Below are 55,402 nucleotides of genomic sequence, written 5' to 3'. Positions count from 1 at the left end.
ACTGGCTCGAAGGCCGTTTCGAGCGCTCGGTTCAGCGCTACGGGCAGATCCTGCTCGACTATCCGCGCGACACGCTGGCGCTGCAGGTCGCACACCTGGGCGACTTCTATCTCGGGCAGAGCGCGATGCTGCGCGATCGCGTGGCGCAGGTGCTGCCGCGTTGGGGCGAAGGCATCCCGGGCTTCGGCTACGTGCTCGGCATGTATGCCTTTGGCCTGGAGGAGACAGGTTCTTACGCGCAAGCGGAGCGCACCGCGCGCCGTGCCCTCGACCTGAACCCGCGCGACCCCTGGGCCGTGCATGCGGGTGCGCACGTGATGGAAATGCAGGGGCGGGTCGAGGAGGGTATCGAGTGGCTCGGTTCGCGGGCGAAGGACTGGGCGCCGGACAACGCATTCGCCTTCCATAACTGGTGGCATCTGGCGCTGTTTCACCTCGATCGCGGCGAGATCGCCCGCGTGCTCGAGCTCTACGACTGTGCGATCCACCGCCGTGATTCGAACGTGGTGCTGGAGCTGATCGATGCCTCCGCGTTGTTGTGGAGGCTGCATCTGCGCGGTGCCGACCCGGGTACGCGCTGGCAGAGGCTCGCCGACGTCTGGGAAACGCGCATCGACGAGGGGTACTACGCGTTCAACGACGCACACGCCATGATGGCTTTTGCGGGCGCGGGACGCCGGGCTTCGGCGCGCGCCCTGCTGCGCGTCCTGGAGCGCCGCGTGACCGGAGGCGGCACCAACGCTCGCATGACCTGGGAAGTGGGGCTGCCGCTGTGCCGCGCGCTGGAAGCGTTCGGCAACGAGGACTACGCAACGGTCGTGGAGCTGCTCCAGCCGTTGCGCGTGACCGCACATCGCTTCGGCGGCAGCCACGCGCAGCGCGATCTGATCCATCTGACCCTGGTTGAGGCGGCCATTCGCGGACGTCGCCTGTCATTGGCGCGCGCACTGCTTGCCGAGCGCACGGCGCTCAAGCCCGACAGCGTGTACAACTGGCAGACGATGACCCGGACCCTGGACCTGCTGGGCCAGATCGAGGAAGCGGAACGCGCGCGGCTGCGCAGTGAACAGCTCCAGCGCAGGCCGCGGCCGGAGGGGCAGTTGGCCCCGGCGGCGTAGGCAGCGCAGGGGACAATCGTGGTCGGAAGCGCAGTGATCATTTTTGCCGTGCGCGGCAGCACACGGCGCAAACAGGAGCGGGAAAACGATGAAAGGCAAGCTCATGAAAAGCCTGTTGCTGGCCGCAGGATTCACGGCAGCGACCCTGATCGGCAGCCGGCTGCCAGACGACATCGCCTGGGAAAGTGACACGCTGGCGTATGCCTCGCCGCACAAGCAGCGTGGCGCCGGCAGGGCGTCGAGCGGCGAAGTCGATCCTGATCGCGCCGGAGAGCGGGCGTGCGCCTGATTTCTGGCGGGGCGGGCGGTGCCTCCGCGCCCGCAAGCGCACGGGTCCCGGAGCCGCGACTCAGCAGCCGTCCACTGGGCTGGCGGGTGCTCAATTTCGAGCGATACGAATCGGGCCCATCGTCCCGCCAGCTCCCCAATGGCCCGTCCGAGCACCTCGTGTTCGTCAGCCTGGGGGAAGGAACGCTATGGCGCGAAGCCAATGGCGAGCGGGTGCGCCATGCGCTTGCACCCGGATTCATCACTGTGCTGCCCAGGGGCCATGCGGTGCGCTGGTCGTGGAGCACACCCATTCACTTTTCAGTGCTCGCGCTCGCCCCCGCGTTCTTGGAAGCCGTGGCGCGGCGCGATCTCGGGCTCGGTCCGGATGAATTCGAACTCCAATTCGCCGAAAGGGAACAGGACGCCGCCGTCTTGACGATCGCGGGGGCGCTTGCGCGCGAAGCGCTCAGGGGCGATGCCGGCAGCCGGGTCTACGCCGAGTCGCTGGCAGGCATCCTCGCGGTCCATCTGCTGAGAGCCTACTCGTCGCGCACGACCGAGCCCGATCGGCATCCGGAGGCGGCTGCCGTGCCGCGGGCGGTGAGCCGGGCGCTGGCGTTCATCCAGGCGAACTACGCGCAGGGTATCGGCCTCAAGGACATAGCCGCTGCGGCGCGGGTCAGCCCGTATCACCTTACCCGGTTGTTCAAACGCGCGACCGGGCTCGCTCCTTACCAGTATCTGATCCGGGCCCGGGTTCACGGCGCGCGCTCGCTGTTGACAGCGGGAGGCGGACGCGGTTCTCTGGCGGAGATCGCCGCGGCCGTGGGGTTTGCCGATCAGAGCCACCTCACCCGGCACTTCAAGCGCGTGTTCGGCGTGACGCCCCGGCGGGCCGCTTGACCAGCCCCCGGTCAACCGGCCAAGTATTTGGTAACGGACCGGTACGCGGGCCATCCGCCGCGGTCGCTAGTGCGGCTCCGCGAGCAGGGGAAGCACCGTTTCCCGGAAATAGAGCGGGGTCTTTCCGCCCCATTGCATGGAGCGCAGGACACCCTTGCGGTCGACCACGAAGGCGGTCGGCGTCCGATAGCCGGTGCCGAAGCCGTTCTCGGCGAGGTCCTGCACCATGATGCCTTTGAGATTGTAGAGCCCGACCATCCTTTCCACCCGCCCGCGGTCCTCCGGCCGGTCCACGCCGATGACGAGGACGACGAAACCCCGGTCGCGATTCTGCTCGAGAAAGGTCTCCACGTTGCCGATCTCGTAGGCGCAGTGCTTGCAATAACTGGAAAAGAAATTGACGAGCACGACCTGCCCACGCATTCTTGCAAGGTCGAATTCCTCGCCGGAGAACAGGGTGCCTCGCAGCGCCGGGGCGGGAGTGCCGATCTCGGGCGCGGCGTGCAAAGGCACGCCGGGCAGGCAGATCAGAAGAAGGCCCAGCAGACGCAGCCGCATCGTTGCTTAATCCAGGTCAATTCCGTCCGTATCGTGCGCTGTATCGTATCGCGAAACAGGCAGATTCAAGGAGCGGACCATGCTGTCGATCGAGGACTGCATTGCGCTGTCGGAACTGAGTGAAGCGGAGATTCTGGCGATCGCGCAGCACGAGCACATTCCGGAGATCGCTGCGGCGGAGATGGGCAACTATCTAATTCAGTCCCCGGACGGGGAAATGCGCCTGCGGGCGATCATCGTCGACGACATCCGGGAAGCCGAGGCGAAGGGGGATCGCACGCGCGCGCTCGCCCTCAAACTGGTGTGCAGGAACTATCTCCAAGCGCATCCGGTCGCGGAACGGCGCAAGCAGCCGCGCGACTGACCGCGCGCTCGGCAGCGCCGTTCCTTCCGCAGGCCAGGCCGATGCGACGTCCGATCGTCGGCGAACGCAGACCAAAACAATAGGCTTACGCGACGTCCGCTGCGTTCAGCAGGCCTTTTTCCAGCAGCGCGCAGAACATCTTGTAAGTTTCGGCGATACCCTCTTCCAGCGGTATCTGACCGTAGTCGCCGAGATAGTTGCGCAGCGGGGTATCCGAAAGGTTCATCGGAAAAGGCAGCGGGCCGCCGGTCGCGGTGACCTGGTTGTCGGGCGCCACCCGCTTGAGGATCTCCAACGATTTCTCCACAGTCGAGGCCACTCCATTGATGTCGAACACGACGGCTTCGCTTCGCGGTCTGGAGACGGCCTTGATGAAGGCACTGGCGACCTCGCCGGCGTGCAGCCACGACACCGGACCGGTAAAAGGAATGGCATAGGCTTTTCGGGCGGCAGCCGCCAGGATCGCGACCGTGGTCTTGGATGACATGCCCTGATCGCGCCCGACGCCGTACACCACGCCCGGGCGCAGCCCCACGCTGGGCACCCGCCAATCCTGCATGTAGACGCGCGCCGTCTGCTCGTTGCAGTGCTTGTAGGCCCCATAGAGCGTGGGCATCGTGTGCGTGTCGAACACGCCGTGGGCGGCGATCGAGCTGGCGTAGGCGAGGCGCCTGATCGAGCGCTTGCGGGCCGCCTCGAAGACATTGACCGTTCCGACGACGTTGACGCGAGCCCCGGCGACCGGGTCGGCCTTGCAGAACGGAACCTGCAGCGCGGCGAGATGGATGATCGCGGTTGCGCCGCTCGCCTCGACGGCGTTCATCACCGCGGCCGGATCGCTGATGTCGCCGGTCCGCCACTGCACCAGCGCGAGCTCGGATTCCGCCATCAGCAGCCTGGGCCGGTGCTTGTCGTCGGTGAGATCGAAGGCAATCACGGGCACGCCGGCGTCGGTGAGCAGCGCGAGCGTCCAGCTGCCGATGCATCCGCCTGCGCCGGTCACCAGGACCGGACCGTCGAAATTGCGACCATCGATCTTGAATTTCTTGAACATCGTTTCGGCAAGCTCCTGGTAGACAGTGGATGGGCCGGCTATCGGCAACCGAGGAAAGGCGGATCTCGGCTCAGAAGTAGCCGCGCACCGTGCCGAAGAAGAACTGACCGCCGACATCCAGATCGTTCGCGATGAGCGGCTCGAAGTTGGCATCGAGCTTGAGCCAGCGGTACTCCAGGCCAACCGAGATGCGCCGCGTGACGAACACGTCTGCACCCACTACGGCCTGCAGGCCCAGATCGGTGTCGTTCTCGTCGATTTCCGCCGTACCGCCCTCCACTCTCAGATTCGTGGTGTAGAGACCCACCCCGGCGCCGGCGAACACGTCCACGCTGTCGAGCGGCAGGATGAACTTGACGAGCCCGCCCACGCCGAAGGTCTGCAGATCCGTGCGCGCCTGCGCTCCCGGCAGTGAACCCGAAATCGAGGACGGCGTGGCGAAATCCTGTGCCCAGTGCATGGCCGTCGCTTCGACGGCCACGTTGGGAGCGACCCGATAGCCCCCGGAAAAGAAGCTGGCGTATTCGGCGTCCTGGCCGCTGATCTGGGCGTTGTCTTCCTCGGAGAAGCCGCCGAGCCCGCCCCCGATGTACCAGCGTGCGGCACGGGACTCCCCTGGCTGAGCCAGAACACAGGCCGGCAATGCCGCAAGAATCAGCGCCAGAAGCCCGACGCCGTGTCGAGTGAATGAGGAGAGGAAGCGCATGGTGTTGCTCCCGCAGAAGAAGTTGAGATGAAGCAGTCGGTGGCCCAGGGCCGCGCTCGGCCGGCTTGTCCACGACGCAGGCGCAGCGCCGACGCAACGCGGCCATGGCCGGAAAGATCCGAAAACTCTTTTGTTTTGCGGAAGTTGCGAAGGCTACCAGAAATCGGGCGAGCGAAGCGCGCAAAGGGCTTTCGCCGCACCCCGCGAATGTTGCATGATTGGACCTTCGGTGGCATCCCGTCTGCATAACAAGGCCGGAAACCGGAACATGGACAACGACACCGCCTATCTGGAATCGCTCTACAACAACCGCGCCGCGGTCCCCGACTTCCAGAGCTACTTCGATCGCTGGGCCGAGAAATCCGCCGAGGCGCGCCGCTTGCTGAACTGCGAAATCGACGTTCCGTACGGCGACGACATCATGGAGACGATGGATGTCTTTCTGCCGAAGGGCGAGTCCAGGGCGATCCTGATGTTCATTCACGGCGGCTACTGGCGCTCGCTGGACAAGAAGGACCATTCCTTCGTCGCGGTGCCCTTTGTCAATGCGGGCGTGACGGTCGCGGCGATCAACTACTCGTTGTGTCCCAACGTGACGATAGAGCACATCGTCAAGCAGACGATCGCAGCGGGCAGCTTCTTGTACAAGAACGCGGCCGACTTCGAGGCGCCGCGCAAGCGCATGTTCGTCGCCGGGCATTCGGCCGGCGGACACCTGACGGCGATGGCGCTCGCCTGCCTGTGGAAACTGGCAGCGCCGGGTCTGCCGCAGAAGGTGTTTCAGGGTGGGCTGTCGGTCAGCGGGCTCTACGATCTGCGCCCGCTCACGAAGGTGCCGTTCCTCAACGTCGATCTGAGATTGACGGAAGAGTCCGCCGTGAAGCTGAGTCCTGCGTTGATGACGCCGCCGACCAATGCTCCTCTCTACATCTCGGTCGGAGGGCAGGAGATCGGTGGGTTCAAGGACCAGCATCGCATCATCGCGCAGTCGTGGCGCAAAGTGATCGGCGCGGACATCCCCTGCCCGAGCGACCATCATTTCAGCATCCTGGACCGACTGGCGGACCCGCAATCCGAGTTGTTCAAGGCCGCGCTGCGCATGATGGACCTGGAGTAGGCGCAACGTTCGAAGCGCCACACGAGGCACTTTGCCGGGAGCGCATCCATGGCTCGCCTGGCAGCAGGGATTGGGCACGCTCGCGCCGGCGCTTTTCTTTCCTGCGGCTTACTGGTTAAATACCCAGTATGCCGCTCAAGACCGTCACAGGCGACTACGGCGACCTGCACAAGGGCAGAGGCGCCGCTCTGAACCCCGAGGGCCGCTTCGAGCGCGGGGTGCGCGAGGCGGTCGACGACGGGTGGGGCGTCCCGGACACGGAACAGCGGGGACGGCCCAGAACCATCGTCACCGCGGAACGGGCGAGCAGCATCCTCTCCAGAAATGACTCGCCCGACATTCCTTTCACTTACTCGATCAACCCCTATCGGGGCTGCGAGCACGGCTGCATCTATTGCTATGCCCGGCCGACGCACGCCTATCTGAATCTTTCGCCGGGGCTGGACTTTGAAACGCGGATTTTCGCAAAGGTCAATGCCGCGGAGCTGCTGCGGGTGGAGCTCGCGCGTCCCGGCTATCGTTGCGAGACCATATCGATCGGCGCCAACACCGATCCCTACCAGCCGGCGGAGCGCGACTGGAACATCACGCGCGCGATTCTGCAAGTGGCGAACGAATGCAACCAGCCGGTCAGTATCGTGACCAAGAACGCCCTGGTCGAGCGCGATCTGGACTTGCTCGCGCCAATGGCGCGAAAGGGCCTCGCCGCGGTTTTCGTGTCGGTCACGACCCTCGATCACGAGATTGCCCGAAGAATGGAGCCCCGTGCGTCGGCGCCCGCGCGCCGGATCGAGGCGATCCGTAACCTGAGCCGGGCCGCAGTGCCGGTCGGCGTGATGGTGGCGCCGGTGATCCCTTTTCTCACCGACTCCGAGCTGGAACGTATTCTGCAAGCGGCTCAAGATGCCGGCGCGACTCAAGCCGGCTACATCCTGCTGAGGTTGCCCTTCGAGGTAAGAGATCTCTTCAAGGACTGGCTGAAGCGGCATTTCCCGCTCAAGGCGGCGCACGTCATGAGCCGGGTGCGGGCAATGCGCAACGGACGAGAAAACGATCCGGAATTCGGCTCGCGCATGCGCGGAAGCGGCGAGTTTGCCGAGTTGTTGCGCCTGCGCTTTCAGAAAGCTTGCAAGCGCTTGGGGCTCAATCGCAGCCGGCGGCTACTGGATTGCTCGCAGTTCAAGCCACCGCGGCTGGACGGCCAGTTGGACCTTTTCTGAGCGGTGTCCCCGGCGTTCACCGCGGAGGAGGCGGCGACTGGTCTTCGGGCCGCATGAACTGCGGTTTGAAGTCATCACGGAGCCGCTACGCCGCGTTCGTATCATCCCCGTCTGAAGTAAGCTACCCGGATGGTCAAAGTCTATTCGGCGCCCACGCTGCCTGACGCCCACCTGATCGCTGCACTGCTCGCCCAGGAAGGCATCGAGGCACGGGTGTTCAACGAGAACGCGCAGGGCGGGCTGGGGGAGATTCCGTTCATGCACGCCTGGCCGGAGGTATGGGTGGTCGAAGAACGCGATGCCGAACGTGCGCGGAAGGTGATCCGCTCCCTGGAGCATGCCGACACCCGCAGGCAAGTGGTCTGTGGCGCGTGCGGAGAATCGAGTCCGTCGACCTTCCAGCTGTGCTGGAACTGCGGTGCGCAGATTTGAAACCGATGTCGAGGCGTCACGCCGGTCGGCTCTGCGATGTGCTGGCGCAGCCGCGCTGTGGCTGGCCGTGCCTGTGCAGGGGGCGCGCCGGGCGATGAGTCCTTGCCTCTATGTCGACGAGGCGCTGGGCAGGTACGGATTCCCGGAGGGCCATCCGCTGGGAATCGACCGCCAAGGCGCCTTTCTGCGCGAGGCCCGATTACAGGGACTCCTGGAAAAGGTCCATGTGCGCGGCGGGCGCGTCGCCGGCCGCGAGGAGATCGAGCGGTTCCATACCCGGGATTACGTCGACCTCGTAGCCAATGCCGAGAGCAAGGGGCTGGACCTCCTTGACCAGGGCGACACGCCAGTGTTCCCGGGAATGTACGAAATCTCGGCCTACGTGGTGGGCGCGGCGCTGGAAGGCGTGCAGGCCGTCATGTCGGGAGCATGCCAGCGCACTTTGCAACCCATCGGAGGGCTGCACCACGCGGGGCGTGACCATGCCGCGGGATTCTGCGTCTTCAACGATCTGGGCGTGGTCATCGAGACGCTGCGACGCCAGTACGGCGTCGCGCGCATCGGCTATGTGGACATCGACGTGCACTTCGGGGACGGCGTGTACTACGCCTTCGAGCAAGATGCCGATCTGATATTTGCGGACATCCATCAGGACGGCCGTACGCTGTATCCGGGGGCCGGGCACGCACACGAAACCGGCAGAGGCAGGGCGCAGGGGACCAAGCTCAACCTTCCGCTCGATCCCTATTCCGGTGATCAGGAATTCCTGCAGGCGTGGGAGAAAGTCGAAGCGCATCTCGAGAGATTCCGCCCGGAGTTCATCCTGTTTCAGTGCGGTGCCGACGGCCTGAAGGGCGATCCGCTGGCCAACCTCGAATACACGCCCGCGGCGCATGCGCATTCCGCACGCAGGCTGCGTTCGCTGGCGGAGAAGTACGCTCGCGGCCGCATCATGGCTTTCGGCGGCGGAGGCTACAACCGGCTGAACCTGGGCCGCGCCTGGTCCGCCGTGCTCTCCGCGTTTGTGTCTTGAACCGCGCGGCCGCCGATGTTCCGTAGTGGTAGCCGAGCATTGCCGCGGGTCTTCCAAGCGCCGCAGCGGGCGACGCGCGGGCAGTCGCGAAGGCGTTTGCGCGGATTCGATGCAGGACTTGGCGGGCAGCAAGGGAAAACAAAACGGCCGCCCGGTCGCGGCGGCCGCAATTTGTCGGCAACTTCGGAAGACTGACGGCTGGCGTCAGCTCGGGCTTTCGGCGAATGCCGTGAGTGCGCCGATCTGCGCCGGCGTGGCGCGGCAGGTCGAAGGCACGCTGGTGGAGATGTCGATCGAGTTGCTGGGGTCGGGGCCGCAGTCCCACAGCGCCACGTAGTCGCCGGGCTGTACGGCCGCGGAACGAGCGACATCGGGCCACGGGCGCATGACGATCGCCTGTCCGTTCAGGTCCGAATTGATGTTGCGCAGGACCACACGCACTGCGCCTTCCGCGCTGGTCTGGATCGAAGTGACGTACTGCGAGAACACGGGGTCACTGACTTTCGACTCGCAGCCCCATTGGCCGGCGGCCGGGAGAATATCCGCGACCTGAACGTTTTCAGAGATCGTGGCGCGGCACTGGCTGGCTGCAAAGAGCACTTCGGAGACCTTCGCGCGCGCGGCGTAGTTCTGGTACGCGGGCAAGGCGACCGCAGCCAGCAGGCCGATGATCGCCACGACGATCATCAGCTCGATCAACGTGAAGCCTTGATGCAGGCGGTTCATTTGAATTTCCTCTCGCGATGGCTTTCACGGCAGGGGAGTCTGCCGGACGCTTGAAGGGCTTTCGGCAAGTGCTGTGCCAGTGCCAGGCCCTGAGCGGTCGTGTGAAATGTCTCGGCGGTCGAGAAAAAGAGTTTTATAAACAGAGTCTTGATTGGCTGTGACCAAGGCTGTCAAGGATGCTCCTCGAGCGTCAAATGACGCTGCAAGGTAGCGGGCGCCGTGAAATGCGCCCACGGCGTCGTGCTCTAACGGGGTGTGGGGTGGATTCGACAGCACGGCAGCGGCCGCCGCGCTCGGCGGCCGCTGCGGTCGCGCGAAACGCTGTCTAGGCGGGCACCGCGGGCAGCCCCGCCAGCGCCAGCGCGACTTCCCGCTCGTCGTAGTGCTGGTCGCCGAGCTTGCCGGAGAAGTAGTCCATGTAGGCCTGCATGTCGAAGTGCCCATGGCCGCACAAGTTGAACAGGATCGTGCGACCCTTGCCCTCCTGCTTGCACTGGATCGCTTCGTCGATCGCCCCCTTGATTGCATGATTCGCCTCGGGCGCAGGGACGATGCCTTCCGCGCGCGCGAACAGCACGCCGGCCTCGAACACTTCGGTCTGCTTGTAGGCGCGTGCTTCGATCAAACCGAGCTGTTTGATGTGCGACACCAGGGGGGCCATCCCGTGGTAGCGCAAGCCGCCAGCGTGTACCGCCGGGGGAATGAAAGTCGATCCCAGCGTGTGCATCTTCACCAGCGGCGTGAGGTGGCCGGTGTCTCCGAAATCGTAGGCATATTTGCCTTTGGTCAGGCTGGGGCAGGCCGCCGGCTCGATGGCGATGATGCGGACTTTGCGGCCCCCGCGCAGCTGCGCGCCGAGAAACGGGAACACGATCCCCGCGAAGTTCGAGCCTCCACCGGTGCAGCCGATGAGGATGTCCGGGTAGTCGCCGGCCATTTCCATCTGTTTCATCGCTTCCTGCCCGACGACGGTTTGGTGCATCAGCACGTGGTTGAGCACGCTTCCCAACGCATACTTGGTGTCTTCCCGCGTGGCGGCGACTTCCACTGCCTCGGAGATCGCGATGCCGAGCGAACCGGTGTTGTCGGGCGTCTTGGCGAGAATCGCGCGGCCGACGTTGGTCTCACTGGACGGACTGGCGATGCAGCGCGCTCCGTAAGTCTCCATCAGCGCGCGTCGATACGGCTTTTGCTGATAGGAGACCTTGACCATGAACACCTGGATCTCGATGCCGAACAGTGCCCCGGCAAAGGCGAGCGACGATCCCCACTGTCCGGCGCCGGTCTCGGTCGTGATCTTTCTGACACCGGCTTCCCGGTTGAAGAACGCCTGCGCCACCGCGGTATTGGGCTTGTGGCTGCCCGCTGGGCTCACGCCCTCGTACTTGTAGTAGATCCTGGCTGGCGTATCGAGCATCTTCTCCAGGCGGCGAGCGCGATACAGTGGGCTGGGGCGCCACTGCTTGTAGATTTCGCGCACCGGCTCGGGAATCGGGATCTCGCGTTCCCTGGCCACTTCCTGCTGGATCAACGACATCGGGAACAGCGGAGCCAGGTCGTCGGGACCGATCGGCTTCAGAGTCGCCGGGTGCAGCGGTGGTGGCGGCGGCGAAGGCAGGTCCGCCATCAGGTTGTACCAGTGTTTCGGGATCTGCTCTTCGGGCAGCAGATACTTGATTGTGTCGGCCATGACTTCCTCCCAGAGTTGCAATCGGCCGGCTCGGCGAAAGCCGGGCGCCGTGACTAGGTGCTGCGACCTGAAGGACGGGCCATCCAGCGTCGCCTCCTTGCAGAAAGCAGCGTAGCCGACGCACCACTTCAAGGCAAACGCGACGCACGGTGCACCATGGCGCGGCGTACGCGTTGCGTACCCCGCGCGGGGCAGCGATTCGCCGCGCAAAGTTCTTGGCACACGCGTTGCTGAACCGGCGCTACGCAACTGTCGGGCTCCACGCTCTTCGACTTCCGGTTTGCCGGTGACATGAGCCTCTCGCGCTATATCAAGCTGATCGCCGCTTCGGAGGATCATCGCGCGCTCGACGCTGAGGATGCGCATGATCTCTTCGCGGCGATCCTCGACGGTGGCGCGTCCGAGCTCGAAATCGGCGCCGTGCTCACGGCGTTCGCCGTCAGACGCGAGTCGGTTTCGGAAATGGCAGGATTCGACCGTGCCGCGAGGAGCCGGGTCCACGCGTTGCGATCGCCGTGGCCGTCGCCCAGACCGCTCGTATTCGGCACCTACGGCGGAGCGAAAACCCAGCCCAACCTGTTGCCGCTGCTCGCCCTCATGCTGCAGCGGCTCGGGGTACCGGTGCTGATTCACGGCAGCCTGGAAGTTGCCGCCGGCGTGGCCTGCGCCTACGTTTTGCGTGAACTCGGCATCCTGCCTTGCACGAGTCTGGCGCACGCCCAGCGGGCGCTCGAGGAGAGTCGGTTGGCCTTCGTTCCCGCCGCGGTGCTGTGTCCGGCGCTCGCGTCGCTGCTCGCCCTGCGCTATCGACTGGGCGTCCCCAATGTCGCGCACACGCTGGTCAAGCTGATCGATCCTTTCCACGGTGAGTGCATCAGGGTCGTCGGCGCTCAAAGCGAGTGCGAGCTGGCCCGGTTCGAAATGGTGCTCGCATCGACGGGCGCCCAGGCTTTGCTCCTGCGCGGACCCGAAGGCGAGCCATTCGCCGATCCGAGGCGTCGTCCTCGCATGCTCCACGTGCGCGATGCGATGACCCGCAGGCTGTTCGAGGAGGAAACGATGCCCGCGCGGAGGATGGCGAACCTTGTAGAGGTTTGCGATGCCGCGACCACGGCGCGGTGGATACGCCAGGCGATCAGTGGTCGGGTTCCCGTGCCGCAGCCGCTGGTCAACCAGTTCGCCTGCTGCCTCTACCTGTCCGGGTATGCCGAGGAGTTCAATCAGGCCAAGGCGATCGCCGCTGTGGAGGCGGGCGTGCGCACTTCTTTCGGGATGTCGAATGCACGCGGGCTGCCGGTTTAGTTAGTGGGCGGCTCGACACGCCCGGGACCTTGGTCCGCGGCGATGTCCTCGAGCCGTGCCGCGATTGAGGTCGCGTGCAATCCGGGGTCGGCGTATGCCGCGCGACTATTGCCGCGCCCGGAGGCGTTCTCTACACTACCGCCGTTTCCAACCGCCCACGAAAGGGGGAGTCGCCATGCAAAATCCACTCGATTCTCTGTGGGGGACGGTGATCAGCGGGGTCATTCTCACCGTCATCCTTTATTACGTCGTGAAGGCGCTGATCGGAGCCTGAAGCCATGGATTTCATACCTGCCATCTCGCGCTGGATCCACTTGCTCGCGGGCGTCATGTGGATCGGACTGCTGTACTACTTCAACTTCGTTCAGGTGGCGGCGCTCAAGGCCGCACAGGCCGACGGCACCGCTGCGGGTATCAGCAAGCATGTGGCTCCGCGCGCGCTGCTGTTCTTCCGCTGGGCCGCCGTAGTGACCTGGCTCGCCGGGGCGGCGCTGCTCGGTGCGAATTTCGACGACGCGTTCCTTCTGCGCCCCAGCCACGCCGCGATTGGCATGGGCGCCTGGCTCGGCACCATCATGCTGTTCAACGTCTGGGTCCTGATCTGGCCGAACCAGAAGAAGATCCTTGGCCTGGTGCAGGCGAGCGACGAGGAGAAGAACAAGGCGCGTCGCGTGGCTTTCCTGGCGTCCCGCACCAACACCATGTTGTCGATCCCGATGCTGTTCTTCATGGGCGCCGGAGGCCATAGCGCCATCTTTTTCGGATAGGTCCGAGGCTTGGAAAGAGCGCGGGGCGCTGCCCCGCGTTCCTATCGGGCCTTGGGCAACCGTTCCAGTCCCTCGACGCGGTCGCCGGGTCTGATGCCGCGTTTCGCGAACCAGCCGCGATTCATTTCCAGCGCATAGGCCGCTCTGCCGGCGGAGGCGTGCGCGTGCTCCGAGTGCGGGCTCATCTCTTCGATATTCAGGATGCGCCCTTCAGCGTCGATAAACGCCACCGAAAGGGGGATGAAGGTGTTCTTCATCCACATCGCCTGCCGGCCGGCCTCCGGGTAGATGAAGACCATGCCTTGATTCTCGGGCAGGTGCTTGCGGTACATCAGCCCGCGCAGCCGCGCTGGCTCGGTATGGGCCACCTCGGCCCGCAAGCTGTGGCCGGCAATCTTGAGCGGGTAGGTGAGCAGCGGATCGGCGCGCCCTGCCGGAGCGGGGCAACACAAGCCGATGGCAAGCAGCAACGCGGCAGTGGCAGCGAGTGGTTTCATCGGGAAGCTCGGACGGGGGGCTGCCGAACATTTGCAACGGTAACACGGTTCGGAATTCACAGGTATCGAGGTGCCCGCAAGTGGGTCGCTGCGGACTGTCTTGTAGAGCCCTTGTGGACGCTCGATTGATGCAACGCATCATTCGCGAAATCCAATGTTGTCGCGGGCTTCCGGCAGGTTTCAGTTGACAACCCCAGGGGGTTCCACTAACTTCTCCTTCGCAGTAAAGCTTCTCCAGCTTGATTTCATTCCAAGCTGTTTTCTTGCTTTACGCGCCAAGCAGTAAATCAAAAACCTTAAAGTGCGGTATCGCGACACAGGTGCCGCGCAATTCTTCGGGAGGTGTCTCTAATGGTGAAGCAATCGTTGCACATCAAACGTGCTGCGGTGTCCGTCGCCGCTGTCGCGGCGATCGGCGCTTCCGGACTCGTCTCCGCGCAGGGTGTGGATACGCTGAGCTCCACGCTGTATCCAAACTACGTGACGGATGACATGCTTCTGAACGCCGACAAGGACGCGCAGAACTGGCTGCATTACGGTAAGGACTACCAGATGACGCGCTACAGCCCGCTGTCCCAGATCAACCGGGACAACGTCAAGCGGCTCAAGCCCGCCTGGAACCTGTCGTTCGGCGTGCTCGAGGGACAGGACAGCCAGGCCGTGGCGGTCAACGGTACGATCTACGTCACTACGTCGTTCAACAAGGTGCTGTCGGTCGATGCGATCACGGGCAAGGTGAACTGGAAGTACGAGCGCGAGCTGCCGGGCGACGTGTTCCCGAAGCTGTGCTGCGACGTCGTGAACCGCGGCGTGGCCGTGTACAAGAACAAGGTCTACCTCGCCACGCTTGACGCGCACATCGTCGCGCTGGACAACGCGACCGGCAAGGTGGTCTGGGACAAGAAGATGGGTGACTACACCTACGCCGAGACCTTCACCATCATGCCTCTGGCAGTCCGCAACAAGATCGTGTTCGGCACCGCGGGCGCCGAGTACGGGGTGCGCGGCTGGGTGGCGGCGATCGACGCCGACACCGGCGCTCCGGTGTGGAAGACCTACTCGATTCCGGGTCCGGGCGAGCCGGGTAACGACACCTGGGCTGGCGAGTCGTGGAAGTACGGTGGTGGCTCGGCCTGGATCACCGGATCCTACGACAAGGAGACGAACTCGCTGTTCTGGCCGATCGGCAACCCGGGCCCGGACTTCGACCGTCACGTGCGTCTGGGCGACAACCTGTTCACCAACAGCACGATCGTGCTCGACGCCGATACCGGCAAGATCAAGAGCTACTTCAACTACACGCCGAACGATCCGTATGACTATGACGGCGTGAACGAGAACATCCTCGTCGATCTTGGCGGCAAGAAGATGTGGATCCACGCTTCGCGCAACGGCCACGTCTACGGCATCGACCGCGCCAGCACGGTCAGGACCAAGGCCGGAAACGAGCACAAGTGCATCTGGGTCACGGCCATGCAGCGGGTGAACTGGACCAAGCCGATCACCCCGGCCAACAACTGCAAGCCGATCTACAACTGGCCGGAGAAGGACGTGGTCTACGACAAGGTGACCACGGACATCGCTCCGTCCTTGGACGGCGGCAAGGAATGGCACCCGGCCGCATACAGCCATCGCACCAAGATGGTCTACGTGCCGATCTATGACTTCGCCATGGACCTGCAGGCCAAGAAGATGGAGTGGAAGCGCGGTGAGTGGTACCTGGGCGCGAAGGTCATCACCTTCAATGCCGGAGCGGGCCTGATCAAGAGCTTTGACGCGGCCACCGGCAAGCTGGTGTGGTCCAAGTCCCAGAGCTGGCCGGCGACCAGCGGGCTGCTGGCGACCGGTGGCGGCCTGGCGTTCTACGGTGATCCGGAAGGCATGTTCAATGCCGTCAACGACGAGACCGGCGAACTGCTGTGGTCGTTCCAGGTCGGTTCGGGCGTGCACGGCAACCCGACGACCTATACTGCCGCGAACGGCAAGCAGTACGTCGCGATCGTCTACGGTGCTGGCGGCGGCGGTATCTGGCCGCTGTACTTCTCCGAGTGGTACAAGAAGAACCAGAAGGGCGGTGCCCTGATGGTCTTTACGGTGGACTGACTCCGTCCGCCGCAAGACATCCGCCAACGCTGGAGGTAGAGGTATTGGCGGTTGAGACCCGAGGGGGGGCTAGCAGCCCTCCCTTGTTTTTTGCGCGGTAGCGCAACGCGCCGGCGCAGAGGCGGTAAACACCGCCTCGAGCTGTGCGTTTCTGAAACCAAGGGAGAAGAGTGGAAGGGGACCTGGAATGAGGAGAGAGCCTTGAAGAAGCTGTTGATGAGCGCCTGTGTGGGCCTGCTGACGATTGGAAGCATGGCGACCTGGGCGCAGGGCACGTCCGATCCCGATGAGATCGCCGACGTTCTGGAACGATCCAAGGCCAGAGGCAAGCTGGTCGCCTGCGCCGATCCCTATGACTACCCGTATTCGAGCCAGAACACCAATCCGCCTGGCTTCGATGTGGAAATCATGCAGGAGATCGCCAGGCGCGGCGGCATGCGACTGGAGATGTACTGGGCCGATACCGGTACGCGCGGGGGAACTTCGCGCGCTTTTCGCAACTCCATCATGCGAGGGCGCTGCGACGTCTTCATGGGCATCTCCGATTCCGGCGACGACGATCAGCTGATGGGGAAGCTCACCTTCACCAAGCCCTACCTCGGGCTGGGTTACGTGCTCGTGGTCCAGGGAAGGGCGGCGGACAAGCGCTCGCTCCAGGAACTCAAGGACGCCAATATCAAGGTCGGCGTGTCGATGTCCACGCCCATCGATGACTACCTGTTCACCCACAATATCCCGCGCGGGCTGTATCTCGACAACCGGCGCATCATGAAGGCGATGGCCGAGGGCGAGGTCGATGCCGCCCTGGTGTGGGCAACAGCGGTCGCCGTCGCGAAGCGCGAGTTTCCCGATGGCCGCTTCGGGATGGTCGACGGCTACGTGCCTCCCGAAGGGCAGCGCTGGAACCTGAAGTACGTGGTGCGCAAACAGGACGAGTCCCTGATCGATTTCCTCAACGAGAGCATCAGCGAGTTGCTGTCCAACGGAAGGATCAAGCAGATCGTGGAATCGTACGGCGTTCCGTTTTATCCACCCTTTTCATCTTGAGAGTTTTCGGAGGATGGTTGCAATGAGCGGTCAGTGGCGGACGGTGATTGGCAGGGCGGGCACTCTAGCCGCGGCGGTGCTCGCGCTCGGGATCGGTTCGGGAGGACTCTGGGTCGAGCAGGCGGCGGCGCAGCACAAAGCGAATCCGAACGACATGGAAGTGCCTGCTCATGACATGAAAGTGGTCGAAATGGGGCGTGCCAAGTACGCCCAGCGCTGTTCCTTCTGCCACGGCGGCGATGGCCATGGCGGCAAGGGACCCTGTCTGTCGTGCGGCACTTTCAAATTCACCGGCAATACCAATGCCGAGATCTACGCGACGATCGCGGTTGGCGTACCACGCAATCTTGGCGGCACCATGGGCGCCTTTGGCACGACGATGACGCCGGAGGAGATCATCAGCGTGATCGCCTTCCTGCGCTGGGAAGAGAAGCGTCGCATCGAAAAAGGCGAGATTCCAGACCCTTACAAGATCAAGAGCGACCAGTTGCCGGTGTTCCCCGTGACCAACTGAGAAGCCAGACGGGACGCAAAAAGGCCGGGTTGCCCCGGCCTTTTTGCTTTGCACGACAGGATCCGGGTTCAGTGATTGCCGGTGCTGCCGAACCCGCCGGATCCCCGGCTGCTGCATTCGAACTGGTCAACGAGGTTGAAGCCCACTCTCAGGACCGGCACGACCACCAGTTGCGCGATACGCTCCATCGGCCTGAGCGTGAAGGTCTGCGTGCCGCGGTTCCACAACGAAACGAACACCTGGCCCTGATAATCCGAATCGATCAGGCCCACCAGGTTGCCCAGCACGATGCCGTGCCTGTGTCCGAGACCCGACCGGGGCAGCACGATCGCGGCCAATCCGGGATCGGCCAGATGAATCGCCAAGCCGCTGGGAACCAGTTCGGTCTGCCCCGGCTGCAGATCGAGCGGCCGCTCGATGCAGGCGCGCAGGTCGAGCCCTGCCGAGCCGGGGGTGGCGTAATCCGGCATGTGGTCCTTGAGGCGCATGTCCAGGATACGAATGTCGATTTGTCTCATGGGATGGCGCCCGACCTCAGTGCGCGGGCAAGGCCGCGCGCGCGGGCTTGTACAGCTTGGCGATGTGCCGGATTAGCCCCCGCGCCTGTTCGAGCTTGGAGCTGCGCGGGAGCCGGTGTGCGCCGGCGTCGTCCAGCAGCACCAGCTCGTTGTCCTCGGCGCCAAGGGCGCTCTGAGCGACGTTGGCAGCGAGCAGGGGCAACTTCTTCTTGCGACGTTTTGCCTCCGCGTTGGCTTCCAGATCGCGACTCTCGGCCGCGAATCCGACGCAGAAGGGGGCATCCTGGCGGCTGGCGACCGCCTCCAGGATGTCAGGATTGGGAGCCAGCTCGATCGTCGGCGGCCGGTTTCCCTTCTTGATCTTGTGTTCCTGGCGGTTCACGACGTGGTAGTCGGCGACCGCGGCGACCGCGATGAAGATGTCGCAGCCTTCGATCCGTTTCATCACCGCTTCCAGCATTTCCCGCGCACTGACTACCGGCACGACCTGCGCCCCCACGGGGGGAGTCAACTGCGTTCTGCCCGTGATCAGCGTCACTTGGGCGCCCGCTTCGAGTGCGGCGCGGGCTACTGCATAACCCATGCGGCCCGAGCTGAGATTGGTTATCCCGCGCACCGGATCGATGGCCTCGAAGGTCGGTCCGGCCGTGACGATTACGCGCGTGCCCGAAAGCAGCTTGGGTTGAAACCACGAAACGATTGCCTCCAGGATTTCCTGGGCTTCGGACATCCGTCCCATGCCCACTTCGCCACAGGCCTGATCGCCGGCTGCGGGGCCGACTACGATTACCCCGTCCTGGCGCAGCTGCGCCGCATTGCGCTGCGTCGCCGGGTGCTCCCACATCTGCCGGTTCATCGCCGGGGCGATCATCAGCGGGCATTCGCGTGCCAGACACAACGCACAGAGCAGGTCGTCGGCGCCGCCATGCGCCAGTTTCGCCATGAAATCGGCAGTGGCGGGCGCGACCACGATCAGATCGCGATCACGCGACAATTCGATATGCGGCATGCCGTTGCCGGCCGCGTCCCACATGCCGGTCGGCACCGGCTTTCCGGACAGGGCTTGCATCGTGAGCGGCGTCACGAACCGGCACGCGGCTTCGGTCATGACGACTTGCAGGTCCGCGCCTTCCTTGATCAGCAGCCGTGCGAGTTCTGCCGCCTTGTAGGCGGCGATGCCGCCCGTCACGCCGAGGAGGATGCGTCGATTGCTCAATTCGGCCATGTATTCAAGCTTACAGGATGTCGCCAGCCGGCAGTGTAGACTCCCGGCCTGAAGGCAGAAAGAGCCCGCCGTGGCCATCCTGTGCCGTGCAGCGATTCTGGACTGGCGGCGAGGATCCCGCGAACGGCAGCCGCACTGGGAGGTGAAATGGCGATCAAGGACTGGCCTGAAGATGACCGGCCGAGAGAGAAACTTCTCGCCAGGGGTCCGGCATCGCTGTCCGACGCGGAATTGCTGGCCATCTTTCTGCGCACCGGCATCAGAGGCAGGAGCGCCGTGGAGTTGTCTCGCGATTTGCTGAAGCGCTTGGGCTCGCTCGCCGCGATCACCGCTGCGCAGCGCGAGACGTTCTGCGGCATCAAGGGGCTCGGTGAAGCGAAGTACGTCCAGCTACAGGCAGCCATGGAGATGGCGCGGCGCGCGCTGGCGCAGGAACTGAAATCCGGGGTCAATCTCGGCTCGCCGCAGGCCGTGCGCGACTATCTTCGGCTCACGCTGCAGCACAAGCCGGTCGAGGTCTTCATGGGGATCTTCCTCGACGCGCAAAACCGCGTCATCGCAGCCGACGCGCTATTTTCCGGAACGCTGACGCAGACCAGCGTCTATCCGCGCGAAGTCGTCAAGACTGCGCTCAAGCACAACGCCGCGTCCGTGATCTTTGCCCACAACCATCCATCCGGCCTTGCCGAACCCAGCCGCGCGGACGAAGTGCTCACGCAGGCGCTCAAGCGTGCACTCGAGCTGGTCGATGTGCGCGTTCTCGACCACTTCATCGTCGGCAACGGCTTGGCGCTTTCCTTTGCTGAACGCGGTTTGCTGTGACGGGCCTCTAGCGTGCCTGCACACGCGCCGCCGGCGTGCCGCCCACCGCCTCGAGCAGGCCGAGCAGGTTTTCGATCTGGTAGTTGGGTATGGTTACCACGTTCGATCTTCCGACCGGGCGTACGTAACGGCTGATCGTGTCGGGGGCGATGTCGCCGATTGCGTATTGCATCAGTGGCGCGGAATTGCCCGGTCCATAGACCAGAATGATCATCGTCGGAGTCCTGGTTCCGAACGCCGCTTCCTGGTCGCTTATCGCGAATTCGCGCTCGATCTTCGTACGCCCAAAAGCGGCAAAGGCCTTTGCGATGCGTTGTGCCGTGTCGGGCTCGATCGCGTGTTCGTGAGAACCTTCCGCCCCGGTGTGAACTCCATGGTAGAACCAGATGCCCGAGCGGTCACGCTCGAAGCGGTGCACGCCGCCGGCCACCGCGATCTCGATCGCCGACAGTTCCTCTATCGGTGCGGGCAGCAGCATGCGGTTCGCGTAGCCACCCTCGTCGGACGTATTTCTCTCCGACCACTCGAGAACCGAGATCACGCCCACGAGTAACAGCAAGATCGCCCACACCGCAGCCAATCTTCGGCGCATGGGGCGGGCGCTCACCGCTGCTTCCACCATACTGCGGTTCCGATGATCGCAAGCAGACCCGGGATGAGCACGATCGACAGAAAGAACGTTCCTTTCATCTGACGATTGGTCAGATTGACTCTTGGAACGTCGTAGGTCCTTGGCTCTATGCCAATGAGGTTCTCCTGGGCGGCGAGATAGTTGACGGCGTTGAGGAAAAGATTGCCGTTTCCCATGATATGGAAGAAGGAGTTGGTCGCGAAGTCCGAGTCTCCGATCACGATGATCCTCGACCGGCGCGCGCCACCTGCACCTCCTTCTCCGTCTCCGGCGTTTGCCGCGGACGCCGAGTTCGTGCCGAACATTGCCTGTTCCGCGTCTACCGGCCTGCGGTTGACAACGACCATGAGCGTCCTCGGCCCGGACAGGTCTTTCCCCTCCTCGAATCGCGCGCGATCCGGCGATGTTTCCCCAAAGCTGCTCTTGGAACTGTTGACCAGTGGAAGGATGGAGACCCCGGGCACCCGCTGCGGGGTGGGCGACAGCGAGCGTGCACCCGGAAAGAAAGTCAGCGGCAGTTGGCGTGTAACCTGATGTCGGTTGTACTCCGTCACGGCAGGCGAAGACGGATCCGCCCAGAAGTGGCTGGCCGGATCGATCACGATATCCTCGTCCAGCACCACACCGAACTCCCGGGCGACCGGTTCGAGCCCCGTCTGGACGAATGGGTCGAGCATGAACAGCGCATTTCCGCCGGCTGACAGATAACCGCGGATGGCTTCTACCTCCGTTTCCAGCAATGCGGTTTTCGGGCCGGCGACGACCAGCAGGTCGCAGCGGGAAAACGCCTCGGCGTTGCGCGGAAGCGCCACTTTCTCGACCTGATAGTTCATGGTTTCGAGCGCGTTGCGGGCTTTTGCCATGCCGTGGCGTTCATGCACGACTACTTTGGCGCCGATACCGTGCGTATGCCCGGCGGCGCCTTCCAGATGATCGTGCGATTCCAAGCTGAACGGATCGGCCTCGCCGTGTCCGTCGAGGAAGCAAATGAGCTGCGTTGCACCGCGTGATACACGGAGAATGCCGTTTGCGATATCGGTCTCGTTGCCACCGTGGATCTGCAGCTTGCGTCCCTCGCTCTGCATCACGGCCGTGCCGGCGAACTGTACGCCGAGCATGCGCGCCTGCGCCGGATTGGTCATCGGATCGTAGAACTCGACCGTGACCTTGTCGGTCTGTCGCGCGATCAGCTCATACAGTTCGACCGTTTCCCGCATCAGCGGGTCGTGGAAAAACACGATGTGCACAGGACTCTCCAGCCTCTGAAGCATCGTGACGGTCTGCTCGGACAGCGAGTAAAGCTTCGCTTCGGTCATGTCGATGCGAAGCGGGAAACGGACCGACAGGTAGGCAAGGGCAAGGAGCACACCGATGATTCCCAGCGTGTAGGCGGCAATTTCGCCTCGGCGGCCGCGTACCATCGCGCTCAGCTCGCTGCGCAGCCGGTAGACTCCCCATCCGGTGAGTCCCGCACCGACGACGGCCAGCAGCAGGATCCAGGCGGCTGGTTCGAGCAGGATCGCGTGAATGGCGCCGGCGGTGGCGAGCAGGCTGATGCCGGCGAGCAGGATCAACCCGGCGCTGAAGGTCCGGCCTGACTTCGACTTTTCCACTAGCGTTTCCACTGCAGGTAACCCGAAGTGAGCACCAGCGAGATCGCGATGACTACCAAGTAGAAGAAGACCGCCTCGCTGCGCAGCAGCCCGCGAATGAAGTCACCGTAGTGCAAGGAAAACGAAAGATAGGCGACCAGATCGCGGATGACATACGAGGATTGAAAGTTCTGCAGGTGGCCGATGAACCAGAATCCCAAAAGTACGGACACGGTGATCAAGGCGGCGATGATCTGATTGTGCGTCAGCGCGGAGAAGAACTGGCCGACTGCAAGGCAGGCCATTCCGAGCAGGACGAAGCCGATGTAACCGGAAAGGATGGTGATGGTCTCCGGATTGCCGAACAGATACAACGGCACGAGGTTGATGAGCGTGCCGGCGGCCATGAGCAGTAGTATCGTCACTGCCCCAAGATACTTGCCCAACACGATCTGCCATGGTTTGAGCGGCAAGGTCATCAGCAGCTCCATGGTTTGCGCGCTGTACTCTGCCGAGAACAGCCGCATCGACACCACCGGCGCGAGCGTTATCAGCAACACTCCCATGCTCTGGAAAGTGTCGTCCATGGTGGCATTGCCGGTCAGAAACACGTTGTACAGGAAGAAGTACCCCGTCCCGACCAGGAACACCGCAACGACGAAGTAAGCGATCGGAGAGCGAAAGTAGGTCAGCACCTCCTTCTGGTACACCGCCAGCGCGCCATTCATGCTTGCGGTTCCTTCTCGGTGGCAGGTCCGCTCACGTAGCGCAAGAAGACGTTCTCCAGCGTCGGCTGCTGGCGCTCCAGCCGGTGCAGGTTCCAGCGCACGGCGACAGCTCTGGCGATCGCGGCTTCCACTCCGTCGTGCGCATCCACTTGGCAGGCTACGCTGAGCACGCCGTTGTCGCGCCCGCTATCGATCTCGATGCTGCGGACTCCGTTCACGCCGAGCAACTCCTCGCGCAGCTGTGCCGCGGGGGCAGTGACCTGCAATACGACCCGATTGGTCTGCTCCGATGCGCGCTGCAGCCCGGCCGGGGAATCGATGGCCAGCAGACGGCCGTGGTTGAGGATCGCGACGCGGCGACAGATCAGGGTGACCTCGTGCAAAATGTGTGTGCTCAGCAGGACCGCATTGGTCTCGCCGAACGACCGAATCACCTCGCGGGTTTCCTGGATCTGCCCCGGATCGAGCCCTGCGGTCGGTTCATCGAGCAAGAGGACCGTGGGCTTGCCCAGCAGCGCCTGAGCCAGCCCCAGACGCTGGCGGTAGCCCTTGGAGAGCTTGTAGATCTCACGCCTGAACACCGCCTCCAGGTGGCAGGCGGCGGACACACGTTCCAGCTCGGAGGCGATTTGCGAGCGGGGAATGCCCTTGACTTTGGCCACGAAGCGCAGGTACTGCGCCACGTCCAGCGTGTCGTACAAGGGAGGGCGCTCGGGCAGATAGCCAATGTGGCGAGCGGCTTCCGTGTTCTGCGTCGCCATGTCGTAGCCCGCGACCGTGATTCGGCCGCTCGTCGGAGTCGTGAATCCGGCGATCATCCGCATGGTCGTGGTTTTCCCGGCCCCATTCGGACCCAGAAACCCCACGATTTCACCCTTTTCGACGGCGAAGGAAACGTCGTCGATGATGAGCTTGGAGCCGTAGCGCTTGGAAACAGATTCCAGGGTGATTGCAGCGGGAGAAGACATGGACAGACGCCTGCAAAAAGAAGCCCCCCGCTAGGGGGGGCTTCCCGAGGAACAACCGCTTCTTCCGAGTTACCTATACCACTTGTTGCCCTTTTCCTTCCACTGCTGCTCGTCGTGGCCGAAGAACAGTTCGCCATTCTCGAGGTCACGCATGGCCTTAAGCCGGTTGACCGACGCGAAGTAGTCCTTGACGCTGTAGTTCAGGCCCGCCGGATAGCCCTCGAGGTTCTCCCGCATCCAGATGGCGTCCTGCGCGATCACGAAAGTCTGCCCGGACTTGAAGCGCAGCTTCAGCGACTGATTGCCCAGCGTATGACCCGGGGTGGACAGAACGATGATCGATCCGTCGCCGAACAGATCGTAATCGCCATCGAGCTCCAGATAGTTGAAATCGCGCGCATCGTCGTAGTCCGCCATGACATGGGCGCCACCCGGCCGCTGGAACTTCTCGGGCCACCAGGCCTGATAGAGTTCCCGCTTCTGCACCACGTGCAGCGCCTTGGGGAACATTTCGATGTTGCCGATGTGATCCAGGTGCGAGTGGGAGGTAATGACCGCCTTGACCTGATCGACGGAGTAGCCAAGCTTCTTCAGCTGCATGTCGATCACGTCAGCGCGCTTCTGGCTGGGTTTCAAGAAGTCGCAGTTTGCCGGCAGCCAATGTGACTTGCAGTTGTCGACGATCGCCACGTTGTTGCCGGTATCGAACACGACCAGCCCTTTCGGGTGATCGATGATCCACATCGGAACGCCGATCGTGATCATGCGCGATCGTTCCTGCGGAAGGCTTGGGATCAGCCCGCGGATGTCGAACGGGCCGAACATGCCGCTGGTGGCCCAGTACGCTTTCATGTCTGCCTGCGCAAACGCGGCAGAAGAGGCGGCCAGGCAAAGCGTACCAAGCGCCAGGGCCGTGAATGACTGCCACAACTTTTTCATGCTCCCCTCCATGGATGGTTGAGCCCGTCGAGCGGGCCGGCTTTTTCGAGGCGTGAGGCCGGATCAAGCGAATCCAGCGTCAAACGACTTAATACACGGGGCGCCATGGGGGCGTCAAGTCGCAGTGCAAGGCGCTCCGCACCCACAAGCGCCCGCAGCGAATGGCCGGACTCGCTGTGGGCCGGAACATTTCGGGCTCGCTTGCCCCATGGCGCCGCGGCATGCTATAAAGCGCCCCTTTTCGAGCATTTCGGTACCTATTCGATGGCCCGAGTCTGCCAAGTCACCGGCAAGAAGCCGATGGGGGGGCACAACGTGTCCCACGCCAACAACAAGACCAAGCGGCGGTTCCTGCCGAACCTCCAGTACCGCCGGTTCTGGGTCGAAAGCGAGAATCGCTGGGTGCGCCTGCGGGTGAGCCAGGCGGGGTTACGCATCATCGACAAGAAGGGAATCGAAGCCGTGCTGGCCGACCTGCGGGCTCGCGGCGAAGCGGCGTGAAGTCTAAGGAGGCCAGGCCATGAGGGAAAAGATCAAGCTGGAATCGACCGCCGGAACCGGGCACTTCTACACCACGACGAAGAACAAGCGCACGATGCCCGACAAGCTGGAACTGAAGAAATTCGATCCGGTGGCCCGCAAGCACGTGCTCTATAAAGAAACGAAACTCAAGTAGACGTCGTTTCAGTGCACGAAAAAAGCCCGCCATCGGCGGGCTTTTCTGTTTGGCTTCCTGCTTGCGGCGCTAGGCGTAGGAGCGCAGCGTCCGCGAGAAGTCCTGCAGTGACACAATCCCGCTGCGCTCGGCGCGGCGGCACCAGTCCTCGAGCTGGCTGACCAGCTGTTCCTTGGTAGCGGAGGACCGTTGCCACAATCCGATCAGTTCCTGGCGCATCGTGTAGATGGTCTTTAGAACCCGGCTCGTCTCCAGCACTTTTTCCAGTTTTGCCTTCTCCTGTGCCGGAACCCGCTTCTCGTCCAGGTGCAGCCACGTCTTCACCTTGCCGAAGTCGATGCCGTGCAGCCGGTGTCGCGAGCGCAACTGGCGCAGTTCCTCGCCCCAGGTCGATTTCAGCGAGCGCGTGAACCGGGCCAGCACGTCATAGCGATGGGTGATGACGGCCTGCAGGGTCTGCAGGTCGCACGCGGGCTTCATGCGCTCGATACGTACCCTGGGAGCGAGTTTCCTGACCTGGGCCAGACCGAGCGCCTCCATGATCCGGATATAGAGCCAGCCGATGTCGAATTCATACCACTTGGACGAAAGCCGGGCCGAAGAGGCGTACGCGTGGTGGTTGTTGTGCAGCTCCTCCCCGCCGATCAGAATGCCCCACGGTACGATATTGGTGCTGGCGTCTTCCACCTGGAAGTTGCGGTACCCGAGTGCGTGGCCCACGCCATTGATGACGCCGGCGGCCATCACCGGAATCCAGAGCATCTGAACCGCCCAGACCGTCAGCCCGATCGGCCCGAACAGCAGCACATCGATGATCAGCATCAGGGAAACGCCACTCTTGTCGCTGCGCGAATAGAGGTTGCGCTCCAGCCAGTCGTCGGGCGTCCCGTGCCCGTACTTGTCGAGCGTTTCCTGGTTGAGGGCTTCGCGGCGGTACAGCTCGCTGCCCTCCAGCAACACCTTTCTCAGAGTCAATATCTGCGGGCTGTGCGGATCTTCCTCAGTCTCGCACTTGGCGTGGTGCTTGCGGTGGATTGCGGTCCACTGTTTGGTGACCATGCCGGTGGTGAGCCACAGCCAGAAACGGAAGAAGTGCGACACCGCCGGGTGCAGGTCCAGCGCGCGGTGCGCGGAATGCCGGTGCAGGTAAATGGTGACGGCAGCGATGGTGATATGGGTCAGCACGAGCGTTGCGAGGACATAACCCCACCAGGGCAGGTCGACAAGGCCTCGCGCCCACCAGGGGAAGTCCATTAACCCACTGATATTCATCAAAAAAACCTCTAAGTCAAGGAAAGGAAGCGAGCGCGATTCTACAGGAACGCCAACCCCCTGAGCGACTATTTTTGTAAGGACTTGTGACCTTGCCAAGCAGGTGGCATGCCGCGCGGGCAGGGGGCGCGTGGCGGCCTTCAGCGGGTGCGCGCACCGGTGGAGTCGATCTGGACCGGATTGAGGATTCGGATGTCGCGCTGCGGGTACGGGATCTCGATGCCGCCGGCGCGAAACGCCTCGTGCAGCGCCAGATAGAGGTCGGACTGGAGGTTCATTTTCCCGCGCTCCGGGTCCTCGATCCACGCCATCAGTTCGAGATTGACGCCGTCGGCACCGAAGCCGGCGACGAGCGCCGCGGGAGCGGGATCCCGCAGAACGCGCGGATGAGACTGCGCGGCGTGCAGCATCAGCTCGAGAGCCTTTTTGAGGTCGCTCGAATAGCCGATCTGGACGGGCAGGCGCATCAGCACCCGGCGGTTCGAGTAGGAGTGGTTGATCACCGTGGAGGTCACCAGGGTCTCGTTCGGGATGATCGCCTCCGTGCCGTCCGTGCCCCGCACGACGATGCAACGCGAGGTGAGCTGCGTTACTTCACCGTAGAAGCCGTCCACCGTGATCAGGTCGCCAGGGCTCACGGAACGATCCAGCAGGATGGTGAAACCCGCCATGTAATTGGCCGCGACCTTCTGCAGGCCCAGACCGATTCCCACCCCGAGCGCGCCGCCAAATACCGACAGCGCGGTGATGTCGATGCCCACCAGCGGCAGTGCGATCAGCACCGCGACGATCGCCATGGCCGTGCGCACGATCTTGGACATCGCCAGGCGCAGGTTCACCTCGACGTGGCTGAGCGCCATGATGCGCGCCTCGATCAGTTTGCCGATCCACAGCGCGCCCAGCAGCAGCAGAGCCACCGTGAACAGGGCCTGGAGTACCAGCATGAACGACACGTGCTGCTTGCCCAGGGTGAATCCGGTGGTCTCGAGAAACGCCACGAGCTGGGGGAGCAGGCCCGTGATGTGCAACGCTACCGCGAGCCAGACCAGCCAGGTGATGATCATTTCCCAGGAACGCAGCAGGCCGCCCGGCGCGAAGGTGTGCCGCAGCAGATAGACCAGGGCCCGGATGATTACCAGAGCTGCCAGCAGCGGCACCGCGACGTTGAGCAGGTGCACCGGCTGGAAGTAGTGGAGGATCCAGCGGCCGAGCACCAGCAGGGCGAGTGCCGTGACCGGCAACGCCGCGCGACTGATTCCCCCGACGCTGATGCGCACCGTGGCTTCGGGGTCTTTCGCCAGGTTGCGGATCAGCCGCCGCTGGACGCGGCGGGCGAAGAACCAGCCGCCCGCCAGGCTGACGGCCAGCACCACGAGCTGCCAGAGGATCACCCCCTGTTGCAGGTCGTCCAGCAGATCACTGATCAGCCGGCCGACTTCGGTCTGTTTGGCGGCCATGTCGGAGTTCTCCCGGTGCGAGGCGCGATTCTATTCCTGGCCGTCGTGATAACGACGGGCGTGCTCGCGATGGCGCTGCCAGTTGTCCAGATAAGCGCGCGCGAGCTCCCGATTGCCGCGCAGCACCAGCAGGTTCTCGGCATTCCGGTACTGCGCAGCGAACGTGAAGTTGAAGCTGCCGGTAATGACCACTGGCTGTTCGCCGTCGGGATCGATTACCATCACCTTGTTGTGCGCGGACACATGTTCCGCGTCGAGCATGACCGGCACGCCGGCGCGCACCAGGCGCGAGATGACGTTGTGCTCGATCTTCTCGGTCTGGCCGGCATCGGCGATGACCTGGACTTCGACGCCGCGCCGATGGGCTTCGATCAGCGCCCGGGCGATGTCCACGTGCGTGAAGCTGAACGCCTGGACGTAGACGGCATTGCGTGCGCCGCGCAGCGTGCGGATGATGAGCCCGGCGGCGTCGCTTCCCGGCGTGAACGCGTATTCGATCAGGCCGCTGCCCGGTATCGCATCGTAGGTCTCGCGGGCCTGGATCCAGGCCGGCCCGAGCGACAGTCCGAGCAACACGGCTGCGGCGAACGCGAGGCGACGGGCGCGCATCGTCAAGCCTGGCGCTCGATCACCGCCGCGAAAAAGGCGTCGGTGCCGTGACGGTGAGGATAGGTGCGAAACAGCGGCCCGGTGGGCAGGTCGATGCGCTGCGCGTCGAGCACCTCCTGGCAGTCCACGCTGCGAAACCCGGGGTGCGTCGCCAGGAACTCCTCCACGATATCCTCGTTTTCCTCGCGCAGCAGGCTGCAGGTCGCGTAGACCAGGCGTGCGCCTGGCTTCGCCAGTGTCGCCGCGGACCACAGGATGAGGCGCTGCTTGGCCTTCAATTCAGCGACCGCCTGCGGCGACTGACGCCACTTCATGTCCGGGTTCCTGCGCAGCGTGCCCAGTCCGCTGCACGGCGCGTCCACCAGGATGCGGTCGATCTTGCCGGCCAGCCGCCTGACCCGGGTGTCGTTCTCGCTCGCCAGGCGCTGAGGGTGGACATTGGACAGTTGTGAGCGCTTGAGCCGCGGCTTGAGACTGTTGAGCCGCTTGTCCGAGACGTCGAATGCGTAGACTCGCCCCTGATTGTGCATCAATGCGCCGAGCAGCAGGGTTTTGCCGCCCGCTCCCGCGCAGAAGTCGACCACCATCTCGCGCCGGCGCGGCGCGAGGAGGAAGCCGAGCAACTGACTGGCTTCGTCCTGTACCTCGATGGCGCCGCGGGTAAACAGCGGGTGCCGATTGATCGCCGGCTTGCCGGCGAGCCGAATACCAACCGGAGAGTACGGTGTGGGCCGCGCCTGGATACCGTCGCGCGCCAGCGCCTGGAGCACTTCGTCGCGAGTGGCGATCAGCGTGTTGACCCGCAAATCCAGGGGCGCCGGCTGCAGCAACGCGCGGCCGAGCGCGACGGCTTCGGCCTCACCGTACTGTGTTACGAGCCGCTCCCACAGCCAGTCGGGCAGAGACAGCCGCACCGCCGGCGGCAGAGATTCGGTATCCGCCGTCCTGACTTGCAGCAGCCAGTCGCGGTCCTCTGCGGCAAGCAGGGGTTGCAGCGATCCGATGCTCATGCCCTGAAGCTTCACCAGGCTGGCGATCGCGAGCCTGCGCGGAGTCGGATCGGGCACGATCGCCTCCAGCAGGCGCTTGTGGCGCAGCACCGCGAAGACGGTGTCGGCGATGAAGGCGCGGTCGTGGCTGCCCAGCTCGCGGCGGGCCCGGAAGAACTCCCGCAGCACCGCATCCGCCGGATGCGTCAGCCGGCAGGCGAGATCCAGCGCCGCACTCGTCTCTCGCAGGTTGGAGGCGTTCAGGCGCATGCCGTGCCCCGGCTCCGCAGGCAGGTCAGGGCGCGTTCGCGCTCTGTTGCCCGCCGTCACTGGATTTTGATGCGGGTGACCACCGAGTCGAAGACCCGGCTGTTCTTGTCGGAGTAGCGCAGCCGCACCGGCAGATGCTGGCGATCGATCGCCACCCAGAACTCGAAGCCGCGCTTGTCGTCCGGATCGCGCACCTTCTCGAAGTGCAGCGTGTCGATCTCACCCACCGCCGTCTTGATCCGTTCCCGGCCCACCAGCCGGTAGCGGTACTGCGTCAGCCGCCGGCCATCGGTGACGTTGACCTGAAAGCTCTCGCCGGTCGGAGGCGGAGCGAACATGAACGCATACGGGAGGCTGGCCTGATCGAACGTATTGGGTGGCAGCTTCACGGTCTGAACCTGGCCCGCACTGCTGAGCACCAGTGTGCCCGCCGCCCAGTCGAACCGCGCGTTGCGGCTGCCGTCTTTGCGCCCGCTTTCTTCGAAGCGCTCGGGCCTCAGTCCGTTGGCGGTGACAAGGCCTCTGCTCTCCCGCCGGATGTCGTTGATGAACAGCGCCGCGAGACCCTGCGGTTCGGAAACGCTTACCACGGAATAACGCGTGCCGTCGTGCTCCAGCACGTCGCGCCCCTCGCCGAGCTTGATGTCGCCAAACAGGATCTCGAAGGTGAGTTCGATGCGCGCGGCCTGTGCCGGGCTCGCAAGGCAGATCAGGGCGAGCGACAAGCAGAACGCGATCCGTCTCATGCGCCGACCATCGGCGAGGCGATCCCGGGGGGAAAGCGGCACGGCTGCGCGATTCTCACGCGGCCCCCCTCGATGGAAAGCTTGTCTTCCAGGAACCAGCGAATCGCCTGCGGGTAGATGCGGTGCTCCTGTTCCAGGACTCTGGCGGCGAGCGTATCCGGGTCGTCCTCGGGCAGCACAGGCACGGCTGCCTGAATCACGATCGGGCCGTGATCGAGCGCTGCCGTAACGAAGTGCACCGTACAGCCGTGCAGCCGCACACCCTCTTCGAGCGCGCGCCGATGCGTGTCGACCCCGGGAAAGGCCGGCAACAAAGAGGGATGGATGTTCAGGATCCGGCCGGCGAATCGGCTGACGAACACGTCGGTGAGAATCCGCATGAAGCCGCCCAGTGCCACCAGGTCCGGTCGGTAGCTTTCGACTTTCTGCGCGAGCGCGGCGTCGAAGCTCTGCCGGTCGGCATGCGCGCGGTGGTCGACCACCGCCGTTTCTACGCCCCGCGCGCGCGCGATCTCCAGTCCCCTGGCTTGCGGGTTGTTGCTGACCACGGCAGCGAAGTGCGCCGGAAGACCGGCTTCCAGGATCGCCTGCATGTTGCTGCCACGCCCGGAAATGAGGATGACCACCCGCTTCATTGCGCTCTTGCGTCAGGCGAGCACGGTCTGCGGCTCGGCGCCGCGACGGGGCTGGATCTCTCCGATTCGATGGACCGTCTCGCCTGCCTGCGTCAGCGCCCGGAGCGCCGCATCGGCATCCCGAGGCGCCACGATGGCCACCATCCCGATCCCGCAGTTGAAGACGCGGTACATCTCCGCGTCCGAGACGTTGCCTCGCTGCTGCAGCCAGTCGAAGATTGCCGGCCGTTTCCACGCGGTTCGATCCAGTCTGGCGGTCAGGTTTTCGGGCAGCACCCGCGGCACGTTCTCCACCAGGCCCCCGCCCGTGATGTGCGCCAGCGCCTTGATCCGCGTCTGCCGCAGCGCCGTCAGCACGGGTTTGACATAGATGCGTGTCGGCGCGAGCAATGCGTCTCCTAACGTCTGTCCTTCGAATGCGGATGACAGGTCGGCCCCGCTGGCCTCGAGAATGCGCCGGACCAGCGAATAGCCGTTGGAATGCAGGCCGCTGCTCGCGAGCCCGAGCACCGCGTCGCCGGCTTGCACGTCGCGCCCGTCGATGATGTCGGCTTTCTCCACCACGCCCACCGCGAAGCCCGCGAGGTCGTATTCGCCCGGCGGGTACATGCCGGGCATCTCGGCCGTCTCTCCTCCGATCAACGCGCAGCCGGCCGTTTCGCAGCCGCGCGCAATGCCGCGCACGACCGCGGTGGCAGTCGCGACGTCGAGTTTTCCGCACGCGAAGTAATCGAGGAAGAACAACGGCTCGGCGCCTTGTACCAGAATGTCGTTGACGCTCATCGCCACGAGGTCGATGCCCACGGTGTCGTGCCTGTCGAGCTGAAAGGCGAGCTTCAGCTTGGTACCCACACCGTCGGTTCCAGAGACCAGCACCGGTTCCTTGAAGCGCCTGGGCAGCTCGAACAACGCCCCGAATCCGCCGATTCCGGCGAGCACGCCTTCGCGCAATGTTGCGCGAGCCAGCGGCTCGATGTTCTCGACCAGCCGGTCGCCGGCATCGATGTCCACGCCGGCCTCGCGATAGGTAAGCGGGTTGGAAGAGCGGTCGGAGGTCAAGTTGAGCGGCGTGTTGCTTCCGGATACATTGCAGGCGATGGCGCGCAAGCGCACGCGAATTCTACAGAAAAATGAGTGTCTTTCTTCGTCGCCCCGCGCTTCGATGCTGCCCGGGCCACGGCTCGTCGCATCCGCTGGCGGGCATCGCGCCGCCGTCCCGCTGATGCGCCAGCTCGCACTGGAACTCGCCGCGCCGCCGGCACCCACCCTGGACAACTTCGTTGCAGGGCGCAACGCTGAGCTGCTGTCCGTCCTGCGCATGCTGACGCGGGACAGCTCGGGCGAGCGCTTCGTTTATCTGTGGGGACCGGCAGGCTGCGGCAAGAGCCATCTGCTCGCCGCCACGGTGCGCGCCCTCGAACTGGCCGGGCGGCGGATCGCTTTCGCGGTCGACGAGCAGACCTTCCGTGCCATCGACGCGCAGACCGTCTCGAGCGGACTGGCCGTCGACGACGTGCATCTGTTGTCGGAGGCCGGTCAGATCGCGCTGTTCAACCATTGCAACGCGGTGCGCGAGGCGGGCGGGGTGCTGATCGCCGCCGGCGATGCCGCGCCAGCCAGGCTGGGTCTGCGAGCGGATCTCCTGACACGGCTGGCCTGGGGACTGGTCTATCAGGTGTACCCGCTGTCCGACGAGGAGAAGGCGGCGGCGCTCGCGCAGCACGCGCGAAGCCGCGGCCTGAGCGTGCCCGAGGAAGTGATCGACTACGCCTTGACCCGCCAGCGCCGCGATCTTCCTTATCTGGTGGCGCTGCTCGACGCGCTGGATCGCTATTCGCTCGAGACCAAGCGCGCGGTCACCGTGCCGCTGCTGCGCGAACTGCTGGCCCGGGCCAACGGGCGCCCGTAGACCGCGTCCGTTCGTGCTCGGGAACTCGGCTATACTCGGGCGCGCCGCTTTCACCGTTCACGATTCACGCACCACAACTCGCGGCTCCTCATGCGACTGGCATTGTTCGACCTCGATAACACGTTGCTGGCCGGCGACAGCGATTTCGAGTGGGCCCAGTTCCTGATCGAGAAGGGCGTGCTGGACCGCGAAGTGTACGAGGCGCGCAACAGGGAGTTCTACGAGGCCTACAAGGCGGGAACGCTCGATATTCACAAGTTCCTCGACTTCCAGCTCAAGCCACTGTCGCGGCATCCGCGCGCCCAGCTCGACGCCTGGCATGCCGAGTTCATGGAACGCAAGATCCGGCCGCTGATCACCCAGAAGGCGCGCGATCTGGTGGACAGCCACAAGGCGGACGCTAGGGTCGTGATCACCGCGACCAACAGCTTCGTGACCTGGCCGATCGCGCGCGAGTTCGGCATCGAGAATCTGATCGCGACGCAACCCGAAGAGGTCGGCGGCCAGTTCACCGGCCGCGTCGAGGGGGTTCCCGCCTTTCGCGAGGGCAAGGTCGCGCGCCTCAAGCAGTGGCTGGCAGAGCACGGCATCGCCTGGAGCGCGTTCGAGGAGACCTGGTTCTACAGCGACTCGCTGAACGATCTGCCGCTGCTGTCCATGGTCAGTCATCCGGTTGCGGTCGATCCCGACGAAACGCTCAAGGAGCACGCGCTGGCCAACGACTGGCAGGTGATCAGCCTTCGCTGAAAGCCCGAAGCGATGCGGCGCCAGTTGCGTGCGGTGATTGTCCTCGCGCTCCCTGTGGCCGCGTGGGCCGCGGGGCTTGCCATCGGCAGCGTGCGCCTGTCGGCCTCCGAGCTGTGGTCGGCGTTGCAGCTCGAACCGGGTCTTGCATCCGATATCGTCTGGGGCCTGCGCGCGCCACGGGTGGCCGCCGCGTTCTGCGCCGGCGGGCTGCTCGCCGTGGCCGGGGCCTTCATGCAGGCGCTGCTGCGCAATCCACTGGCCGATCCCTACATCTTCGGCGTGTCCGGCGGCGCGGCGCTGGGCGTGCTGCTGGCCATGGTGCTCGGCCTGGGCAGTGGGGCGGGCGCGGGGCTCGGTTTCGCCGGCGCCGCCTCCATGGCGTTGCTCGTGGCGCTGTTGGCCTACCGTGCCGGAGACTGGAATCCGTTTCGCTTGCTGCTGGTCGGCGTGGTCGTGGCTGCCGGCCTCAATGCCCTCATCAGCCTGCTGCTCACGCTCGCGCCGGGCAGCGCGGTCAAGGGCATGCTCTTCTGGTTGATGGGCGATCTCACCTATGCGCGAGTGCCGGGCGTCGAGGCCGCGCTGCTGCTCGGGCTGGTGCTGCTCGGCGGCGCGGCCGGACAAGCGATCAACGTGCTCGGGCTGGGGCGTCTCAAAGCCGCATCGCTGGGCGTCGAGGTCAACCGGCTGGAGCTTGCCCTCTACGCCGGCGCCGCCGCGGCCACCACCGGCGCGGTGTTGCTCGGCGGCACGATCGGTTTCGTGGGGCTCATCGTGCCGCACCTGGTGCGGCTTGTCGGTGTGCACGACTACCGCGCGCTGGTGCCGCTCTCGGCCGTTGTGGGGGGCAGCCTGCTGACGCTTGCCGATACCGCCGCGCGCAGCGTCTGGGCCCCGATCCAGCTGCCGACCGGAATCCTGACGGCGCTGATCGGCGTGCCGGTCCTGCTGCTGCTCGTGTCCGCCCGAAGCGATGCTGCGCGCTGAGTCGCTGTCGCTCAAGCAGCCCGGCCGCAGCCTGGTGGACGGCCTGACCGTCGAGTTCAGGCGCGGCGAGCGCTGGGCGATCCTGGGCGTCAATGGCGCGGGCAAGTCCACGCTGCTGCACGCGCTGGCCGGCCTGACTGCGCCCAGCGGCGGCCTGGTCAGACTGGGCGGCGTGCCCGTCGAAGGGCAGCCGCGAAAGCGCCTTGCCCGGGAACTCGGTGTGCTGTTGCAGGAAGAAGCGCGCGAGTACTGGGGCAGCGTCCATGATTTCGTCATGCTGGGTCGCTACGCCCGCACACGCAGCCTGTTCGGCCCGACCGATGCGGACCGCGAGATTGCCCTGCGGGCGCTGGACGCCCTCGACCTGCGGGCGCTTTCGGGGCGCGCCTACCGCTCACTGTCGGGTGGAGAACGGCAGCGGGCACGGCTCGCCGCGCTGCTGGCGCAGGAGCCGGCCGTGTTCCTGCTCGACGAACCGCTGCAGCACCTGGATCTCGCGCACCAGGTCGCACTGCTCGAGCGCTTGAGCGAGGAGGCTGCAAACGGGGCGCTGATCGTGCTCGTGTTGCACGACCTGCTGTTCGCTTCGCGCTACTGCGATCACGCGCTGCTGCTCTACGGAGACGGCCGTCATGCGCACGGCAGCGCACAGGAGATCCTCCAACCGCGGCTGCTGGGCGAGTTGTATCGCTTTCCCTTGCAGGCCTACCGGCTGGGAGAGGAAAACGTGCTCCTGCCCGCACGGGTGCACGGCAGCCCGCGGGTATAATGCAGCTCCTTCTACGCTCCATTGCTGGATGATTCGGAAGCTGCTTCGCCGGATACTCTCCGGCCGGTCATCGCGCGCCGCCGAGCCCGTCGTCATTCCGAAATCCAGGCATGGCATTTCCCGGGACAGCATCAGCGCTTGCGCCCGGCGCGTGGTCTCCACCCTGCAGAACGAAGGGCATACCGCCTACGTGGTCGGTGGCGCGGTACGCGATCTGCTGCTCGGACTGCAGCCCAAGGATTTCGACGTGGCCACCAGCGCCACGCCCGAGCAGGTGCGCGGTGCCTTCCGGCGCTCGCGTATCATCGGCCGCCGCTTCCGGCTGGTGCACGTCCTCTGCGGGCAGGAGGTGGTGGAGGTATCCACGTTTCGCGCGAAGCATGTCGTGGCCGACAGCGAAGAGGCGCTCACCGACCAGCACGGCCGGATCCTGCGCGACAACGTGTTCGGCACAGAGGCGGAGGATGCAACGCGGCGCGACTTCACGGTCAACGCCCTGTTCTACGATCCGACCACCGAGCGCATCCTCGACTACTGCGGCGGGCTGGCCGATCTCAGGGCGCGGCGCCTGCGCATGATCGGCAAGCCGGAAGCGCGCTATCGCGAAGATCCGGTCAGGCTGCTGCGCGCGGTGCGCCTTGCCGCCAAGCTCGGACTGAAGATCGAGCCGCGCACGCGCGCACCGATCCGCAAGCTCGCGCCGCTGCTCAAAAACGTTCCCGCGCCGCGCGTGTTCGAGGAAATGCTCAAGCTTCTGCTGTCCGGCCATTCGGTCCAGTGCGTGCTGCAGTTGCGCGAGGAAGGACTGCACCACGGCCTGCTGCCGATGCTCGATGTGATTCTGGAGCAACCCCTGGGCGAGCGCTTCGTGATGCTCGCCTTGCAGCGCACCGACGAGCGCGTGCGCGCCGACAGGCCGGTGTCTCCCGGATTTCTGTTCGCGGCACTGCTGTGGCACGAGGTGCTCGCCGCCTGGAAGCGTGGCGAGGAGGCCGGTCTGAAGCCGGCGCCTGCGCTGTTCAGGGCCATCGATGAAGTCGTCAACGAGCTTGCCGGAAACCTCGCGATTCCGCGCCGTTTCACTGCCGACATGAAGGAGATCTGGCTGCTGCAGCCGCGGCTGCTGCAGCGATCGGGCAGACGCCCCTTCGCGCTGCTCGGCAACCCGCGCTTCCGCGCGGCGTACGACTTTCTGCTGCTTCGCTGCGACAGCGGCGAAGTCGACCCCGAGGTGGGCCGGTGGTGGGCGCGATTCCAGGACGCGGGCGACCAGGAACGCCATGCGATGCTGTTGCCCGCCGCCCCCAGCGCACGGCGGCGCAGGCGCCGCCGCAAATCGGCCCTGCCGCAAGCTACCCCGGTGCCGGACGCGCCATGAGCGCGACGCCCCCGCGCAATGCGGTAGTGGCCTTCATCGGTATCGGCGCCAACCTCGACGACCCGATCGGCAAGGTCAGGATCGCGCTCAACGAGATCGATCGGTTGCCCGCCACCCGCGTCGTGCGCAGATCTTCCCTCTATCGCACGGCGCCGGTCGGTTACAACGACCAGCCGGAGTTCATCAACGCGGTCGCCGAAGTCCTCACCGAACTGGAGCCGCGGCAACTGCTGGACATGCTGCTCGCGATCGAGGCGCGACATGGTCGCGTGCGCGGGGCGCGCAACGCGCCGCGCACGCTCGACCTGGATGTGCTGCTGTTCGGCGATCGCATCCTGACAGAGCCCGAGCTGAGCGTTCCGCATCCGCGCATGCACGAGCGCGCCTTCGTGCTGGTTCCCCTGGCCGAGATTGCCCCGCACGCGTCGATTCCCGGACACGGGTCGGCGGCCGAGCTGGCGGCCAGGGTCGCCCGGCATGGAGTGACGCTCGTTGGGCCTGCTTGAGCGCTTACGCTGCCGCGTAGTAAAAGGCCCGATCGGGGCGGCGAAGACCAGCCTGGCTCGCAAGCCCCCCGGGCGGCTCGGGCGCGAATCGATGCTCGAGCAAGCCGGATGTCAATCCGTTTCTAGCGCGACCCGAAGCGCCCCGCGCTCGCGCCCCGGCATCTGCAGGCGAGGCCAGACACGCTGCTCGACCTCGTCAGGCGCCGGGGCGTGCTCTACGACGGCGCGATTGACGACCACTGCCTGGCGCGGTGGCGGAGCAGAACCGCAGGTTCTTTATCGCTTCGATCTTGCCCCGTTGTCGATCGTCGGCAGCGACGCTGAGTTTTGTTGATGGCGACGCGGATTATGATTTATTGTTGCGCCGCGTCACGGAAATGCACGACCTGCGCGAGTTGTTCAGCCGGGGGCAATAACGATAGGCATTCGCCACAGAGGCTCCAGACACAGAGCACCGCTATGGAGAACAACGACCCGACAGCACCAGAAGGCACGGATCGGCATCCCGAACTTCCCGATCGCCTCGAGGTTCCTGGTGGGTGGTTCGGGGTTTCTCCGTGCCTCTGTGTCCGCGGGGCTGGAGGTCAAGACCCATGAAAGTCACGACAAGCACATTGCGCAAGATGGTCGAGGAGGGCGATCGCATCACGATGCTCACCTGCACGGACGCAAGCTTCGCCGCACTGCTCGACGCCGCGGGTGTGGACACCTTTCTGGTCGGCGACTCTCTGGGCATGGTGATCCAGGGCCACGACTCGACGCTCCCGGTCTCCATGGAGGACATGATCTACCACACGCGCTGCGTGGCGCGAAGAACCCAGCGCGCGCTGATCATCGGCGACATGCCGTTCGGCAGCTACCAGAAAAGCCCGCAACAGGCGTTCGAGAACGCGGCGAGACTGATGAGCGCGGGGGCGCAGATGATCAAGCTCGAAGGGGGCGAGATCATGGCCGAGACGGTGGCCTTCCTGGTGCCGCGGGGGATCCCGGTCTGCGGTCACATCGGTCTCACGCCGCAGTCGGTGCACGCGCTCGGCGGATACAGGGTTCAGGGCAAGACCGAAGACGCGGTGCAGGCGCTGATTCGATCGGGTAAAACCCTGCAGGAAGCGGGCGCCAGCCTGATGGTCGTCGAGCTGGTGCCGGCACCCGTGGGCCGGGCGCTGAGCGAAGCGCTGGAGATTCCGGTCATGGGCATCGGCGCCGGCCCGCACTGCGACGGCCAGATCCTCAACCTCTACGACATGCTCGACGTCTATCCCGGCAAGAAGCCGCGCTTTGTCAAGAACTTCATGCAAGGTGCCGGCTCGGTGCAGCAGGCGATCGCGAACTTCGTGGCCGAGGTGAAGGCCGGCACCTTCCCCGGCCCCGAGCACAGTTTTTGACGCGAATCTCGCCCCAAGGGCACAGGGACACAGAGAAGTTCGCAAACAACAACGAACTGCCGAGCACATCAGAGCGCCAAGAAAGAACTTTTCGTTTCTCGGTGCCGTGGTGCCCTTGGCGGGATGACTCTGGTTCTGGGGTGAATGAAGATGGAAGTCATAGGAACGATCAAGGAACTGCGCCAGCGGCTGAAGGGGGAGCCCCGCATCGGCTGCGTGCCGACCATGGGCAACATCCACGACGGGCACCTGAGCCTGGTGAAGATCGCCCAGGCACACGCGCCCGTGACCGTCACGACGATCTTCGTCAACCGGCTGCAGTTCGGGGCGGGCGAAGACTTCGACAAGTATCCCCGCACCCTGGCGGAGGACTGCGAGAAACTCGCGGCCGTCGGCAACACCATCGTCTTCCATCCGGACGAAAAGGAGATGTATCCCGAGCCGCAGATGTTCTTCGTCGACCCGCCGAAGGTCGCTAACAAGCTGGAGGGGCGCTTCCGCCCGGGGCACTTCCGGGGGGTGTGCACGGTCGTGCTGAAGTTGTTCAACATCGTGCAGCCGGACGTCGCGGTGTTCGGCAAGAAGGACTATCAGCAGCTCGCGATCGTGCGTCACATGGTCGATCAGTTCGCGCTGCCCATCCGCATCATTCCGGCCGAGACGGTGCGCGCACCGGACGGCCTGGCGCTTTCGTCGCGCAATCGCTATCTGTCGGCCGAGGAGCGCAAGGAGGCGCCGCGGCTGCGCCAGGCGATGCTGCAGATCAAGGAAGCGATCGAAGCCGGTGACCGCAACTTCGTTGCCATGGAGTACGCCGCGGGCGCGCTGCTCGCGCGACACGGCTGGCAGGTCGATTATGTGGTCGTTCGCACCCAGCGCGGCCTGCTGCGTCCGGACGCACAGGCAAAGGAGCTGGTGGTGCTCGGTGCCGCCCGGCTGGGCCAGACGCGGCTGATCGACAATCTCGAGGTCAGCGCGCCGTAGCTGTCGCGTTCCGATGCAACCGCGCGCACCGCGGGTGCGGAGCAAGGGCGCGACGCGGATGCGAGTTTCCGTCCCGTGACCATCCTGTTCTACAACCCGGCCGACGATCCGCAGCCCTGGCGCGAGGCCTTTGCACGCGAGCTGCCTCATCTTGCGTTTCGAGTCTGGCCGGACACCGGGTCGGCGCACGAAGTGCGTTATGCGCTGGTTTGGAAACCGCCGCCCGGGTTCTTTGCGCAGTTCCCGAACCTGCGTGCGATCCTCGCCCTGGGCGCGGGGGTCGATCCGATCCCGACCGATCCGGAACTGCCGCGCGGCGTGCCCCTGGTACGCCTGGTCGACGTGGGGTTTCCGGCCCAGATGGCCGAATACGCCGTCTACGCCGTGCTGCGTTTCCAGCGCCGCATGGGCGAACTGGAAGCCTTGCAGCGCCAGGCGCGCTGGGTGCAGCTCGACCCGTTCCTGGCGCGCGATTTCCCGGTCGGCGTCATGGGGCTGGGCGTCATCGGCCGGGTCGTGGCGCAGCGGCTGGCGGGGCTCGGCTACGCAGTGGCGGGATGGGCGAGGACGCCCAGGCGCCTGGACGCAGTGGAGACCTTCTCGGGCCCCGAGAGCTTCGAGCGCTTCCTCTCACGCTCGCGCGTGGTGGTGAACGTGCTGCCGCTCACGCCGCAGACCGAGAACATCCTCGACGCCCGCGCATTCGCCGCCATGCCGCGAGGAAGCTATGTGGTCAACATCGGCCGCGGCGCGCACCTCGTCGACCAGGACCTGATCGACGCGCTCGATCGCCGCCAACTGGAAGGCGCGTTCCTGGACGTGTTTCGCGAGGAGCCGCTGCCGGCTTCGCATCCCTTCTGGCGCCACCCGAAGATCATGATCACGCCGCACGTGGCCGCGCCCACCGTCGGCTCGGAAGTCCAGGCGCAGGTGATCGACAACATCCGGCGGCTGGAGCGCGGCGACCCGCCCATGGGCATCGTCGATCTCGCGAGGGGATACTGATGAACCACGGAGCGACGAAGGCGCGGAGGAAACCCGAAGCTTGAAGCGAGGCACCCGAGGACACCAAGACCTCCAGGAAGCCGGCCCCTGATTTTGCTTTTCTGGCAGTTCTTGGGCCCCTTGGCGCCGTGGTCGGTTCAACCTGTGTCTGGCTTTTCCCTGTGCCTGTGCGCCGCTTTGCCCTCAGGCGGTGGGCAGTTTGTAGTCCTTGAAGTCCTCGCGCAGCTTGGTCTTGAGCAGCTTCCCGGTCGCGGTGTGCGGCAACTGATCGACGAACACCACGTCATCGGGAATCCACCATTTCGCGACCTTGCCCTCGAAGAAGGCGAGCAGGTCCTGCTTGCTGACGCTGGCGCCCGGCTTCCTGACCACGATCAGCAGCGGCCGTTCGTCCCACTTCGGATGGCGCACCGCCACCACGGCGGCTTCGGCGACCGCCGGATGCGCCACCGCCGTGTTCTCCAGATCGATCGAACTGATCCATTCGCCGCCGGACTTGATGACATCCTTGGAACGGTCGGTGATCTGCATGTAGCCATCGGGATCGATCGTGGCGACGTCGCCGGTCGGAAACCATCCACGATCCTGTTCGTCGCGCCGCAGCGGGTCGCCGCCTTCCCCCCGGAAGTACTCTTTCAGTACCCACGGGCCGCGCACCAGCAGATCGCCGAACGCCTTGCCGTCCCACGGAAGATCCTTGCCTTCGCCGTCGACGATCTTCATGTCCACGCCGTAGATCGGCCGGCCCTGTTTGTTCTGCAATGCGTAGCGCTGCTCCGCGGGCAGGTCGAGGTGCTTGGCCTTGAACGTGCAGACGGTCCCGAGCGGGCTCATCTCGGTCATGCCCCAGGCGTGCAGCACCTGCACCCCGTATTCTTCCTGAAAGGTGCGGATCATCGCCGGCGGGCACGCCGAGCCGCCGATCACCGTCCGGCTGAGGGTGGAAAACCGCAGCTTGTTGGTCTTCATGTAGGCGAGCAGTCCCATCCAGATGGTCGGAACGCCTGCCGAGACCGTGACCTTCTCGTTCTCGAACAGTTCGTACAGGCTCGCACCGTCCATGCCGGCGCCGGGAAACACGAGCTTCGCGCCGGTCAGCGCGCAGGCGTAGGGCAGGCCCCAGGCGTTGACATGGAACATCGGCACGACCGGAAGCACGACATCGCGGGCCGACAGGTTCAGCGCGTCGGGCAGCGCCGCGGCGTAGGAGTGCAGGATGGTGGTGCGGTGCTGATAGAGTACGCCCTTGGGATTGCCGGTCGTGCCCGAGGTGTAGCACAGCGACGAGGCGGTGCGTTCGTCGAACTGCGGCCACCGGTACTGGTCGGAATGCGCGTTGATCAGATCCTCGTAGCACGCCAGGTCGGCGATTGCACTGCTTGGCAGGTGGGCGCGATCGGTCAGCAGCACGAAGCCCTTGACTGTCTTCAGGTGCGGCAGAAGCTTCTCCACCAGCGGGGCGAACGTGAGGTCGAAGAAGAAATGGCGATCCTCGGCGTGGTTGGCGATGTAGGCGATTTGTTCCGGGAACAGCCGCGGGTTGATCGTGTGGCAGACCGCCCCCATACCGGAGACCGCATAGTAGATCTCGAAGTGGCGATGGGTGTTCCATGCCAGCGTGGCGACCCGGTCTCCCGGCCTCACGCCGAGGGCGACAAGCGCATTGGCCAGCTGCCGGCTGCGGCGGTGGGCTTCGCGGTAGGTGTAGCGGTGAATCGGTCCCTCGACCGTGCGCGTGACGATCTCGGTGTCGCCGTGAAACCGGTCCGCGTGCGTGATCAGCGACGAGACCAGCAGCGGGATGTCCATCATCAGGCCCTGCATGGCGCGCTCCTCCTCGATGGTTTTCTTGGCGGGCGATTCTAGAACCTCCGCGCGCCAGGGTCACGCCGGGGCGGCTCACGCCGCGGGCCGCGCCCGGCGTTTACAACGCCGCCGCGCTCCGAATAGAATCGAGCGGCCTGCGGGCCCATAACAACAGCCATTCCGGGATCCCGGCGCCGCGGCGGTGCGTGCGGTCGGCGCAACCACAAGACAAAACCAGAGGACGACGTGCTCCCTTCGGCAATGGTGACCATCGAAAGGATGGCCGGCGAGCTCGCGCCATTGGCGATTGCCGGTGAGTGGCCGGCATCCGCAGCGATGAGTGGGGGAATGCTCGCCGTGAAGGCCTGTGCCGTGGGCGGTGTTGCCTGCCCCCGCGCCGTCGCGCGCGATAGCGCCCGCTGAACCGCGCACGCCATGGAATTCTTCCTCGTCACCCTGCTGAACAGCCTGTCCTACGGGCTGCTGCTGTTCATGCTCTCTTCGGGCCTGACGCTCATCTTCAGCATGATGGGCGTGCTGAACTTCGCTCACGCCAGCTTCTACATGCTGGGGGCCTATTTCGCGTACCAGATGGGCCTGCATGTGGGGTTCTGGGCCGCGCTGTTCCTGTCGCCGCTTGCCGTGGGCGCGATCGGTGCACTCACCGAGCGCTACGGCCTGCGCACGGTTCACAAGTTCGGCCACGTCGCCGAGCTGCTCTTCACCTTCGGACTGGCCTACGTCATCGAGGAGATCGTCCACCTCATCTGGGGCCGCGCGCCGGTGGATTATCGCATCCCGGCGTCCCTCGATTTCACCTTGTTCACGCTGTTTACCACCCAATATCCGGCCTATCGCGGGTTCATGATGCTGGTGTCGGTGGGAATGCTGATCGCGTTATGGCTGCTGCTCACGCGCACGCGCATCGGGATGATCGTGCAAGCTTCGCTCACCCATCCGGACATGGTCGAGGCGCTCGGCCACAACGTGCCGCGGGTCTTCATGTTCGTGTTCGCGGGCGGCGCGGCGCTCGCCGGCCTGGCCGGTGTGCTGGGCGGCAACATGTTCATCACCGAGCCCGGGATGGCGGCCGCCGTCGGCACCATCGTGTTCGTCGTCGTGGTGTTCGGCGGCATGGGCTCGCTCACCGGAGCCTTCATCGCTTCGCTGCTGATCGGCGCGCTGCAGACCTTTTCGGTGGCGCTCGATTATTCGGTCGCGCATGTGCTCCGCGCCATGGGAATCGAAGTCGGCGCGGATTCCGCCTGGCACGGATTGGCGACGATCACCATCTCCCAGACCGCGCCCGTGTTGCCGTACCTGCTGATGGTGCTCATGCTGATCGTGCGCCCGCGCGGCCTGATGGGGACGCGGGAGACCTGAGATGCAGCGTTCGATCGCGCTTTCCGGTGTGGCCGCGCCCGTTCTGCGCTGGCGGCGGCCGCTGTTCTGGCTGGGGGTGGCGGCGCTGTTCGCGCTGCTGCCGATGGCGTTCCGCCAGAGCTTCGCGCTCTCGATGCTCTCGCAGATGGGCATCGCCATCATCTTTGCGCTGTCCTACAACATGCTGCTGGGACAGACCGGGCTGCTCTCCTTCGGCCACGCCGTCTATTTCGGGCTCGGCGCTTTCTTCACCGCGCACGCGATCAACTGGGTCGGCGCCGGGAAGCTGTGGTTCCCCATCACGTTCATGCCCCTGGTGGGCGGTGCGGCGGGGCTGTTCTTCGGTCTGATCCTCGGCTTCGTGACCACGCGGCGCGCCGGGACTCCGTTCGCCATGATCTCGCTCGGCATCGCGGAAATGGTGGCTGCCAGCGCGCTCATGTTCACGGCGTTCTTCGGCGGCGAGGGCGGCATTGCCACCAACCGCACGGCGGGCGGTCCGATGCTCGGCGTGAGCTACGGGCCGCAGATCGAGGTCTACTATCTGATCGCCGCCTGGTGCCTGGTGTGCATGCTGCTCATGTACGCGCTGACGCGTACGCCGCTGGGCCGCATGGCCAACGCGGTACGCGACAACCCGGAGCGCGCCCAGTTCGTCGGCTACAACCCCACGCGCGTGCGCTGGCTGATGCTGACGCTGGCCGGCTTCTTCGCCGGCATCGCGGGAGGACTGGCTGCGATCAACTATGAAATCGTGACTGCCGAGACGCTGGGCGTGGTGGCCTCGGGCAACGCCGTGCTGATGGCCTTCATCGGCGGGATCGGCCACTTCTGGGGGCCGATCCTGGGCGCCGTGCTGGTGACCTTCCTGCAGTCGGCGCTGTCGACCTACACCCAGGCCTGGCTGCTGTACTTCGGGCTGCTGTTCCTGGTCATCATCCTGTTCTCGCCGGGCGGGATCGCCAACCTGATCACGATGCACCGTCCGGTGTGGACGGCGGGACTGATCAAGCGGCTGCTGCCGTCGTATGCGCTGGGGGCGGCCACGGGCGCGGTGATGCTGGCGGGCCTTGTCGGGCTCGTGGAGATGATCTACCACGTCGAGGCCCACGAGGCGGCGACGCGCACCTTCCGCTTCCTCGGCATCGCGCTCGATCCGGGACGGATCGGCTCCTGGCTGGCGATTCTCGCGCTGCTCGCCGTGGGGCTCGCGCTGTTCAGCCGGGCCGCGCGCTCGGTCCGGCGCGCCTGGGACGACATCACGCCGCAGTTGCAGGCCAGGGAGGCCGCATGAACGACGCGGTCCTCAGGCTCGTCGATGTGCGCAAGAGTTTCGGGCGCACGTCGATCATCAACGGTGTGACGCTCGACATCGCCCGCGGCGAGCGGCACGCGATGATCGGTCCCAACGGAGCCGGGAAGTCCACGTTGTTCAATCTGATCAGCGGCCGCTTCCCCGTGTCCTCGGGGCGCATTGAGCTCAAGGGCGAAGACATCACCAACCTGGAACCGCACATCATCAACCGCAAGGGTCTGTCGCGCAGCTTCCAGATCACCAATATCTTCCCCCGGCTCTCGGTCTACGAAAACGTGCGTTGCGCCGTGCTCTGGGCGACCGGCTACCGGTATTCGTTCTGGCACCCGGTCGGAAGCCTGAAGTCGGTGAAGCAGCGCACCGACGAGATCGTGGAGAGAATCGGCATGGCCCGGCGACGCGACCGGCCCGCCGGCATGCTGACCTACGCCGAACAGCGCGCGCTGGAGATCGGCATCACGCTCGCCACCGGCGCCGACGTGATCCTGCTCGACGAGCCCACCGCCGGCATGAGTCGCAGCGAAACCGACGACGCCGTCGAGCTGATCCGCGCCGTCACTCAGGGAAAGACGCTGGTCATGGTCGAGCACGACATGAGCGTGGTGTTCAATCTCGCCGACCGGATCTCGGTGCTGGTATATGGCGAAGTCGTCGCCACGGGCTCGCCGGAAGAAATCCGCGCCAGCAAGACGGTGCAGGAAGCCTATCTCGGCACCGAGCAGCACTGACGGCGAAAGCGGCATGCTGGAAGTCAAGGACCTGCACGCGTATTACGGCAAGAGCCACATCCTGCACGGCGTTCATATGAACGTGCGGCGGGGCGAGATCGTGTCGCTGCTCGGGCGCAACGGCGTGGGGCGCTCCACGACCATCAAGGCGATCATGGGCCAGGTCCGGCACACCGGCTCCATCCGTTTCAGGGACGAGGAGATCAGCGGGCTGGCGACCTATGTCATCGCGCGGCGCGGCCTGGGTTACGTGCCCGAGAACCGGGAGATCTTCCCCACGCTCACGGTGCGCCAGAACCTGCTGTTGGGGATGAAGGCTGCGCGCCGCAAGGGGCGCTGGTCGATCGACGACATGTACGCGCTCTTCCCGCAGCTTAAGGCGCGCGACGGCGCTCCCGCGGGTGTCATGTCCGGCGGGGAACAGCAGATGCTGACCCTGTGCCGCACGCTGATGGGAGATCCGGACCTGGTGATGATCGACGAGCCGACCGAGGGGCTTGCGCCGAAGATCGTGGAGCAGGTGGCGGGGCTCTTTCAGGAGATCAAGAACCGCGGAGCCTCGATCCTGCTCGTGGAGCAGAAGCTCACTATCGCGCTGCGCATCTCGCAGCGGGTCTACGTGATGGGCCACGGCCACATCGTGTTCGAAGGCACGCCGGACGACCTGCGCGCCAACGATGCCGTGCGCAAGGAGTGGCTGGAGGTGTAGAAAGGCTTTTCACACGAAGGATCTTATGGCGCTAGTCGACTACCAAACGCAGGGCGCGATCGGCGTGATCACGCTGGACAACCCGCCGGTCAACGCCCTGGCGGTCAACAAGGGCGTGCCGCAGGCCATTCTCGACGCCGTCAAGCAGGGCGAGCACGATCCCCATGTGCGCGCCTTTCTGCTGATCGGCGCCGGGAAGAACTTCTGCGGCGGCGCGGACATCAGCGAGTTCGGCAAGCCGCGCGATCCGAACCTGGCCACGCTGCCCGACGTGCTCGCCTATCTGGACACGGTCACCAAGCCGGTGGTGGCCGCGCTGTCGGGCGCGACGATGGGTGGCGGCCTCGAGCTGGCGCTCGCCTGCCACTATCGGCTCGCCGCGCCGCAGACCCAGCTCGCGCTGCCGGAAGTCAAGCTCGGCATTCTCCCCGGCGCGGGGGGCACGCAACGGCTTCCGCGCCTGATCGGGGTGGAGCGCGCACTGGACATGATGGTCAGTGGTGAGCCGATCGACGCCGCGCGCGCCAGGGAGCTGGGCATCGTCGACGAGATCATCACCGGCGACCTGCGCCAGGGCGCTCTGGCCTGGACGCGCAGGGCCATCCAGGACGGCAGGGGCGTGCGCCGCACCAGCCAGTTGAGCGTCCAGCTCGGAAGCCCGTCGGCGGAATTCTTCGCCGGCGCGAAAGCGCGCGTAAACAGGGAGTGGCGCGGCTATCCGGCGCCGCTCGCGATCGTCGCCTGCGTGGAAGCGGCGGTGACGATGCCGTTCGCCAAGGGTGTGGCCTTCGAGCGGCAGGAATTCGAGAAGCTGGTGAAGAGCGACGAATCGCGCGCGCTGCGCCATCTGTTCTTCGCCGAACGCGCCGCCGCCAAGATCGATGACGTCCCTGCCGATACGCCGACCCGGGAGATCCGGAAGGCCGCGGTGATCGGCGCCGGCACGATGGGTGGCGGAATCGCCATGAATTTCGCCAACGTGGGCATTCCGGTCGTCGTGGTGGAAGCCCGGCAGGAGGCGCTGGACAAGGGGCTGGAGACCATCCGCCGCAACTATGCCGGCACGGTGTCGAAAGGCCGGCTCGCTCAGGAGGAGATGGACCGGCGCGTGGGCCTCATCCGCGGCACGCTCGACATCGCAGCGGTCAAGGACGCCGACATCGTCATCGAAGCGGTGTTCGAGGACATGGCGCTGAAGAAGGAAGTGTTCGCGAAGCTCGATGACATCGCCAAGGCGACGGCCATTCTTGCGACCAATACTTCGACGCTCGACGTCGATGAAATCGCGTCGACGACCCGGCGGCCCGAGTCGGTGCTCGGCCTGCACTTCTTCAGTCCGGCGAACGTCATGCGCCTGCTCGAAGTGGTGCGCGGCGCGCGCACCTCGAAAGAGACGCTGGCCACGGCGATGAAGCTCGGCAAGCAGATCAGAAAGGTGCCGGTATGCGTGGGCGTGTGCGACGGATTCGTCGGCAACCGGATGATCCACCGCTACCTCAACGAGGCCGCTTTCCTCCTGGAGGAGGGTGCGCTGCCCCAGCAGGTCGACGCCGCGATCGAGGCCTTCGGTTTCGCGATGGGGCCGTTCCGGATGAGCGACCTCGCCGGTCTCGACGTGGGTTGGTATATCCGCAAGCGACAGGCGGCCACGCGCCCGCCCACCGAGCGCTATTCGAAGATCGCGGACCGGATCTGCGAGATGGGCCGCTTCGGCCAGAAGACCGGGGCCGGCTACTACCGCTACGAAAAAGGCAGCCGGGAGCCGATTCCCGATCCGCAGATCGAGCAGCTCATCGTCCAGGCTTCGCGCGAGGTCGGCGTCGAGCGGCGCAAGATCCCGGACCAGGAGATCGTCGAGCGGTTGCTCTATCAGCTCGTCAACGAAGGCGCGAGAATACTGGAGGAGCGCATCGCCCAGCGCGCGTCCGATATCGACGTAATCTACGCCTTCGGCTACGGCTTCCCGCGCTACCGCGGCGGTCCGATGTTCCATGCCGATACCATCGGCCTGGACAAGGTCCTGGCGGCGATCGAGCGTTATCGCCGGGGATACCGGGCGGAACACTGGGTGGCTGCGCCGCTGCTCGCGCGGCTCGCCGCCAGCGGCGGAAAGTTCAATAACTGAAGCGCTCACCGCGGAGGACGCACGGGAAGGAATGCCAGCAAGAGGCGAAACTTCGTCAGAAGACGACGGACCCGGAAGAGGGTCGCAATACCCGCCGTAGCGCACCCTCTTCTTGCCTTCGTGTCCTGTGTTTCGCTGTTGCGGTCTTCCTCCGCGTCCCTGGCGGTCGATGCAGAGGTGGTCTTATGACAGAGGCAGTGATTGTTTCGACGGCGCGCACGCCGCTGTGCAAGAGCTGGAAAGGCGCGCTGAACATGACCCATGGCGCCACCATGGGCGGGCACGTCGTCAAGGTGGCGATCGAGCGCGCGAAGCTCGAGCCCGCCGAAGTGGACGATGTGATCATGGGCTGCGCCAATCCCGAGGGCGCCACGGGGATGAACATCGCCCGCCAGATCGCGCTTCGCGCGGGACTGCCGGTGACTGTTTCGGGCATGACCGTCAACCGCTTCTGCTCCTCCGGGCTGCAGGCCGTGGCGCTGGCTTCGCAGCGGATCATGACGGGCGAAGCCGAGATCTTCGTGGCCGGCGGCGTGGAGTCGATCTCCTGCGTGCAAAACGAGATGAACAGGCACATGCTGGAGGAAGAATGGCTCGCCAGGAACAAGCCGGAAATCTACTGGACGATGTTGCAGACGGCCGAGAACGTGTCCAGGCGCTACAAGATCGCGCGCGAGGCGCAGGACCGCTACGGAGTGCGCAGCCAGCAGCGTGCCGCGGCCGCGCGCGCCGCCGGCAGGTTCCACGACGAGATCGTTCCCATCTCCACGCGCATGAAGGTCGTGGACAAGGAGACCGGCCGCGAGTCGATCAAGGAGGTCACGGTCAGCCAGGACGAAGGCATCCGCCCGGATACCACCTACGAAGGGGTATCCCAGATCAAGCCGGCGCTGGAGGGTGGAGTGATCGCGGCCGGCAATGCCAGCCAGTTCTCCGACGGCGCTTCGGCACAGGTCGTGATGAGCGATCGGGTCGCGGCGCGCAAGGGTCTCGAGCCGATGGGTGCGTTCCGCGGATTTGCCGTCGCGGGCTGCGAACCCGATGAGATGGGCATCGGGCCGGTATTTGCGGTGCCGAAGCTGCTCAGGCAGGCCGGGCTGAAGCTCGAGGATGTCGGACTGTGGGAGCTGAACGAGGCGTTCGCGGTGCAGGTCCTCTACTGCCGTGACCGCCTGGGGATTCCCGACGAGCGGCTCAACGTCAACGGCGGCTCGATCGCGCTGGGGCATCCCTACGGCATGACGGGCAGCCGTCTCGTGGGCCACGCGCTCATCGAGGGCAAGCGCCGCGGCGTGAAGTACGTGGTCGTCACCATGTGCATCGGCGGCGGGATGGGTGCGGCCGGCCTTTTCGAGGTCGCCTGACGGTCTGATTTGCCACGCAGACAAGGAGCCATAGACAATCCCGAAGCAAGATCGAATCCCCGGGTCACCGAGAACACCGAGAAGAACGCATTGTTTCGCGACGTCCTTCCGTGGTGCGCTTGGCGTTTCGGGAGGTCCGTCGTGGGGTTCGTCATTCTCTGCGCCGCTGTGCCACTGAGGTTCACGAGGGCTTAACGATGAGCGTCAAGAAACTGTTCGATCTGTCCGGCAAGGTCGCGTTGATCACCGGCGGCTCCCGCGGCCTGGGGCTGCAGATGGCCGAAGCCCTCGGTGAAATGGGTGCCCGGGTCGCGATTACCGCGCGCAAGGCGCCCGAGCTGGAGGAAGCCAAGGCTCATCTGGCCGCGCTGGGCATCGAGGCGCTGACCGTGGTCAACGATCTGCAAAGCACCGACGCGGTCAGGCCCATGGTCGAGCAAGTTCTCCAGCGCCTGGAGAAGATCGACATCCTGATCAACAACGCCGGCGCGGCCTGGGGCGCGCCGGCCGAAGACCATCCGCTGGACGCCTGGCACAAGGTGCTCAATCTGAACCTCACGGCGATCTTCTTGCTGAGCCAGACGGTGGGAAAGCTGTCGATGATCCCGCGCCGCTACGGCAGGATCGTCAACATCGCATCGATCGCGGGGCTGGTCGGCACCGAGCCCGGCTTCATGCCCACGATCGCCTACAACTCCAGCAAAGGCGGCGTGGTGAACTTCACCCGCTCGCTCGCGGCGGAGTGGGCGCGCTACAACATCACGGTCAACGCCATCGCGCCCGGAGTCTTTCCGTCGAAGATGTCGCAGGTCATGATCGACCACTCGCAGCAGTACATCGTGCAACAGACGCCGTTGAAGCGCCTGGGCGGCCCGGAAGACCTCAAGGGCGTGGCGGTGTTGCTCGCCTCCGACGCATCGGCCTACATCACCGGCCAGACCATCGCCGTGGATGGCGGATATACCGCGATCTGAAGCAGCACTGGAGGAAGCGGCGTCGTGTGCGCGCAGAAGGCCGGGTTCGACATTCATGTTCCCTTCGTCGAGCACCTGGGAATCCGCATCACGGACAAGCAGCCGGGCATGGTTCGGCTGCGACTCGAGCCGCGCGCCGAGTTCGACAACAGCTGGGGCTCGGTGCACGGCGGCGTGCTGATGACCATGCTCGACGTGGCGCTGGCCAGCGCCGGCCGTTCGCTGGACGAGCGCTGCAACGGCGCGCTGACGGTGGAGATCAAGGTCAACTTCATCACGGCGGCGAAGGGACCGGTGCTCGGGGAAGGCAGAGCCCAGCGTGCCGGCCGTTCGCTCATCTTTTCCGAGGGAGAACTGCGCAGCGAGGACGGTACCCTGCTCGCCAAGGCCACCGGCACGTTCAAACTCCTGTACCCCTCGGAAAACAGGGATTGACCACCAAGGCAGCAGGACACCAGGGGAATCCGGACGAGACGCCACTACAGAGGACACGAGAGGTCACATGAGCAATCCGCGGGCGGACATTGACGAGCGCAGGTCGCAGACGGATCCGTCGGCGCGCACAGGGCCCGTTTTGGGATCCCGGAGTTCAACGCGTTTTGGCGCCCTGGTGGTTGATTCGTAGGCCGCGAAACATGCCGCTGGATCCGCAAGCACAGCGCGTCATCGATCTGGTCAGAAAGGCCAACGCCCCGGAGTTCTGGCAACTCACGCCCGACCAGGCGCGCGAGCAATACCGCCTGCGCGTGGACAAGCTCAAGGTCCGCGAGGACATCCATCGCACCGAGGACCGGCGCATTCCCGGCCCGGGCAGCCATCTTCCGATCCGCATCTACACCCCGCGCGAGCTCAAGGCCGGAGAGAAACTGCCGGTGCTGGTCTGGTATCACGGCGGCGGTTTCGTGATCGGCGATCTGGAGACCCACGACTCGGCCTGCCGCATGCTGGCGAACCGTGCCGAATGCATCGTGGTCGCGGTGGACTATCGTCTGGCGCCCGAGTTCAAGTTTCCCGCTGCGGTGGAGGACAGCGAAGCCGCGCTCAAGTGGATCGCGCTGCATGCCGTGGAGTTCGGCGGCGATGCGCAGCGCATCGCGGTGGGCGGAGACAGCGCGGGCGGCAACCTCGCCGCCGTGGTCGCGATCCTGGCGCGAAACGCCGGTCATCCGAAGCTCGCCTTTCAGCTTCTCGTCTATCCCGCCGTGGCGCCGGAGCCGGAGACGGATTCGCACCATCGATTTGCCGAAGGCTACCTGCTCACGCGCCGGACGATCACCTGGTTCTACCGGCACTATCTGCGCAGCCCGAAAGATGCCAACGACTTCCGCTACGCACCGCTGGTGGCCGACGATCTGTCCGATCTGCCGCCCGCGTTCGTGCTGGTGGCCGGCTATGACCCGCTGCGCGACGAAGGGGTGGAGTATGCAAAGCGGCTCATTGCGGCCGGCAACCGCGTGCGGCTGACGAGCTACGAGGGCATGATTCACGGCTTCTATCTGATGGGCGGAGCGGTCGACGCCGCCAAGCGCGCCGTGGACGAGTCTGCGGAAATGCTCCGCGACGCTTTCAGGCGGCCTCGCTGAACGCGAAAAGCACAGCCCAAGGAGGACTGCGGCCATGTCCGCACGGCAACGGGAAATTCCGTATCTGTTTCTCCTGGTGTCCTTGAAGGTTCTCTTTTCCTTGCATTGGGAACAGGCAAGTCGCAGAAAGGCGCTGACATGGCTACTTTGACGGGCAAGGTCGCATGGATCACGGGAGCAGGAACGGGCATCGGGCTGGCGGCGGCAAAGGCGCTGGCGGAAGCGGGCGCGACGGTGATCATGAGCGGACGGCGCAAGGAAGTGCTCGATCCGGAAGCCGAGAAGCTTCGCATCCGCGGCTTCAGCGTCGATACCGAAGCACTGGATGTGTCCGACAAGAAGGCGGTGAGCCGCGCCGCGAGCCATATCCTCGAGCGCCACGGGCGGGTGGATATCCTCGTCAACAGCGCCGGACTCAACGTGCCCAACCGCTACTGGAAGAACCAGACCCCGGAGGGCTGGGATGAAGTCATCGGCGTCAACCTCGACGGGTCGTTCTACACGACCTTTGCCGTGCTGCCGGGGATGCGCTCGCGCAAGGACGGGCTCATCGTCAATATCTCGTCCTGGTCGGGCGTGTACCACGTCAAGCTGACCGGTGCGGCATACAACGCGTCCAAACACGCCGTGATCGCGATGACCGAAACCATCAACATGGAAGAGTGCGCCAACGGCATCCGCGCCTGCGCCATCTGCCCGGCCGAGGTCTCCACGCCGATCATGGAGAAACGCCCCGTTCCTCCCAGCGCTGAGGATCGTGCCCGGATGCTGCAACCCGAGGATCTGGGCGCGGTCATCCGTTTCGTGGCGGAGCTTCCACCACGCGTGTGCATCAATCAGTTGATCGTCAGCCCGACCTGGAATCGCATGTACGTCGGCGGGCTGGAAACTCCGCGCAACTGACCGGTCGGTCCATGCAGGCAGTGCTGTTCACCAACGTGCGCGTGCTCGACGGGAGCGGCGCGGCGCCGTTCCCGGGCGAGGTGCGGGTGCAGGGCGAGCGCATCGCGGCACTCGCGCCCGCGGGAACATCGCTGCCGCGTGGCGAGGCGCGCGTGGTGGACGGCCGCGGGGCGACGCTGATGCCGGGGCTGATCGAGGCCCACGCGCATCTTTCCTTCACCGACGTCGCCGCGTCGATCGAGCTGGGTTCCATTCCGCCCGAAGAACACACGCTGCTCACCGCGCGCAACGCGCGCCGGCTGCTCGATGCGGGTTTCACCGGCTGCTTCAGCGCGGCTTCGGCCAAGCCGCGGCTCGACGTGGTCGTGCGCAACGCCATCAATGCCGGCGAGATCCCAGGACCGCGCCTGCTGGCCGCGAGCCCGGAGTTGACGGTCACGGCCGGGCTGGGCGACGTGCGGCTCATGCACCTGTACCGCGAAAGCTACGCGGTGGTGTGCGACGGTGCCGAGGAGTTCCGCCGCTATGCGCGCCTGATGTGCCGTGAAGGCGTGGACACGCTCAAGGTCAACGTCTCGGGAGACGCCGGAAGCCCGTCCGCGCCCGCCGAGGCCACTGTCATGACCGACGCGGAGGTCGCCGCAGTGTGCGAAGTGGCTGCCGCCCACGGCAAGCGCGTGGCTGCACATGCCCGCAGCGCCGAATCGGTCAAGATGTGCCTGCGGCACGGCATCGACGTAATCTACCATGCCACGCTGATCGACGAGCAAGCCAAGGACCTGCTCGAAGCGCGCAAGGACCGCGTCTTCGTGGCGCCCGCGATCGGGCATCTCTACACGACGGTGCACGAAGCCGGACCGTGGGGGATCACGCCCGATATCGCGGCGCGACGCGGTCTGAAGCGCGAACTGGAGCTCGCCATCGAGAACATGCGCGAGCTGAAGCGCCGCGGGGTGCGCATCCTGCCGGGCGGGGATTACGGCTTCGCCTGGAATCCCAACGGAAGCAACGCGCGCGATCTCGAGCACTTCGTCCGGCTGCTCGGCTTCTCGCCCATGGAAGCCATCGTCTCGGCGACCCGCCTGGGCGCACTGCTGATGGGGATGGGCGACCGGCTCGGCCAGATCCGCCCGGGCTACCTGGCTGATCTGCTGCTCATCGAGGGCGATCCGCTGCAGGATATCGGGGTGCTGCGCGATGGCCGTCGCCGGATCGCCGTCATGAAAGGCGGCGCCTTTCACTGTCTCAGACAATGACAGCCGTCAACTGTACGATTCATGACCGGATTCTCCGCGTCTGCGGCGGGCCCCGGTGGTCGCTGGGCGCAGTGTTCAGCGCGCGGAA

General features: G+C 65.0%; 58 protein-coding genes (1 of these 58 cut by a window edge). 37 read left to right on the top strand and 21 right to left on the bottom strand.

The window, feature by feature from the left end; genetic code table 11:
* The 3 genes from VNM24_13955 to VNM24_13945 form a co-directional block, all read left to right on the top strand.
* Positions 1–1,118, top strand: partial view of a tetratricopeptide repeat protein gene (locus VNM24_13955; GenBank protein ID HWQ39686.1) — the 3' portion only. 298 nt of this gene lie to the left of the window's left edge; the window shows 1,118 of its 1,416 coding nt (coding positions 299–1,416); its start codon lies beyond the left edge, outside the window; the stop codon is at positions 1,116–1,118.
* 88 nt (positions 1,119–1,206) lie between these two features.
* Positions 1,207–1,407 carry a hypothetical protein gene (locus VNM24_13950; GenBank protein ID HWQ39685.1) on the top strand — a complete coding sequence of 67 codons (201 nt, stop codon included), beginning with the start codon at positions 1,207–1,209 and terminating at the stop codon, positions 1,405–1,407.
* Complete coding sequence (locus VNM24_13945) at positions 1,398–2,291, top strand: AraC family transcriptional regulator (protein ID HWQ39684.1); 894 nt, start codon at positions 1,398–1,400, stop codon at positions 2,289–2,291. The genes VNM24_13950 and VNM24_13945 overlap by 10 nt, the downstream gene beginning before the upstream one ends.
* A 66-nt stretch (positions 2,292–2,357) precedes the next feature.
* Here the strand turns inward: VNM24_13945 and VNM24_13940 are convergent, their stop codons facing one another.
* The gene (locus tag VNM24_13940; protein HWQ39683.1) at positions 2,358–2,849 is read right to left on the bottom strand and encodes a TlpA disulfide reductase family protein; all 492 of its coding nucleotides are present in this window, start codon (positions 2,847–2,849) and stop codon (positions 2,358–2,360) included.
* A 79-nt stretch (positions 2,850–2,928) separates the two neighbouring features.
* Between VNM24_13940 and VNM24_13935 the strand changes: the two genes are divergently transcribed.
* Complete coding sequence (locus tag VNM24_13935; GenBank protein HWQ39682.1) at positions 2,929–3,213, top strand: hypothetical protein; 285 nt, start codon at positions 2,929–2,931, stop codon at positions 3,211–3,213.
* Between the two features lie 85 nt (positions 3,214–3,298).
* Here the strand turns inward: VNM24_13935 and VNM24_13930 are convergent, their stop codons facing one another.
* The gene (locus VNM24_13930; GenBank protein HWQ39681.1) at positions 3,299–4,267 is read right to left on the bottom strand and encodes an NAD(P)-dependent oxidoreductase; all 969 of its coding nucleotides are present in this window, start codon (positions 4,265–4,267) and stop codon (positions 3,299–3,301) included.
* A gap of 70 nt (positions 4,268–4,337) precedes the next feature.
* Positions 4,338–4,973 (bottom strand): outer membrane beta-barrel protein, encoded by a 636-nt coding sequence (locus VNM24_13925; protein HWQ39680.1) that lies wholly within the window; start codon positions 4,971–4,973, stop codon positions 4,338–4,340.
* Between the two features lie 268 nt (positions 4,974–5,241).
* Between VNM24_13925 and VNM24_13920 the strand changes: the two genes are divergently transcribed.
* The 4 genes from VNM24_13920 (at position 5,242) to VNM24_13905 (ending at position 8,775) form a co-directional block, all read left to right on the top strand.
* Entirely contained in the window at positions 5,242–6,090 is an 849-nt protein-coding gene (locus VNM24_13920; protein HWQ39679.1) for an alpha/beta hydrolase, read from the top strand.
* A 128-nt stretch (positions 6,091–6,218) separates the two neighbouring features.
* Positions 6,219–7,310, top strand: a complete 1,092-nt coding sequence (locus VNM24_13915; GenBank protein HWQ39678.1) for a PA0069 family radical SAM protein — start codon at positions 6,219–6,221, stop codon at positions 7,308–7,310.
* A 129-nt stretch (positions 7,311–7,439) separates the two neighbouring features.
* The gene (locus VNM24_13910) at positions 7,440–7,742 is read left to right on the top strand and encodes a DUF2007 domain-containing protein (GenBank protein HWQ39677.1); all 303 of its coding nucleotides are present in this window, start codon (positions 7,440–7,442) and stop codon (positions 7,740–7,742) included.
* Between the two features lie 94 nt (positions 7,743–7,836).
* Positions 7,837–8,775 (top strand): acetoin utilization protein AcuC, encoded by a 939-nt coding sequence (locus VNM24_13905; protein HWQ39676.1) that lies wholly within the window; start codon positions 7,837–7,839, stop codon positions 8,773–8,775.
* A 204-nt stretch (positions 8,776–8,979) separates the two neighbouring features.
* Here VNM24_13905 and VNM24_13900 read toward each other — a convergent pair whose 3' ends face one another.
* On the bottom strand, positions 8,980–9,501 hold the full coding sequence (locus VNM24_13900) for a prepilin-type N-terminal cleavage/methylation domain-containing protein (GenBank protein ID HWQ39675.1): 522 nt from the start codon (positions 9,499–9,501) through the stop codon (positions 8,980–8,982).
* Positions 9,502–9,826: 325 nt separating this feature from the next.
* Positions 9,827–11,191, bottom strand: coding sequence for a TrpB-like pyridoxal phosphate-dependent enzyme (locus tag VNM24_13895; protein HWQ39674.1), 1,365 nt, complete (start codon positions 11,189–11,191; stop codon positions 9,827–9,829).
* Positions 11,192–11,482: 291 nt separating this feature from the next.
* Here VNM24_13895 and ybiB point away from each other — a divergent pair, with 291 nt between their 5' ends.
* Positions 11,483–12,493: a DNA-binding protein YbiB gene (gene ybiB, locus VNM24_13890; protein ID HWQ39673.1), complete on the top strand. Its 1,011-nt coding sequence runs from the start codon at positions 11,483–11,485 to the stop codon at positions 12,491–12,493.
* Positions 12,494–12,771: 278 nt separating this feature from the next.
* Positions 12,772–13,260 carry a urate hydroxylase PuuD gene (locus VNM24_13885; GenBank protein ID HWQ39672.1) on the top strand — a complete coding sequence of 163 codons (489 nt, stop codon included), beginning with the start codon at positions 12,772–12,774 and terminating at the stop codon, positions 13,258–13,260.
* A gap of 41 nt (positions 13,261–13,301) precedes the next feature.
* Here VNM24_13885 and VNM24_13880 read toward each other — a convergent pair whose 3' ends face one another.
* Positions 13,302–13,757: a DUF192 domain-containing protein gene (locus VNM24_13880; GenBank protein ID HWQ39671.1), complete on the bottom strand. Its 456-nt coding sequence runs from the start codon at positions 13,755–13,757 to the stop codon at positions 13,302–13,304.
* Between the two features lie 351 nt (positions 13,758–14,108).
* Between VNM24_13880 and VNM24_13875 the strand changes: the two genes are divergently transcribed.
* The 3 genes from VNM24_13875 (at position 14,109) to VNM24_13865 (ending at position 17,421) form a co-directional block, all read left to right on the top strand.
* Complete coding sequence (locus VNM24_13875) at positions 14,109–15,860, top strand: PQQ-dependent dehydrogenase, methanol/ethanol family (GenBank protein ID HWQ39670.1); 1,752 nt, start codon at positions 14,109–14,111, stop codon at positions 15,858–15,860.
* A 201-nt stretch (positions 15,861–16,061) separates the two neighbouring features.
* Positions 16,062–16,907 carry a transporter substrate-binding domain-containing protein gene (locus VNM24_13870; GenBank protein ID HWQ39669.1) on the top strand — a complete coding sequence of 282 codons (846 nt, stop codon included), beginning with the start codon at positions 16,062–16,064 and terminating at the stop codon, positions 16,905–16,907.
* A gap of 22 nt (positions 16,908–16,929) precedes the next feature.
* A complete protein-coding gene (locus VNM24_13865; GenBank protein HWQ39668.1) occupies positions 16,930–17,421 on the top strand; it encodes a cytochrome c in 492 nt (163 codons plus the stop codon).
* 68 nt (positions 17,422–17,489) lie between these two features.
* On the opposite strand, the gene dut is transcribed toward VNM24_13865, so the two are convergent.
* Both dut and coaBC read right to left on the bottom strand, forming a co-directional pair.
* Positions 17,490–17,939 carry a dUTP diphosphatase gene (gene dut / locus VNM24_13860; GenBank protein ID HWQ39667.1) on the bottom strand — a complete coding sequence of 150 codons (450 nt, stop codon included), beginning with the start codon at positions 17,937–17,939 and terminating at the stop codon, positions 17,490–17,492.
* Between the two features lie 16 nt (positions 17,940–17,955).
* Positions 17,956–19,164 carry a bifunctional phosphopantothenoylcysteine decarboxylase/phosphopantothenate--cysteine ligase CoaBC gene (gene coaBC, locus VNM24_13855; protein ID HWQ39666.1) on the bottom strand — a complete coding sequence of 403 codons (1,209 nt, stop codon included), beginning with the start codon at positions 19,162–19,164 and terminating at the stop codon, positions 17,956–17,958.
* Between the two features lie 147 nt (positions 19,165–19,311).
* Between coaBC and radC the strand changes: the two genes are divergently transcribed.
* Positions 19,312–19,986, top strand: a complete 675-nt coding sequence (gene radC, locus VNM24_13850) for a DNA repair protein RadC (protein ID HWQ39665.1) — start codon at positions 19,312–19,314, stop codon at positions 19,984–19,986.
* A 7-nt stretch (positions 19,987–19,993) separates the two neighbouring features.
* Here the strand turns inward: radC and VNM24_13845 are convergent, their stop codons facing one another.
* From VNM24_13845 to VNM24_13825, 5 genes are all read right to left on the bottom strand, one after another.
* The gene (locus tag VNM24_13845; protein HWQ39664.1) at positions 19,994–20,578 is read right to left on the bottom strand and encodes a hypothetical protein; all 585 of its coding nucleotides are present in this window, start codon (positions 20,576–20,578) and stop codon (positions 19,994–19,996) included.
* Positions 20,579–20,589: 11 nt separating this feature from the next.
* Complete coding sequence (locus VNM24_13840; protein ID HWQ39663.1) at positions 20,590–22,230, bottom strand: GldG family protein; 1,641 nt, start codon at positions 22,228–22,230, stop codon at positions 20,590–20,592.
* On the bottom strand, positions 22,230–22,937 hold the full coding sequence (locus tag VNM24_13835; GenBank protein ID HWQ39662.1) for an ABC transporter permease subunit: 708 nt from the start codon (positions 22,935–22,937) through the stop codon (positions 22,230–22,232). The genes VNM24_13840 and VNM24_13835 overlap by 1 nt, the downstream gene beginning before the upstream one ends.
* Positions 22,934–23,905, bottom strand: coding sequence for an ABC transporter ATP-binding protein (locus tag VNM24_13830; GenBank protein ID HWQ39661.1), 972 nt, complete (start codon positions 23,903–23,905; stop codon positions 22,934–22,936). Before VNM24_13830 ends, VNM24_13835 begins: the two co-directional genes overlap by 4 nt.
* A 69-nt stretch (positions 23,906–23,974) precedes the next feature.
* A complete protein-coding gene (locus VNM24_13825; GenBank protein ID HWQ39660.1) occupies positions 23,975–24,844 on the bottom strand; it encodes an N-acyl homoserine lactonase family protein in 870 nt (289 codons plus the stop codon).
* A gap of 264 nt (positions 24,845–25,108) precedes the next feature.
* Between VNM24_13825 and rpmB the strand changes: the two genes are divergently transcribed.
* Entirely contained in the window at positions 25,109–25,345 is a 237-nt protein-coding gene (gene rpmB, locus VNM24_13820; protein ID HWQ39659.1) for a 50S ribosomal protein L28, read from the top strand.
* A gap of 19 nt (positions 25,346–25,364) precedes the next feature.
* Positions 25,365–25,520: a 50S ribosomal protein L33 gene (rpmG, locus tag VNM24_13815; GenBank protein HWQ39658.1), complete on the top strand. Its 156-nt coding sequence runs from the start codon at positions 25,365–25,367 to the stop codon at positions 25,518–25,520.
* A 69-nt stretch (positions 25,521–25,589) separates the two neighbouring features.
* On the opposite strand, the gene VNM24_13810 is transcribed toward rpmG, so the two are convergent.
* From VNM24_13810 to purM, 7 genes are all read right to left on the bottom strand, one after another.
* The gene (locus VNM24_13810) at positions 25,590–26,792 is read right to left on the bottom strand and encodes a fatty acid desaturase (protein HWQ39657.1); all 1,203 of its coding nucleotides are present in this window, start codon (positions 26,790–26,792) and stop codon (positions 25,590–25,592) included.
* Positions 26,793–26,932: 140 nt separating this feature from the next.
* A complete protein-coding gene (locus tag VNM24_13805) occupies positions 26,933–28,249 on the bottom strand; it encodes a mechanosensitive ion channel domain-containing protein (GenBank protein HWQ39656.1) in 1,317 nt (438 codons plus the stop codon).
* A gap of 30 nt (positions 28,250–28,279) precedes the next feature.
* Positions 28,280–28,858, bottom strand: coding sequence for a phospholipase D family protein (locus tag VNM24_13800; protein ID HWQ39655.1), 579 nt, complete (start codon positions 28,856–28,858; stop codon positions 28,280–28,282).
* 2 nt (positions 28,859–28,860) lie between these two features.
* Positions 28,861–30,117: an RsmB/NOP family class I SAM-dependent RNA methyltransferase gene (locus VNM24_13795; protein ID HWQ39654.1), complete on the bottom strand. Its 1,257-nt coding sequence runs from the start codon at positions 30,115–30,117 to the stop codon at positions 28,861–28,863.
* A 56-nt stretch (positions 30,118–30,173) separates the two neighbouring features.
* Positions 30,174–30,863: a DUF3108 domain-containing protein gene (locus tag VNM24_13790; protein HWQ39653.1), complete on the bottom strand. Its 690-nt coding sequence runs from the start codon at positions 30,861–30,863 to the stop codon at positions 30,174–30,176.
* Entirely contained in the window at positions 30,860–31,498 is a 639-nt protein-coding gene (purN, locus tag VNM24_13785) for a phosphoribosylglycinamide formyltransferase (protein ID HWQ39652.1), read from the bottom strand. The genes VNM24_13790 and purN overlap by 4 nt, the downstream gene beginning before the upstream one ends.
* A 12-nt stretch (positions 31,499–31,510) precedes the next feature.
* Positions 31,511–32,557 (bottom strand): phosphoribosylformylglycinamidine cyclo-ligase, encoded by a 1,047-nt coding sequence (gene purM / locus VNM24_13780; GenBank protein ID HWQ39651.1) that lies wholly within the window; start codon positions 32,555–32,557, stop codon positions 31,511–31,513.
* Positions 32,558–32,660: 103 nt separating this feature from the next.
* On the opposite strand from purM, the gene hda reads away from it, so the two are divergent.
* The 10 genes from hda to VNM24_13730 all read left to right on the top strand — a co-directional run bounded on the left by hda (position 32,661) and on the right by VNM24_13730 (position 41,168).
* Positions 32,661–33,407 (top strand): DnaA regulatory inactivator Hda, encoded by a 747-nt coding sequence (hda, locus tag VNM24_13775; GenBank protein HWQ39650.1) that lies wholly within the window; start codon positions 32,661–32,663, stop codon positions 33,405–33,407.
* A 90-nt stretch (positions 33,408–33,497) separates the two neighbouring features.
* Entirely contained in the window at positions 33,498–34,154 is a 657-nt protein-coding gene (locus VNM24_13770) for an HAD family hydrolase (GenBank protein ID HWQ39649.1), read from the top strand.
* 12 nt (positions 34,155–34,166) lie between these two features.
* Positions 34,167–35,141 (top strand): iron ABC transporter permease, encoded by a 975-nt coding sequence (locus VNM24_13765; GenBank protein HWQ39648.1) that lies wholly within the window; start codon positions 34,167–34,169, stop codon positions 35,139–35,141.
* Positions 35,128–35,910: an ABC transporter ATP-binding protein gene (locus VNM24_13760; protein ID HWQ39647.1), complete on the top strand. Its 783-nt coding sequence runs from the start codon at positions 35,128–35,130 to the stop codon at positions 35,908–35,910. The genes VNM24_13765 and VNM24_13760 overlap by 14 nt, the downstream gene beginning before the upstream one ends.
* Before the next feature lie 28 nt (positions 35,911–35,938).
* Positions 35,939–37,288 (top strand): polynucleotide adenylyltransferase PcnB, encoded by a 1,350-nt coding sequence (pcnB, locus tag VNM24_13755; GenBank protein ID HWQ39646.1) that lies wholly within the window; start codon positions 35,939–35,941, stop codon positions 37,286–37,288.
* Positions 37,285–37,794 carry a 2-amino-4-hydroxy-6-hydroxymethyldihydropteridine diphosphokinase gene (gene folK / locus VNM24_13750; GenBank protein HWQ39645.1) on the top strand — a complete coding sequence of 170 codons (510 nt, stop codon included), beginning with the start codon at positions 37,285–37,287 and terminating at the stop codon, positions 37,792–37,794. Before pcnB ends, folK begins: the two co-directional genes overlap by 4 nt.
* Before the next feature lie 251 nt (positions 37,795–38,045).
* Positions 38,046–38,210 carry a hypothetical protein gene (locus VNM24_13745; protein ID HWQ39644.1) on the top strand — a complete coding sequence of 55 codons (165 nt, stop codon included), beginning with the start codon at positions 38,046–38,048 and terminating at the stop codon, positions 38,208–38,210.
* Positions 38,211–38,387: 177 nt separating this feature from the next.
* Complete coding sequence (panB, locus tag VNM24_13740) at positions 38,388–39,179, top strand: 3-methyl-2-oxobutanoate hydroxymethyltransferase (protein HWQ39643.1); 792 nt, start codon at positions 38,388–38,390, stop codon at positions 39,177–39,179.
* A 150-nt stretch (positions 39,180–39,329) separates the two neighbouring features.
* Positions 39,330–40,163: a pantoate--beta-alanine ligase gene (gene panC / locus VNM24_13735; GenBank protein HWQ39642.1), complete on the top strand. Its 834-nt coding sequence runs from the start codon at positions 39,330–39,332 to the stop codon at positions 40,161–40,163.
* Positions 40,164–40,238: 75 nt separating this feature from the next.
* Positions 40,239–41,168: a glyoxylate/hydroxypyruvate reductase A gene (locus VNM24_13730; GenBank protein ID HWQ39641.1), complete on the top strand. Its 930-nt coding sequence runs from the start codon at positions 40,239–40,241 to the stop codon at positions 41,166–41,168.
* Between the two features lie 183 nt (positions 41,169–41,351).
* Here VNM24_13730 and VNM24_13725 read toward each other — a convergent pair whose 3' ends face one another.
* Positions 41,352–42,992: a 3-(methylthio)propionyl-CoA ligase gene (locus tag VNM24_13725; protein HWQ39640.1), complete on the bottom strand. Its 1,641-nt coding sequence runs from the start codon at positions 42,990–42,992 to the stop codon at positions 41,352–41,354.
* Between the two features lie 417 nt (positions 42,993–43,409).
* Between VNM24_13725 and VNM24_13720 the strand changes: the two genes are divergently transcribed.
* The 11 genes from VNM24_13720 to VNM24_13670 all read left to right on the top strand — a co-directional run bounded on the left by VNM24_13720 (position 43,410) and on the right by VNM24_13670 (position 55,314).
* On the top strand, positions 43,410–44,357 hold the full coding sequence (locus VNM24_13720; protein HWQ39639.1) for a branched-chain amino acid ABC transporter permease: 948 nt from the start codon (positions 43,410–43,412) through the stop codon (positions 44,355–44,357).
* A gap of 1 nt (position 44,358) precedes the next feature.
* Entirely contained in the window at positions 44,359–45,651 is a 1,293-nt protein-coding gene (locus VNM24_13715) for a branched-chain amino acid ABC transporter permease (protein ID HWQ39638.1), read from the top strand.
* Positions 45,648–46,400 carry an ABC transporter ATP-binding protein gene (locus VNM24_13710; protein HWQ39637.1) on the top strand — a complete coding sequence of 251 codons (753 nt, stop codon included), beginning with the start codon at positions 45,648–45,650 and terminating at the stop codon, positions 46,398–46,400. The genes VNM24_13715 and VNM24_13710 overlap by 4 nt, the downstream gene beginning before the upstream one ends.
* Before the next feature lie 13 nt (positions 46,401–46,413).
* Positions 46,414–47,109, top strand: a complete 696-nt coding sequence (locus VNM24_13705; GenBank protein HWQ39636.1) for an ABC transporter ATP-binding protein — start codon at positions 46,414–46,416, stop codon at positions 47,107–47,109.
* A gap of 25 nt (positions 47,110–47,134) precedes the next feature.
* Positions 47,135–49,234 carry a 3-hydroxyacyl-CoA dehydrogenase NAD-binding domain-containing protein gene (locus VNM24_13700; GenBank protein HWQ39635.1) on the top strand — a complete coding sequence of 700 codons (2,100 nt, stop codon included), beginning with the start codon at positions 47,135–47,137 and terminating at the stop codon, positions 49,232–49,234.
* Positions 49,235–49,419: 185 nt separating this feature from the next.
* Positions 49,420–50,598 (top strand): acetyl-CoA C-acyltransferase, encoded by a 1,179-nt coding sequence (locus VNM24_13695; GenBank protein ID HWQ39634.1) that lies wholly within the window; start codon positions 49,420–49,422, stop codon positions 50,596–50,598.
* Between the two features lie 197 nt (positions 50,599–50,795).
* Positions 50,796–51,572, top strand: coding sequence for an SDR family oxidoreductase (locus VNM24_13690; GenBank protein HWQ39633.1), 777 nt, complete (start codon positions 50,796–50,798; stop codon positions 51,570–51,572).
* Between the two features lie 24 nt (positions 51,573–51,596).
* Complete coding sequence (locus tag VNM24_13685) at positions 51,597–52,007, top strand: PaaI family thioesterase (GenBank protein ID HWQ39632.1); 411 nt, start codon at positions 51,597–51,599, stop codon at positions 52,005–52,007.
* A 200-nt stretch (positions 52,008–52,207) separates the two neighbouring features.
* Positions 52,208–53,155, top strand: coding sequence for an alpha/beta hydrolase (locus VNM24_13680; GenBank protein HWQ39631.1), 948 nt, complete (start codon positions 52,208–52,210; stop codon positions 53,153–53,155).
* A gap of 138 nt (positions 53,156–53,293) precedes the next feature.
* Complete coding sequence (locus VNM24_13675) at positions 53,294–54,058, top strand: SDR family oxidoreductase (GenBank protein ID HWQ39630.1); 765 nt, start codon at positions 53,294–53,296, stop codon at positions 54,056–54,058.
* A gap of 11 nt (positions 54,059–54,069) precedes the next feature.
* Complete coding sequence (locus VNM24_13670; GenBank protein HWQ39629.1) at positions 54,070–55,314, top strand: amidohydrolase family protein; 1,245 nt, start codon at positions 54,070–54,072, stop codon at positions 55,312–55,314.
* The last annotated feature ends 88 nt before the right edge of the window (positions 55,315–55,402 follow it).

Source organism: Burkholderiales bacterium (assembly GCA_035560005.1).
Classification (GTDB): domain Bacteria; phylum Pseudomonadota; class Gammaproteobacteria; order Burkholderiales; family Eutrophovitaceae; genus DASRFY01.
The sequence above is the reverse complement of the archived record's forward strand: the minus strand, read 5'-3'. Positions and strand labels throughout refer to the sequence as shown.

Excerpts from the sequence above, each read along its gene's own strand:
- VNM24_13770 (HWQ39649.1), top strand. The coding sequence starts at position 33,498 with ATGCGACTGGCATTGTTCGACCTCGATAACACGTTGCTGGCCGGCGAC.
- VNM24_13675 (HWQ39630.1), top strand. The coding sequence starts at position 53,294 with ATGGCTACTTTGACGGGCAAGGTCGCATGGATCACGGGAGCAGGAACG.
- folK (HWQ39645.1), top strand. The coding sequence starts at position 37,285 with ATGAGCGCGACGCCCCCGCGCAATGCGGTAGTGGCCTTCATCGGTATC.
- VNM24_13940 (HWQ39683.1), bottom strand. The coding sequence starts at position 2,849 with ATGCGGCTGCGTCTGCTGGGCCTTCTTCTGATCTGCCTGCCCGGCGTG.
- VNM24_13680 (HWQ39631.1), top strand. The coding sequence starts at position 52,208 with ATGCCGCTGGATCCGCAAGCACAGCGCGTCATCGATCTGGTCAGAAAG.
- VNM24_13900 (HWQ39675.1), bottom strand. The coding sequence starts at position 9,501 with ATGAACCGCCTGCATCAAGGCTTCACGTTGATCGAGCTGATGATCGTC.
- VNM24_13835 (HWQ39662.1), bottom strand. The coding sequence starts at position 22,937 with ATGAATGGCGCGCTGGCGGTGTACCAGAAGGAGGTGCTGACCTACTTT.
- VNM24_13865 (HWQ39668.1), top strand. The coding sequence starts at position 16,930 with ATGAGCGGTCAGTGGCGGACGGTGATTGGCAGGGCGGGCACTCTAGCC.
- VNM24_13920 (HWQ39679.1), top strand. The coding sequence starts at position 5,242 with ATGGACAACGACACCGCCTATCTGGAATCGCTCTACAACAACCGCGCC.
- VNM24_13720 (HWQ39639.1), top strand. The coding sequence starts at position 43,410 with ATGGAATTCTTCCTCGTCACCCTGCTGAACAGCCTGTCCTACGGGCTG.
- VNM24_13885 (HWQ39672.1), top strand. The coding sequence starts at position 12,772 with ATGGATTTCATACCTGCCATCTCGCGCTGGATCCACTTGCTCGCGGGC.
- VNM24_13830 (HWQ39661.1), bottom strand. The coding sequence starts at position 23,905 with ATGTCTTCTCCCGCTGCAATCACCCTGGAATCTGTTTCCAAGCGCTAC.
- VNM24_13895 (HWQ39674.1), bottom strand. The coding sequence starts at position 11,191 with ATGGCCGACACAATCAAGTATCTGCTGCCCGAAGAGCAGATCCCGAAA.
- VNM24_13760 (HWQ39647.1), top strand. The coding sequence starts at position 35,128 with ATGCTGCGCGCTGAGTCGCTGTCGCTCAAGCAGCCCGGCCGCAGCCTG.
- purN (HWQ39652.1), bottom strand. The coding sequence starts at position 31,498 with ATGAAGCGGGTGGTCATCCTCATTTCCGGGCGTGGCAGCAACATGCAG.
- VNM24_13700 (HWQ39635.1), top strand. The coding sequence starts at position 47,135 with ATGGCGCTAGTCGACTACCAAACGCAGGGCGCGATCGGCGTGATCACG.
- VNM24_13705 (HWQ39636.1), top strand. The coding sequence starts at position 46,414 with ATGCTGGAAGTCAAGGACCTGCACGCGTATTACGGCAAGAGCCACATC.
- VNM24_13715 (HWQ39638.1), top strand. The coding sequence starts at position 44,359 with ATGCAGCGTTCGATCGCGCTTTCCGGTGTGGCCGCGCCCGTTCTGCGC.
- VNM24_13690 (HWQ39633.1), top strand. The coding sequence starts at position 50,796 with ATGAGCGTCAAGAAACTGTTCGATCTGTCCGGCAAGGTCGCGTTGATC.
- VNM24_13725 (HWQ39640.1), bottom strand. The coding sequence starts at position 42,992 with ATGCAGGGCCTGATGATGGACATCCCGCTGCTGGTCTCGTCGCTGATC.
- VNM24_13925 (HWQ39680.1), bottom strand. The coding sequence starts at position 4,973 with ATGCGCTTCCTCTCCTCATTCACTCGACACGGCGTCGGGCTTCTGGCG.
- VNM24_13845 (HWQ39664.1), bottom strand. The coding sequence starts at position 20,578 with ATGCGCCGAAGATTGGCTGCGGTGTGGGCGATCTTGCTGTTACTCGTG.
- VNM24_13765 (HWQ39648.1), top strand. The coding sequence starts at position 34,167 with ATGCGGCGCCAGTTGCGTGCGGTGATTGTCCTCGCGCTCCCTGTGGCC.
- radC (HWQ39665.1), top strand. The coding sequence starts at position 19,312 with ATGGCGATCAAGGACTGGCCTGAAGATGACCGGCCGAGAGAGAAACTT.
- panC (HWQ39642.1), top strand. The coding sequence starts at position 39,330 with ATGGAAGTCATAGGAACGATCAAGGAACTGCGCCAGCGGCTGAAGGGG.
- VNM24_13905 (HWQ39676.1), top strand. The coding sequence starts at position 7,837 with ATGAGTCCTTGCCTCTATGTCGACGAGGCGCTGGGCAGGTACGGATTC.
- VNM24_13880 (HWQ39671.1), bottom strand. The coding sequence starts at position 13,757 with ATGAAACCACTCGCTGCCACTGCCGCGTTGCTGCTTGCCATCGGCTTG.
- VNM24_13805 (HWQ39656.1), bottom strand. The coding sequence starts at position 28,249 with ATGGCCGCCAAACAGACCGAAGTCGGCCGGCTGATCAGTGATCTGCTG.
- rpmB (HWQ39659.1), top strand. The coding sequence starts at position 25,109 with ATGGCCCGAGTCTGCCAAGTCACCGGCAAGAAGCCGATGGGGGGGCAC.
- VNM24_13710 (HWQ39637.1), top strand. The coding sequence starts at position 45,648 with ATGAACGACGCGGTCCTCAGGCTCGTCGATGTGCGCAAGAGTTTCGGG.
- VNM24_13795 (HWQ39654.1), bottom strand. The coding sequence starts at position 30,117 with ATGCGCCTGAACGCCTCCAACCTGCGAGAGACGAGTGCGGCGCTGGAT.
- VNM24_13875 (HWQ39670.1), top strand. The coding sequence starts at position 14,109 with ATGGTGAAGCAATCGTTGCACATCAAACGTGCTGCGGTGTCCGTCGCC.
- VNM24_13930 (HWQ39681.1), bottom strand. The coding sequence starts at position 4,267 with ATGTTCAAGAAATTCAAGATCGATGGTCGCAATTTCGACGGTCCGGTC.
- VNM24_13810 (HWQ39657.1), bottom strand. The coding sequence starts at position 26,792 with ATGAATATCAGTGGGTTAATGGACTTCCCCTGGTGGGCGCGAGGCCTT.
- VNM24_13695 (HWQ39634.1), top strand. The coding sequence starts at position 49,420 with ATGACAGAGGCAGTGATTGTTTCGACGGCGCGCACGCCGCTGTGCAAG.
- hda (HWQ39650.1), top strand. The coding sequence starts at position 32,661 with ATGCTGCCCGGGCCACGGCTCGTCGCATCCGCTGGCGGGCATCGCGCC.
- VNM24_13825 (HWQ39660.1), bottom strand. The coding sequence starts at position 24,844 with ATGAAAAAGTTGTGGCAGTCATTCACGGCCCTGGCGCTTGGTACGCTT.
- panB (HWQ39643.1), top strand. The coding sequence starts at position 38,388 with ATGAAAGTCACGACAAGCACATTGCGCAAGATGGTCGAGGAGGGCGAT.
- pcnB (HWQ39646.1), top strand. The coding sequence starts at position 35,939 with ATGATTCGGAAGCTGCTTCGCCGGATACTCTCCGGCCGGTCATCGCGC.
- VNM24_13800 (HWQ39655.1), bottom strand. The coding sequence starts at position 28,858 with ATGCGCGCCCGTCGCCTCGCGTTCGCCGCAGCCGTGTTGCTCGGACTG.
- VNM24_13915 (HWQ39678.1), top strand. The coding sequence starts at position 6,219 with ATGCCGCTCAAGACCGTCACAGGCGACTACGGCGACCTGCACAAGGGC.
- VNM24_13950 (HWQ39685.1), top strand. The coding sequence starts at position 1,207 with ATGAAAGGCAAGCTCATGAAAAGCCTGTTGCTGGCCGCAGGATTCACG.
- rpmG (HWQ39658.1), top strand. The coding sequence starts at position 25,365 with ATGAGGGAAAAGATCAAGCTGGAATCGACCGCCGGAACCGGGCACTTC.
- dut (HWQ39667.1), bottom strand. The coding sequence starts at position 17,939 with ATGAGACAAATCGACATTCGTATCCTGGACATGCGCCTCAAGGACCAC.
- VNM24_13790 (HWQ39653.1), bottom strand. The coding sequence starts at position 30,863 with ATGAGACGGATCGCGTTCTGCTTGTCGCTCGCCCTGATCTGCCTTGCG.
- coaBC (HWQ39666.1), bottom strand. The coding sequence starts at position 19,164 with ATGGCCGAATTGAGCAATCGACGCATCCTCCTCGGCGTGACGGGCGGC.
- VNM24_13910 (HWQ39677.1), top strand. The coding sequence starts at position 7,440 with ATGGTCAAAGTCTATTCGGCGCCCACGCTGCCTGACGCCCACCTGATC.
- VNM24_13670 (HWQ39629.1), top strand. The coding sequence starts at position 54,070 with ATGCAGGCAGTGCTGTTCACCAACGTGCGCGTGCTCGACGGGAGCGGC.
- VNM24_13935 (HWQ39682.1), top strand. The coding sequence starts at position 2,929 with ATGCTGTCGATCGAGGACTGCATTGCGCTGTCGGAACTGAGTGAAGCG.
- ybiB (HWQ39673.1), top strand. The coding sequence starts at position 11,483 with ATGAGCCTCTCGCGCTATATCAAGCTGATCGCCGCTTCGGAGGATCAT.